Raw genomic sequence first — 56735 nt, 5'->3', positions numbered from 1 at the left:
GCCGCGCATCGCGTCCATGATGATCTGGAGGTAGGAGGTGGTGGTCACGGTCCCGGAGTGGCGGCCGAGTTGGCCGTCGGCCCGGACGACGTCGCGCCCGTAGCGCGCGGCACCGGTCAGCAGGTCCGTGGTGCGCTGGGTCACCGGCCCGTAGGCCTCCAGGTAGAAGCCGAGCCGGGCCAGCGCCACGTCCGCGGTCAGCAGCTCGCCGCGGCGGGTGAGTTGGTACTTGTCCTGCCAGTGCGAGAGCACCCCGCTGACCGTCAGGTAGCGCAGGAACTCCCGCCCGTCGCACCCGTCGAGGCCCGCCAGCAGCTCGTCCGCGGCGACCGGTCCCCGGTCGCGGATCCGGTCCAGCAGCCCGGTGTTGGCCAGTGCCAGCAGGGCGTGGCAGAGGTTGAACGAGCTGATCAGCTCCGGCATGCCGGACAGGTGGTAGTCCTGCCAGCTGGTGATGCGCTGTTCGTTCCACAGTTCGATGTGCTCGGGCTGGGCACTGGAGGTGTCATGCACTGAGGCTCCTCGGCTCGGATCGTGCGCTGGTCGACCATGCCGCTCATCCGTGGATGAAACCCTTGCAGGCTACGGACGGTGGATCGGCCGACCCGGCATCTCGGACGGCAGAAGAGCGGCAGCTCACGGCCCGGGTCCGGGCCGGCCGCCGGTGCGGCGGGACTGCCGGTGAGCTGCCCATCGGCCTGCCGATGGCGGCGCGGGCCGTCTTCTAGCTTCGTGACGTGACCGATGGCCATCGGCCCGACGCGGCACCACTGTTGGACGTGACAAGGGGAAGACGACGGATGACGATCCTGCTCACTGCCGATGAGATCCGGCGCGCGACCACCATCGAAGGGGTGGTGCAGGCGCTCGACCAGGCCCACCGGGACGAGTTCCTGGGCACCACCGACATCACGGAGCGGATCAACCTCCGGTTCCCCGGCGGCTGGATGCGGTACATGGCCGCGGCGATGCCCACGCTGGGAGTCATCGGCTACAAGGCGTTCCACTTGGTGGGGAGTGCGCTGCGGATCGAGATCGCCCTGTTCGACATCGAGAGCGGTGCGCCGCTGGTCCGGATGGAGGGCAACCACCTGACCTTCCTGCGCACCGCCTCGACCGCGGCGATGGCCGCGGCGCGGATGGCACCCGAGGCGTCGGTGATCGGGATCATCGGCTCCGGACACGAGGCGCGGATGCAGGCCACCGTGCTGAGCCGGCTCCTCGACGTCCAGCGGATGTTCGTCTTCAGCCCGCGCAAGGAGCGGCGCGAGCTGTTCGCCGCGGAGCTGTCGGCGAAGCTCGGCGTCGAGATCGTGCCCTGCGAGGACGCCCCCCGCGCGACGGCGAACGCCGAGGTGATCGTGGTGGCCACCAACACCGGCGGAGCCGGTCCGGCCTTCCACGCCGACTGGATCCCGCCCACCGCGCACGTCAGCTCGACCGGCTCGACGCTCGCCGAGGAGCGGGAGCTGGACACCGGCGTGTGGCAGTACCCCGAACTGATCGTGGTGGACCGGATGCAGGCCCTCCAGGAGTCCGGCGACGCCATCGCGGCCATCAAGGCGGGCACCCTGGACCCGAGCCAGGTGATCACCCTGGCCGAGCTGTGGGGCAGGCCGGCCGACGCGCCGCGGCCGCGGCGCACCCTCTTCAAGTCCGTGGGCTCGCCGCTGCAGGACGTCGCGGTCGCGGCCTACGCCTACCGGGCCGCCATCGAGCAGGGCCTCGGAACGGAGGTGCCCGACTTCATGACGGTGAAGGAGACGATCCCCACCTGGACCGGGTACGGCGAGGAGCGCGGCCGGTGACGGGCTCCGCCGAGTTCGGGAAGACTGTCGAGATCAGCGAGGGCGTCCACGCCTACATCCAGCCGGACGGCAGCTGGCTGGTCAACAACACGGGCTTCATCGTCGGCCGGCGGGGCACCATCGGCATCGACTCGTGCGCGACCGAGAAGCGGACCCGCGCCTTCGGTGCCGCGATCGCCGCGGTCACCCCCCAGCCGGTCGGCACGCTGGTCAACACCCACCACCACGGCGACCACACCTTCGGGAACTCGCTCTTCCCCGGCGCGACGATCGTGGGCCACGAGGAGTGCCGGGCGCAGGTGATGGCCTTCGGGGCGCCCCGGAACCGCGGGGTCTGGAACGACGTGGACTGGGGAGGCTTCGAGATGGCGCCCCCGTTCCTCACCTACACCACCGGGGTCACCCTCTGGTCGGACGAACTGCGCTGCGACGTCCGACACGTGGGGATGCCCGCGCACACCACCAACGACTCGGTCGTGCACCTGCCGGAGCGCTCGGTGCTGTTCGCCGGCGACCTGCTCTTCAAGGGCGGCATGCCGTTCCTGCTGATGGGGTCGATCAGCGGCGCGATCGAGGTGCTGGAGACGGTCGTGCGGCCGCTCGGCGCGGAGACCATCGTGCCCGGCCACGGCCCGGTCTGCGGACCGGAGGTGATCGAGGAGACCCTTGGCTACCTCCGCTTCGTGGCGGCGACCGCCGCCGCGGGCAGGGCCGCGGGGCTGAGCCCGCTGGCGGCGGCCCGGGAGGCCGACCTCGGCGAGTACGGCGAACTCCTCGACGTCGAACGCATCGTGGGCAACCTGCACCGCGCCTACGCCGAACTGGACGGCGCCGCACCGGGAGCGCCCATCGACACGGCCGCGGCGTACCAGGACATGATCGCCTACAACGGAGGCCGGCCGCTCAGCTGCCATGCCTGACCGGTACCGACCGCCTCGTTGCGGCCGGCCGGACTTCACCACTGCCACTGAACTCACTACTGCCACTGAACCACTGCCACTGAGGAGGCGGCCTGTTGGCGCGACCCTGGCGGATCGCCGTCGTGGGCAGCGGTCCACGCGGGATCATGGTGACCGAGCGGCTGGCGGCCCGACTCGAACAGCAGTCGGCCGGAAGGCCGGTGGAGATCCACCTGATCGACGAGGTGGAGGTCGGTTGCGGTCGGATCTTCCGCACCGACCAGCCGGACTGGTTCCTGATGAACACCACGCCCGGCATCATCTCGCTCTTTTCCGGCACGCCGGATGACGGGCCCGCTCGGGCCGGCGCGGGACCGTCGTTCGCGCAGTGGTGGTCCGCCGAGGACCCCGCGGGTTACCCGGGACCGGACGGCTACGCGCCCAGGGCCCGCTACGGCCGCTACCTGCGGTTCGCGCTGGACGCCGTCGAGTACGGACTGCCCCCGCACGCACGGCTGTTCCGGGTCCGGGCGACGGTCTCGGACCTCGTCCCGGTGGAGCGCGGGTACCGGCTGCGGCTGGGCGGCGGGGAACACCTGGTGGTGGACCGGGTGGTGCTCGCCACCGGCCACGCCAGGCCGCTGCCGGGCGGTGCCCGGCCCGAGCTGGCCGCCTTCGCCGCCCGGCACGCCGGCCTCGGCTACCTCAGCGGCGACTCGCCCGCCGACATGCCGCTCGACACCGTTCCGGCCGGGGCGGTCGTCGGGATCCTCGGGCTCGGGCTGTCGTTCTACGATGTCATGGCCGCGTTCACGCTGGGGCGGGGCGGCCGGTTCGGCGAGGGCGCGGACGGGGAGCTGGTGTACCGGCCCAGCGGCGAGGAGCCGGTGATGGTGGCCGGCTCCCGCAGCGGAATGCCGCTGCTCGCCAAGCCCGTGAACCGCAAGCCGCCCGGAACCGCCCGCAAGCCGGTGGTCTTCACGCCCGACCGGATCCGCCCCCGGACCCCCGGCGCGCCGCTGGACTTCGCGACCGAGGTCGCGCCCTGGCTGATGGCCGAGGTGGAGCTGGTCTACCGTGCGACCGCGCTGCGCCGGTCGCACGGGGACCGGGCGGCCGAGGAGTTCACCGCCGAGGTGGCCCGGTCCCAGGAGTCCGGCCCGCCCGACGTGGTGGCGATCGCCGCCCGGCACGGCGTCGAGGACCTGCCGGCCCTCGACCTGGCGGCGCTGGCCCGGCCGTTCGCGGGGCGCGCCTTCGACCGCGCCGAGGAGTTCGACCGGGCGCTCGCAGAGCTGCTGCGCGAGAGCGTCCGGGAGGCCGAGCGCGGCAACGTGGACTCGCCGCTGATGGCGGCGATGGACGCCGTGCGGGAGGCCCGGGTGGCGGTGCGCAAGGTGGTCGACTTCGGCGGCCTGCACCCGGCCTCGCACCGCGACGACTTCCTCGGCTCGTTCGCCCCGGCCAGCTCCGCGCTGGTGGCCGGACCACCGCCGGTCCGGGTCCGGCAGGCGCTGGCCCTGCTGGCCGCCGGCCTGCTGCGGGTGGTGGGTCCCGACGCGCGGATCGCCGCGGACCCGGGACTCGGCCGGTTCACGATCGACTCGCCCGCCGTGCCCGGGTCACGGACGCCGGTGGAGGTGGTGGTCGACGCCCGGGTCCCGGTGCCCGACCTGCACGGCGATCCGGCCCCGCTGACCAGGAGCCTGCGGGCGCGCGGGCTGTGGACCGAGTTCGTCAACCGCGACGCCCGGCAGTCCTTCCCGACCGGCGGCGTCGCGGTCACCAGGGCCCCGTTCCACCCGGTGGGCCGGGACGGCCGGCCGGACACCGGGCTGTACGTCCTCGGCGTGCCCAGCGAGAACACCCGGTGGTTCACCCAGGTCGGCAGCGGCCGCCCGGGGTCGTGGGGGGACTTCGTCGGGGACGCCGACGCGATCGCGGAGCACGCGCTGGCCGGCGCGCACCCGCACCAGGAGCGGCCGGGAGCTCCGCATTCCCGGTGATCGAACAAGTGACTGAAGGAGCGTCATGCGCACCCAGTTGATCGGCAAGATCGAGCTTGACCAGGAGCGGCTGGCGAAGGACCTGGAGCGCGCTCTCGGCCTGAAGCTGTCGGAGCCGTACGAGGAGTTCGTCTGCGGCGAACCGTGGAAGTGCGCCATGGTGTTCGCGCCCGGCGGCGAGATCCACGACGTCATCGCCGACTACGACCCGGCGACCCCTGCCGCCTTCACCGAGCAGGGCGACGCGCTGCCGTACGTCCAGGAGATCATCCGGAACAACTTCGCCACCGAGAACCTGACCTTCGTCCGGCTCGCGGTCTTCAGCAACAGCGTCCTCGTGCCGCACCGCGACTACGTCGAGATCTCCGACCCGGTCTCCAAGCAGCGGATCGCGCACCGGCTGCACATCGTCCTCGCGACGGGCGAGAACTGCCTGTTCAACGAGACCGACACGGTGTACCGGATGAAGGAGGGCGAGACCTGGTTCATCGACGTCACCCGCTCGCACAGCGCGGGCGTGCTCGACACCACCAAGCGCATCCACCTGATGATCGACTTCGCCGAAGTGTCGGACGTGGACGAGGTGCTCAGGTTCCCGTACTCGCTGGAGAACGGCATCCCCGAGGCCAACCTCTGCGACCGGCCGGCGCTGGCCGATGAAGAGCGGGCCGGGATCCTCGCCCTGGCGTCCGTCATCGACCAGGAGAACATGATGGACGTCCTCGGACTGATCATCAAGAAGCACTACCGCAGGGACGGCGGCCCGAACTTCGTCTGGAGCACGATGCAGGAGATCGCCCGGCTGAGCGAGGACGAGGCGATCATCAAGCAGGTGGCGGACCTTTTCGGCCACACCAACCTGGAGCGGATCGAGTACTCACCGGCAGGTTGATGCGGTGTCCTCGGAGCGACCGGGCCGGCGCCGGTGACCCCCGTAGCAGCGGCGGTCACCGGCGCCGGCCCTGCTTCTTGAAGTCCTGGTCGACCAGGGCCTTGCGAACGCTCAGAGCTGGTGGTCGTACTCCACCGTCACCGGCGCATGGTCGCTCCACCGCTCCCCGTGCGTCGCCGCGCGCTCGACCTTGCTCCACAGCGCCCGATCCGCCAGCCCGGGGGTGGTCATCTGGTAGTCGATCCGCCACCCCGAGTCGTTGTCGAAGGCGCGCCCGCGGTAGGACCACCAGGTGTAGGGGCCGTCCTGGTCGGGGTGGTGGCGGCGGACGACGTCGACGTAGCCGGCCTCGTCGAGGACGCGGGTGAGCCAGGCGCGTTCCTCGGGGAGGAAGCCGGCGGCCTTCTGGTTGGACTTCCAGTTCTTCAGGTCGGCCGGGTGGTGGGCGATGTTCCAGTCGCCGCAGACCACGACCTCGCGGCCGTCGGCGGCGGCGCGGGTCCTGAGGTCGGCGAGGTGGGTGAGGAACTCCGCCATGAAGCGTTCCTTCTCGTCCTGGCGCTCGGTGCCGACCTCGCCGGAGGGGAGGTAGAGGCTGGCGACGGTCAGGCCGGGGAGGTCGATCTCGGCGTAACGGCCGGAGGTGTCGAACTCGGCGGAGCCGAAGCCGATCCGGGTGCGCTGGGGCTCGGTGCGGGAGAGCACGGCGACGCCGGCCCGGCCCTTGGCGGCGGCGGGGGCCCAGACGGCGTGCCAGCCGGCCGCGTCGCGGATCTCGGCGGGGAGTTGGGCGGTCTCGGCGCGGACCTCCTGGAGGCAGACCACGTCGGCCGGGGTGGCGGCCAGCCACTCCACCAGGCCCTTCTTCGCGGCGGCCCGGATCCCGTTCACATTCACAGTCGTCACCACAGTCACCAGCGCAGCCTACCGGTCACCGCCGACACCGCCGGCCGGCCGTGCTCCGGCCGCTCCGTCGCCGAGGAGCCCCCGGCGGCGCAGCAGGTCGACCACGGTCGCGGCGGACTCCTTGACCGTTTGCAGGTGGGAGTCGACGCGCAGGTCGGGGGCGGCCGGCGGCTCGTACGGGGCGTCGACGCCGGTCAGGCCCTTCAGGTGGCCGGCGGCCTGGCGGGCGTACAGGCCCTTCACGTCGCGGGCCGCGCAGACCTCCAGCGGCGCGGCCACGTGCACCTCGAAGAAGCAGGTGTCGAGGTTCGCGTGCCGCTCGGCGACGCCCCGGCGGCCGTCCGCGTAGGGCGCGATCACCGGCACGAGGACGATGATCCCGTTGCTGGCCAGGACTTGGGCGACCCATCCGATGCGGGCCACGTTCGCGTCCCGGTCCTCGCGGGAGAAGCCGAGGCCGGCGGTGAGGAAGCGGCGTACCTCGTCGCCGTCCAGCACTTCGACGCGGCGTCCCGCGGCCCGCAGCCGGGTGGTGGCGGCGCGGGCGATGGTCGTCTTGCCGGAGCTGGGCAGTCCGGTCAGCCAGACGGTGGCGCCGGGTTGTGCGGGACGGGTGCTCCTCTGGTTCAGGTGGGGCACGGTGGTCCTCCTGGAGGTCGTTCCTGGGCCGGTCGGCCGTCGTGCTCGGGAACTGCCGGATCGGACTGCTGCGCGGCAGGGGCGGCGGCCAGGGCCGGTGCGCGCACGTGCCGCAGGGGCGACCGGGCGATCCAGAGGATCGCCGAGGCACCGCCGGCGGCGCTGAGGAGAAGGGTGGTCCGGGTGCCCGCCCACTGGCCGCCGACCCCGCCCACCAGGGCGCCCAGCGAGGCGAGGCTCCACACCAGGGTCCTGATGGTGGCGTTGATGCGGCCGTGCAGGGCGGCGGGTGCGAGCGCGTAGCGGACGGGGACCTGGTGCACGTTGTACGTCTGCTGCCCGAACCAGAGGACGAACTGGGAGGCGAAGACGCCGGCGATCGCCGCCCCGTGGGGGTGCAGCACCGCCGGCGCCACCGCCGCGGCGGCCGCACTGACCGCCAGCGCGGCCATCAGCACCCGTCCCAGGCCGAGGGCCCTGGCGAGGGCGGGGGCGGCCAGCGCCCCGGCGACCCCGCCCAGGGCTCCGATTCCCATGGCGATGCCGATCGTGCCCGCCGAGAGTCCGACCCGCTGCGTCAGATAGACCAGGAGGACCGCGGAGTAGGCGCTGTAGCAGAACATGAAGGTCCCCGTGGCCAGGGTCACCGAGCGCAGGATCCGGTCGGCGGCCAGGGTCCGCACGCCGTCCGCCACCTGCCGGACGACGCCCCTGCCAGGGGCGGGCCCCCGGACGGGTGCGGCCGCGACCAGGGCGAGCACCGCCGCGGCCAGCAGGAACGACCCGGCGTCCGCGGAGACGGCGGTCGGCGCCGAGAACCGGCCGATCAGCCAGCCGGCCAGCGGCGGACCGAGGGCCATCGCCGCCGACTGGCTGAACTCCAGCGCGCTCTGCGCCTTCACCAGCCGGGCGGCGTCCACCACCGTCGGGACGAACGCCAGGTACGCCACGTCCAGGATCACCGTGACGGCCCCCGCCGCCGTGGCCACCGCGTACAGCTGCACCAGGCCGGCCCGCCCGGCCAGGGCGGCCGCGGGCACGGTCATCATGATGGTGCCGAGCAGCAGGTTGCAGGCGACCAGCAGCCGGCGCTTCGGCAGCCGGTCGACCAGCACGCCCGAAGGCAGGCCGAGCACCAGGTAGGGAGCCCGCCCGCAGGCCGTCAGGATGCCGACCTGCAGCGGGTCGGCGTGCAAGGAGGTGAGCGCCATCAGCGGCAGCGCCAGCAGCGTCACCTGGGAGCCCAGCAGGGACACCGTCTGCGCGCCCCAGAGGAGGGGGAAGCCTCGGGACCGGTCCGGGCCCCGGCGCTCGGCGCGCCCGGGGGCCCTGGCCTCCTCGCGCACGGTCACCCGGCCTGCCGCCCACTGAGGGGGTAGCCCAGGCGGGAGAGTTCGGAGCCCGCGATCGCCTCGAACTCCTCGATCTGACCCGGCGTCAGATCCTCCCGGTAGCGCGCGATCCGGTCCTGGCTCAGGGGCTGTCCGGTGGCGTCGGCCGCCGGGTGGCCCCACGGCTTGGCGAACAGGGAGTGCTCGAGTTCGGAGTGGCGCAGCACCGCGTCGTCCCACGGCAGCCCGAGGTGGTCGAGCATGCCCCCGATGGCCGTCCGGGGGGCGCTCACCAGATCCTCGTACCTGACTTCGAGGTAGCGGCCGGGGGGTGCCACCGTGTGCGGGCGGGCCACCACCTCCACCCAGCCCTCGGCAGCCCGTGCCACGGACTTGTAGCCCCAGGCCGGCACGGTCTTGAGGTGGGAGGCGGCCAGGTCCCGGCCGTCGCGGACGATGTGGATGAAGTGGGCGTTCGGCCACACGGCCGCGTAGTCGTCGACCCGCCGGATCTTGCGCTGCAGCTTCAGTCCCCAGCGCGAGACGCCCGCGCGGGACCGCATCAGCTCCCCGATGCGGTCGACGACCAGGCAGCGGTAGCCGAACGAGGAGACGTCCGGGGCCGATTCGGCCATGGCGGCGGTCACCACACCGCGCACGTCGTCCGTGCTGAGTCCGCAGCGCTCGCACTGTTTGACGAAGTGCGCGCCGTCGTACCAGTAGGGATCGGCGGTGTCCGTGCCCGGGCCGAGGACCCGGGGGTCCCCGGCGTCCAGGAGGTCGCAGGCCTGGAGGATGTGCGGGCCGAGGTCGACCGGTTCGACGAAGTCGATCTCGGGTCCGACGACGAGGTCGGGGTGGGAGTCCAGCAGGATGCTCTGCAGGGTGGTTCCGGAGCGGTTCTCCCCGCCCAGCAGGACGGGGGCGGAGGAGAACGGCTGCCTCTTCTTCACGTCACTCATCTCGCTCATCTCGCTCATCTCGCTCATGTCACTCCTGACACCGGTGGCTGATGGTCGGACGGAGCCCGGGCTCAACGACGGGCTCGGCCCGTCCGGTGCGGGCCGGTCTGCGGGACGAACCACTGCCGCACGGAGTGCTCGGTCGCGCCGAAGGCGTCGGCGGCGAAGGTCACGGCCGCGTCCTCCGCAGCGACCGGCGCGCCCGCGGCCGTCCCCGCGCCCCGTTTCTCCTGCGCGGTCGCCAGGGCCTCGGGGGCGGCCGCCAGCGCGGCGCCGATGTCCGCGTTCGAGGTGGCCGAGGAGGGCATGAACCGGCCGCCGTACTGCATCAGGAACCCGCGGTCCCACATCTCCTGGAAGAAGAGGTGGCCCAGCTCCCGGTCACCGAAGAGCACGTCGAACATGGTCGGCCAGGACCGGGCCCAGGCGTCGACGCCGGACCGTTCGAAGACCTCGTTGAGGCCCTCGATGAGCAGGGTGCCCACCCCGCGCATGCGCGCCATGGCCGCGCCGTCCGCGTAGGCGTCCAGGGTCGCGAGGGCCGCCGCGAAGGGCGTCACCTCGCGCTGGTAGGTGTTGCCCAGGTAGGTCAGCTCATCGGCCCGCACCACCGCCGAGCGGCCGGCCACCGCGGACAGCGCCATGCCGTTGGCGAGTCCCTTGCTCAGGGTGATCAGGTCCGGTTCGAGGCCGGCCGCGCAGTGGTAGCCGCGCCAGGCGTAGCGGAAACCGGTCATCACCTCGTCCACGATCACGAGGGCGCCGCGGGAGCGCGCGATGGTCTCCAACTGCCGGATGTACTCCGGCGGGTAGAAGTTCACCTCGGGCGTCACGATCACCGCCGCCACCCGGTCGGCCGCGCGGGCCAGCGAGTCGAGCCGGTCCAGGTCGTAGCCGAAGTCCACGGTGTCGGGGTCGCGGTCGGGCAGCGCCAGTTCCGGGCGGTACTGCAACTGCCAGTCGTGCCAGCCGTGGTAGCCGCTGGTGAGGACGAGGCGAGCGCCCGTGTGCACCCTGGCCAGGCGGACGGCGGCCGTGGTGGCGCAGGAGCCGGTGCGGAAGAAGATCGAGCGCTCGGCGCAGGGGAAGACCTCCGCGAGCCGCTCGGCCACCTCCACCCGCTGGAGGGAGAGCGGCCCGGGGAGGATTCCTCCGGTCCGGGCCAGCTCCGCGGACACGCGCTCGACCACCGGGGCGAAGCCGGCGCCCAGCGGGGCCGCGCCGCTGCACGAGGTGAAGTCCGTGTAGCGGCGGCCGCCGACGTCCCAGACGTGGACGCCGGAGGCGCGCTCCATGACGATGGGAAAGCGGTGGTTGAGATCCCATTTCTCGGACGCCGTCGAATTCCTGGCCCGGGCCAGGGCTGCGGCGTGCGCACCGGCCGCGGGCACGGTTGCGGACAGGGCCTGGTTCGGCATGCGGGTTCCCCTCCGGGTGGCTGAAGATCGGTCAGGCAGGACGTTCCGGTGGATCACGAGGCGGCGCGGTCTCGGGCGGGCGCCGTCGTGGATACCGGGCCGGTGCCGAGGTGCCGCGCGATCCGGCGGGCGATTCTCAGTGCGTTGGCCTGAATGGTCAGCGTCGGATTGACCCCGCCGGCATACGGGAAGAATCCGCCGTCCGCCACGTACACGTTGTCCATGTCGTGGACCCGCCCCCATGGATCGACCACGGACTCGTCGGGATCGGTACCCGCCCGGCAACCCCCGTGGAGGTGCCTGCTGCCCAGTCGGAAGTTCGACTCCTCGTGGACCAGATCCCGGGCACCCGCCTCGTGCAGGACATTCGCGGCCCGGCGCGCCAGGTAGGCGCGACGCATTTCGTCGAGGCGGTGCGTGGTGTATTCCATGACGATCCGCGGAGTTCCGTACGCATCGGTGCGGGGGGACAGGCCCACCACGTTCTCGTACATCGGCTGGTCCGCGCCGAGGAAGTGCAGGCGCAATTCGATCCGGCCGTCCCGCACGCCCCGGACCTCGGGGCTGGCCTCGTAGAGCATTCCGCCGAGCCCGGTCGGCGCCTCCACGTCGAGGTAGTGGTCGGAGAAGGACACCGTGGAGTGGGGACCGGCGGTCACGGGCGGCGGGCCGCCGCCCCGGAACGGGACGGACCCCGACACGTAGCCGCTGAACTTGAACGAGAGCCCGCGCCCCACCATGTCGGAGCCGTTGCCGATGCCGCGAGGGGCCAGCCGCTGCGAGGAGCGCAGCAGCAGCGCCGAGGACTGCACGGCGTTGGCCGCGAGCACGAAGCAGGTCGCCCTGGTCAGCCGCCGCGTCCGGGAGGCGAGGTCCAGCCACTCGACCGAGCCGGCGCGGCTGCCGCTGTCGAGGTGGATCCGGATCGCCCGGCTTCCGGTGGCGACCACGAGGTGGTCGGCCGGGACGTCCGGCCGGTCGCGCAGCAGCGCGCCGGCGTCGGCCCGGGCGCCGGTCGGGCAGACGTGCTCGTTGCACGGGCCGCAGCGATGGCACCCCGGGCGCCCCTGGTACGGAACGGAGTTGACGGCCAACGGGGTGGGGAACGGCCGCATCCCCAGCGCCCGGCCCGCGTCGGCGAGGAGCCGGCCCGGCGTGCTGGGCCGATGGGCCGGCATGGGAGCGGGTCCGCTCTCGGGCTCCATCGGGTCCGCACCCGCACGCCGGGCGACCCCGAAGAGCCGTTCGACCTCGTCGTAGTAGGGGCGCAGGTCCTCGTACCGGATGGGCCAGGCCGGATCCAGCGAATCGGCCGCCACGTGGTTGCGCGGGTCGAAATCCACGGCCCGATAGCGGAACGAGATTCCGGCGTAAATGGACATCCCGCCGCCCAGGGCGCGGGCGCTCCAGGGCCGGCCCTCGGGGACGAGCCGATTGAGCGGTGTCAGGACGAAGGAGTTGCCGGACGTGCGGTCAACGGTTTCCAGGGATTCCCCGGGGGAGAGGCGGTTCCCCTCCTCCAGGACGAGCACCCGCTTTCCGGAGCGGGCCAGCTCATGGGCGGCCACGGCTCCACTGGCACCGCTGCCTATCACGCAGACGTCGACATCATCGATCGGCGATAAGTTCTTCACATTCCCCCCGATTTTCGGTGGCGTGGAAGATCTTTCTTCAAGAACTGGGGCGGGTGACAAGTCCGGTCAACCGCCGAATGAACGACAGGGAAACGAGCGGGCCAATGATCACCGGTGGCCTCGTGGGCGGTCGTGATCCATCGCGCTGAGGGCTCGTCCACTTCTGTCGGGAGCAGAACCAGTCTGCACACAATTCACTGGGCGGGAAAGCGGAGGATATTCGATGCGATAGTGAAGATGGCTGATAACCGACCCTCGTGCCATTCGCGGGGCGCGGGCGGCGGGCCCGGCGGTTCCCCGCCCGTCCGGGGCGCCGGAGTGCGCCGGGCGGTGGTGAGCTGCGAGGCCGCGCGCCCCGGCCGATCCCCCCGCCGCACCGGCGGCGGGGGGATCGGCCGGGGGCGGGCGGGTGCGGGATTTGGCCGGTGTTGGCCTACCGGGGCTGCCGGTGCCGCCGGGCGTCGCCGGGGTCGCCGAGGCTGCCGGTGCCGCCGGGCGTCGCGCGCTCCCTCGCCGACGGGCGGTGGCGGCGGGGCGGCCGCGTCCGGAGCCACCGCGCGCCCCCGGACCCCCGGTTGTGAGGGACGGCTAGGGGTGTGTTAAGGCTCGGTTAATGTCACCCGGCCCCGGTGCGAACGTTGTCATTGGTCTTGACCATCCCGCGACAGAGCACCTACTGTCACTTACTGCAAAGACCTTTAATAAAGAAGGACGGATAAAGCACCGGCCCGCCACCTGGCGGAACAGCCGGAGCGGCAGGTCCTTCAGGATGCCGGGCAGCCCCTCCACAGCGGCGGCGGGCCCGGCCAGGGTGGAGGACACGGTGGGGACAGCTCAGCTCGCGGCGGTACCGGAGCCCAAGTACTGGCAGCTGCGCACCGTGCTGCTGCGCGCGATCGACACCGAGTTCTCCACCGGTCAGGTGATCCCGAACGAGCGTGAGCTGGCCGCCCGCTTCAACGTGGCCCGGGCGACCCTGCGTCAGGCGCTGGACCAGCTGGAGCTGGAGGGCCGGCTGGTCCGCCGCCGCGGCATCGGCACCCTGGTCGCCGCCCCCCGGGTCGGCGTCCCGGTGAGCCGGCGCGAGGAGGGCTGGACCGGCAGCGGCCGCGAGCAGGAGTGGCAGACCGTCGGCTGCGCCATCGTCCCGGCCGGCGAGAAGCTGGCCAAGGCGCTCGGCGTCCCGACCGGCGAGACGGTCTACACCGTGCGCCGGATCCGGGTGGCACAGGGGCAGACGGTGGCCACCGAGGCCCTGCACGTGCCCGACTCGGCGCTGGCCTCGCTGCCCGAGATCCGTCTGTCCGGCGCCGCGGGCAGCGGTGCCGGGCCGGACGAGGAGGGCCGCGCCGTGCTGCGCCGGCTGGAGCGGCTGACCGTGGACGGCGAGTCCCGCTCCGTGGAGCTGGGCGTGGCCGAGGCGGACGAGGCGCTGCTGCTGCAGCGCCCGCCGGGCACGCCGGTGCTGGTGGTCACCACCCAGTACGCGTCGGCCGGGCGGCTGGCCGCGCTGGCGGTCTCCACCTACCGGGCCGACACCTGCCGGCTGACGTTCGGTGAGACCGGTCTGGTCGAGGTCACCCCGGTGCCGGAGATGGCCCGCACGGCCAGCTGAGCAGAGGCGCGAGGAGGCGGGGTCCGGGAAACCGGGCCCCGCCTTCTCATGTCAGGACCCGGGAAGTCAGACTCGGGAGCCAGGGAGTCAGACCCGGGAGACCGGCTGGTCGACCGCGAAGAGCTGCTCCTCGACCTGGTCCAGCGCCAGCCGCAGCGCGCCCAGCGCCACCACGTCCTCGCCGAGCGAGGAGAGCGCCACCTCGGGCGCCCGCAGGCAGTAGAGGGCGAGCTGTTCGCGCAGCGGTTCCAGGGTGTCGTCCAGGCCGGCCGCCCAGCCGCCGATCACCACCAGCTGCGGGTCGATGGCCAGCACCAGAGCGGCCACGTCGTGCACCAGCCGGCGCAGGAAGCGGTCCATCGCGACCCGGGCCACCTCGTCACCCTCCCGGGCCAGGGTGAGCACCCGGGCCACGGCGGCCTCGTCCAGCGGGTCCAGCGGCTTGCCGGTGGTGGAGAGCAGCCGTTCGGGGGTGGCCTCCTGGCCGAGCAGGTGCAGCGCGCCGATCTCGCCGGCCGCGCCGCCGAAGCCGCGGTGCAGCCGCCCGTTGATCAGCGAGCCGGCGCCGGGGCTGAGGCCGGCCAGCACGAAGACCACGTCGCCCATGCCGACCGCGACGCCCTGCCAGTGCTCGGCGATGGCGGCCAGGTTGGCGTCGTTCTCGATCAGCACCGGGCAGCGGAACGAGCGGCGCAGCTTGGCGCCCAGGTCCAGGCCGGTCCAGCCGGGCATCGCGGTGCCGAGCCGGACCGAGCCCTCGCGGTCCACGATGCCGGGCGTGCCGACGCCGACCGCCCACAGGCTGTCCCGGGAGATCCCGGCCTTGCGCAGCACCTCGGCGACCACGCCGCGCACCACGCCCAGCCGCTCCTCGGCGTCCGCCGTCTCGGGGACCTCGCGGGCCAGCAGGCCGAGCTGCTCGCCGGCCAGGTCGGCCAGCACCACCCGGACCATGTGCACGCCGATCTCGATGCCCAGGATGTGGCCCGCCTCGGCCCGGAACCGGAACCACCGGGCGGGGCGGCCGCGCTGCCGCCCGCTGTCCTGGTTCTGGTCCACCTCGGCGACCAGGCCGGTCTCCACCAGGCCCTCGATCACGCCTTCGACCGTGGGGCGGGACAGCCCCGTGTCGCCGACCAACTGGGTGAGGGTGACGGCCTGTCCGTCGCGCAGCGCCCGCAGCGTCACCGCCGCGTTGATCCGACGCAGCAGCGAGGAGTCTCCTCCGGTGAGCCGATCCGCCAAGTCGCTGCCTTTCCGCAATCGCGCGACTGCCCTGGCGCGCGTTCACACATGCACGGATCCGCCGTTGGCTCCGCGAGCACCACCACCTCGCCGACGGCGCCGCGAGGGATCGCCGCACGTCGGGGGCTTCAGCCAGATGCTAGTCCCGGGTCGACAGACTAGCGAGCATCGGTGCAGCTCATGGCCGGTTCGGTATCGAAAGTTGACCAAGTGGACTTCCGCTGCGGAAGCCTTGCTCCTGCGGCGCCCGACGGTGCGTCAGCCGTGCTCGCCGGGGGCGTGCGGGTTTCGGTCCGTCAGCCGACCGCCTCTATGCTGCGCGCATGCCCAACGAGAGCCGTCTGCTGGAGCCCCGGGAAGCCGCCGAGCCGAGCCCGGAGGCCTTCATCCGGGAGCGCACCCGCCCCGGGCCCGTGCCCTTCCTCCCCGAGGTCGCGCTGCACATGGCGGAGGAGGTGCTGGAGCTCTGGGAGGCGATGGAGGCGGTCCGCGGCGAGGAGGGCCTGCCGCCGCCGTTCTGGGCCTTCCCCTGGGCCGGCGGGGTGGGCGTGGCGCGGTACGTGCTGGACCACCCGGAGCTGGTGGCCGGCCGCCGGGTGCTGGACCTGGCCGCCGGATCGGGGCTGGTCGCGGTGGCGGCGGCGCTGCGCGGGGCCGGGTCGGTGCTCGCGGTGGACATCGACCCGTACGCGGTCGCGGCGGTCGGCGTCAACGCGGAGCTGAACGGGGTGCGGGTGGACGCGCTGGCCGAGGACGTGCTGGACGGCGACGGCGGGCCGGCCGAGGTGGTGCTGGCCGGTGACGTCTTCTACGAGCGGGAGATGGCGGCCCGGTTCCTGCCCTTCCTGGAGCGTGCGCGGGCCAGGGGAGCGCAGGTGCTGGTCGGCGACCCGGGCCGGGCCTACCTGCCGCGCGAGCGGTTCACCAGCCTCGCGGCCTACCGGGTTCCGGTGGTGGCCGATCTGGAGGACGCGGAGCTGAAGACCACCACCGTCTGGCAGCTGGGATAACCGGTAGGGGTGAATGCATCCGGCCTGGTAGGACTTGCCGGTATGACTGATCTGACCATCCGGTCTGCCGGCCGCGGCGAGGCGACCGTGCTGCTCGACTTCTGGGCCCGGGCAGCCAAGGGGACCAGTGTCTCCGACGACATCGCGGGCGTGACGGCCCTGCTGGAGCGGGACCCGGAGGCGGTGCTGGTCGCCGAGCGCGACGGTGCGCTGGTGGGCACGGTGATCGCCGGCTGGGACGGCTGGCGGGCCTCGCTCTACCGCCTGGCGGTGGCCCCGGAGTGCCGCCGCCAGGGCATCGCGGCCGCCCTGCTGCAGGCCGCCGAGCTGCGCTTCACCGCCCTGGGCGCGCGCCGGGCCGACGCCATGGTGCTCGACGCCAACCCGCAGGCCCACCACGCGTGGCGGGCCTGCGGGTACGGGCGCGAGGACCAGTGGCGCCGCTGGACCAAGCCGCTGGCCGATCGGAGCTAGTGCCGCGTCAGGCAGCCTTCGCCCCGTCACAGGCTGCCTGACGCGGCACTAGGACCAGCGCGCCGTGAACCCCGCCGCGTCCCACTCGCCGCCGAGCTCCGGGGCGAGCGCGGCCGCCGCGCGGTCGGCGAAGCCCGCCGGGTCGGCCACCGCGCCGGCCGGCAGGGCGCCGAGCAGCGGCGCACCGGCGTCCTTCGGCAGGTCGGCCAGGTTGCAGCGCATCGCCAGGTCCGGCTCGGCCGGCCAGCTGCCGATCACGATGCCCGGCGTGCGCAGGCCGCGCGAGCGCAGCGCCTCCGCGTTCAGCGCCGTGCTGTTGAGCGTGCCCAGCCCGGCGGTGACCACGGTCAGCACCTCGCCGCCGACCGCGCGGGCGACGTCGGCCAGGGTCAGCCCGTCCTCGTTGTAGCGGACCAGCAGGCCGCCCGCGCCCTCGACCAGCACCAGGTCGTGAGCGGCGGTCAGCTCCTTGACCTCCAGCACGATCCGGTCGAGGGTCAGGGCCGGCAGCCCGGAGCGGCGCGCGGCGGTGTCCGGGGCCAACGGCTCGGGGTAGCGCGCCAGCTCGCGCAGGGTGACGGTGGGGCCGGCCAGCCGGCCGACCTCGGCGCAGTCCCCGGCCTCGCCGGGGGCCATGCCGGTCTGACCGGGCTTCAGCACGGCGACCGAGCGCCCGGCCCGCACCGCGACCGCGGCCAGCGCCGCGGTGACGGCGGTCTTGCCGACCTCGGTTCCGGTGCCGCTGACGAAGAGCAGCCCGTGGAGTCCGGGGTTCATCCGGCCACCGCCGCAGCCGCCACGCCCGCGGTGATCCGGGCCAGGTCGGCGTCCTGCGTCACATAGGGCGGCATGGTGTAGACGAGGTCGCGGAACGGCCGCAGCCAGACGCCCTCGCGGGCCGCCGCCTCGGTGGCGCCCGCCATGTCCACCGGGTGGTCCAGCTGCACCACGCCGATCGCGCCCTGCACCCGGACGTCCAGCACGCCGGGCGCCCCGGCGAGACCGGCGAGCCCGGTGCGCAGCCCGTCCTCGATCCGCTTGACCTCGGTGAGCCAGTCCTGGCCGAGCAGCAGGTCGATGGAGGCGTTGGCGACCGCCGCGGCCAGCGGGTTGCCCATGAAGGTCGGGCCGTGGGCCAGCACCGGGACGGCGCCCCGGCTGATCCCCGCGGCCAGCTCGCCCGTGCACAGGGTGGCGGCCATGGTGAGGTAGCCGCCGGTGAGCGCCTTGCCCAGGCACATCACGTCCGGCGAGACCGCGGCGTGGTCGGCCGCGAAGAGCGCGCCCGAGCGGCCGAAGCCGGTGGCGATCTCGTCGAAGACCAGCAGCACGCCGTGCTCGTCGCAGAGCCGGCGCAGCAGGGTGAGGTAGCCGGGGGAGTGGAACCGCATGCCGCCCGCGCCCTGTACCACCGGCTCGACGATCACGGCGGCCAGCTCGGCCGCGTGCCGCTCGACGGTGTCGGCCAGCAGGGCCGCGTACTCCTGGTCCACCTCGGCGTCGAAGCCGGCCGGCGGCTCCGGCACGAAGACCTGCTGGGGCAGCACGCCGCCCCAGAGCTGGTGCATCCCGCCCTCGGGGTCGCAGACCGACATCGGATGGAAGGTGTCGCCGTGGTAGCCGCCGCGCCAGGTGAGCAGCCGGCGCTTCTCCGGCCGGCCGACGGACTGCCAGTACTGCAGGCACATCTTCATCGCGACCTCGACCGCGACCGAGCCCGAGTCGGCCAGGAAGACGTGCTGCAGCGGCTCGGGCGTGATCTCCACCAGCCGGGCGGCCAGCCGGATGGCGGGCTCGTGGGTGAGCCCGCCGAACATCACGTGGCTCATCCGCTCCAGCTGCCCGCGCACGGCGGCGTTCAGCACCGGGTGGTTGTAGCCGTGCAGCGCCGCCCACCAGGAGGACATGCCGTCGATCAGCTCGCGGTGGCCGCCCAGCGGCTCGGCCAGGGTCAGGCGCACGCCCGAGGCCGACTCGACCAGCTGCGCGGTGATCGCGGCGGGCATCGGGCCGTACGGGTGCCAGACGTGCGCCCGGTCCAGTTCGAGCAGGTGCTGAGTTGTCGTCAGTTCGTCGTGGAGCATCAGGCGTTGGGGGCCAGCTCGGTGCCGGCGCCGCGACGGCGGACCTTGACCAGGTCGGTGCGGGACTCGTCCTCGGTGACGTCGGCGGCGGGAGCCGGCGCCTCCCCGGCGTGGCCGCCGCACGGGCCGCAGCCGGCGCCCGCCTCGGTGCCGCAGCCGGCGCCCTCGGCGGCGTCGTGCCCGCCGCAGCCCCCCGCGGCGCCGTGGCCCCCGCAGCCGCCCGCCAACTGCTCGGCGTACTCGGAGCGGTGGCGCGGCAGCGAGGCCTCGCCCTGGCCCTCGACGACGAAGCCGGCGTCCTTGATCATGTCGAGGTCGGCCTGCCCGGCCTGGCCCTCGCTGGTCAGGTAGTCGCCCAGGAAGATCGAGTTGGCCAGGTGCAGGCCCAGCGGCTGCAGGCTGCGCAGGTGCACCTCGCGCCCGCCGGCGATCCGCACCTCGGTGTCGGGGTGGACGAACCGGACCATCGCCAGGATCCGCAGGCAGTGCTGCGGGGTGAGGTTCCACTCCTTGGCCAGCGGGGTGCCCTCGAACGGGATCAGGAAGTTCACCGGCACCGAGTCCGAGCCCAGCTCGCGCAGCGCGAAGACCACGTCCACCAGGTCCTCGGCGCTCTCGCCCATGCCCGCGATCAGGCCGGAGCAGGCGGACAGGCCGGCGCCGTGCGCCTGCTGCACCGTGTCCACCCGATCGGCGTAGGTGTGGGTGGTGCTGATGTCGCCGTAGGTGTTCTCGGAGGTGTTGAGGTTGTGGTTGTAGGCGTCGACGCCGGCCGCGGCCAGCCGCTCCGCCTGGTTGCCGGAGAGCAGGCCGAGGCAGGCGCAGATCTCCACGCCCGGGTCGGCCTCCTTGATGGCGTTGACGGTGTCGGTGACCCGGTCGATGTCACGGTCCGTCGGACCGCGGCCGCTGGCCACCAGGCAGACCCGCTTCGCCCCGCCGGCCACGCCCGCGGTCGCCGCCTGGGCGGCCTCCTCCGGCTTCAGCCAGGTGTACTTGAGGATCTCGGCCTTGGACCCGAGGCGCTGCGAGCAGTAGGTGCAGTCCTCGGGGCAGAGCCCGCTCTTCAGGTTGACCAGGTAGTTCAGTTTGACCCGGCGGCCGAACCAGCGGCGGCGCACCTTGCCGGCGGCGGCGACCACGTCGAGCAGGTCGTCGTCGGCGGTGGCCAGCACGGCCAGGGCTTCCTCCCTGGTCGGCAGCTCGCGGTTCAGGCCTTTGGCAACGAGGGTGTCGAGCAGATCCATGAGGTGATCCTGCCTGGCCGACCGCGCGGGGCGCCATAGCGAACCGGCCAGAAGATCGCCGCTGGAGGTGTGCGAGTTCTCACATGGCGGTACCGAGGCGGATCCAGCGTGTGACATTGGCCTCGAATCTCCTGCATACAATCAGACCATGACCACGCAGGGGGACCCGCAGGCGATTTCCGACGGAGCGACACCCAGCCCAGAGGTCGTCAGAAGCGGTGGTGGCAACGGGTCCCGACGGGCCCTCGCCTGGTGCGGGGCACTCGCCGTGCTGGGCGCCGGAAGCTGGCTGGTCTCCCGCCCGCACCCCGGCGACCTGCTCCCGGGACTCGGCAGCACCAGCAGGGACAAGAGCGTGGTCCTCGGCAACCCGGCGCCGACCTCCGCCACCAACCCCAACCCCTTCGACGCCAACCTCTACTTCCCGGCCGCCAAGCCGGCGGAGGTCAACGCCTACCACGGCAGGCGGACCAGCGGCCGGCAGGGCCAGGACTGCACCGAGATCGAGGCCGACCCGGCGCTGCTCAAGGACGCCGCCTGCCAGGGCTACCTGGCGCTGAGCTTCACCCGCGCCGACGGCAGGGTGCTGAGCAGCGTCACCGTGCTGCGGTTCGCCGACGCCGCCACCGCCACCCAGGTCGCCGGGCTGCTCAAGGCGCAGGGCGGCGCGGTCACCCGGTTCGTGCTGCCGGACGCCACGGTGGCCGCGCCGACCCCCGCGGCCGGCGGCAAGTCCACCGACCCGGCGCCCAGGGTGGAGCCGGTGGCGCACTACGTCACCGTCACCACCTCGCGGTTCGCCGACGGCCACCCGCCCGCCGCGCCGGTCGACCCGGACCTCGACGAGGCCACCCGGGCCTGCGCCTTCACCGCCGACGCGGCCTTCATGTGGACCTCGGCGAACTGACGGGCCGCTCAGCGGGGCCTGCCGGCCGGCGCGGGCACGGGCGCAGACGAGCGGGCTGACGCACCGTCAGCCCGCCCGGAGCGGCGCCGGGTTCAGCCGTCCATCCGGTTCACGCCGGTGACCCGGAGCACCGCCCGGCCCTCGGCGTCCGAGCCGTAGAGGTCCACCTCGGCGCTGATCCCCCAGTCGTGGTCGCCCGCCGGGTCGTCGAAGACCTGGCGGACCCGCCAGAGGTTGTCCTCCTCGTCCACCTCGATCAGCAGCATCTTCGGCCCACGGGCGTCCGGGCCGGTGCCCAGGTCGTCGTGCTCCGCGTAGTAGGCGTCCATCGCGTCCGCCCAGCGGTCCGCGTTCCAGCCGTACTCGCCGTCCAACTCGCCCAGCGTGCCGTAGTGTTCCAGCGCGGCCAGCTCGACCCGGCGGAACATCTCGTTGCGCACCAGCACCCGGAAGGCCCGGGCGTTGGCCGTGACCGGCTGGGTCTTGGCCTCCAGCTCCCGCTCCCCCTCCGGCTCGTCGCTCGGGTTGGCGAGCTGCTCCCACTCGTCCAGCAGGCTGGAGTCGACCTGGCGGACCAGCTCGCCCAGCCAGGCGATCACGTCCTTCAGCGACTCGGTCTTCAGCTCCTCCGGCACGGTCTGCTCCAGCGCCTTGAAGGCGCCGGCCAGGTAGCGCAGCACGATGCCCTCGGTGCGGGCCAGGTCGTAGTGGCCGACGTAGTCGGTGAAGGTCATCGCGCGCTCGTAGAGGTCGCGGACCACCGACTTGGGCTGCAGCTGGTAGTCGCCGATCCACGGGTGCGCCCGGCGGTACACCTCGTAGGCGTGCTCCAGCAGCTCCTCCAGCGGCTTGGGCCAGGTGACCTCCTGCAGCCGCTCCATCCGCTCCTCGTACTCGATCCCGTCGCGCTTCATCTCGCCGATCGCCTCGCCGCGCGCCTTGTTCTGCTGGGCGGCGAGGATCTGGCGCGGGTCGTCCAGGGTGGCCTCGACCACCGAGACCACGTCCATCGCGTAGTTCGGGTCCTGCGGGTCCAGCAGCTCGAAGGCGGCCAGCGCGAAGGTGGAGAGCGGCTGGTTGAGCGCGAAGTTCTCCTGGAGGTCGACGGTGAGGCGGACGATCCGGCCCTCCGCGTCCGGCTCCGGCAGCCGCTCCACCACGCCGCCGGCCAGCAGGGTGCGGTAGATGGCGATCGCCGAGCGGATCAGCCGGCGCTGCGCGGCCCTGTCCTCGTGGTTGTCGGTGAGCAGCTTGCGCATCGCCTCGAAGGCGTTGCCCGGGCGGCCGATCACGGCCAGCAGCATCGCGTGGGTGACCTTGAACCGGGAGACCAGCGGCTCGGGCTCGGCCGAGATCAGCCGCTCGAAGGTCTCCTCCGTCCAGCCGACGAAGCCCTCCGGCGCCTTCTTGCGCACCACCTTGCGCTTCTTCTTGGGGTCGTCCCCGGCCTTGGCCAGCGCCTTGTCGTTCTCCACCACGTGCTCGGGGGCCTGCGCCACCACCTGGCCGACGGTGTCGAAGCCGGCCCGGCCGGCCCGGCCGGCGATCTGGTGGAACTCCCGGGCCCGCAGCACCCGGACCCGGACCCCGTCGTACTTGGAGAGCGCGGTGAAGAGCACGGTTCGGATCGGCACGTTGACCCCGACGCCCAGCGTGTCGGTGCCACAGATCACCTTCAACAGGCCTGCCTGGGCCAGGCGTTCGACCAGCCGGCGGTACTTGGGCAGCATGCCCGCGTGGTGCACGCCGATGCCGTGCCGGACGAAGCGGGAGAGGTTGCGGCCGAACTTGGTGGTGAAGCGGAAGTTGCCGATCAGGGCGGCGATGGCGTCCTTCTCCGCCTTGGAGCACATGTTGATGCTCATCAGCGACTGGGCCCGCTCCACCGCCTCCTTCTGGGTGAAGTGCACCACGTAGATGGGAGCCTGACCGGTCGTCAGCAGCTCCTCGATGGTCTCGTGCAAGGGGGTGCGCTTGTACTCGTAGAAGAGCGGCACCGGGCGGGTGGCCGAGCGCACCACGGTGGTCGGGCGTCCGGTGCGGCGGGTCAGGTCCGCCTCGAACCGGCGCACGTCGCCCAGGGTGGCCGACATCAGCAGGAACTGCACCTGCGGCAGCTCCAGCAGCGGGATCTGCCAGGCCCAGCCGCGGTCCGGCTCGGCGTAGAAGTGGAACTCGTCCATCACCACCTGGCCGATGTCGGCCCGCTCGCCGTCGCGCAGCGCGATGTTGGCCAGCACCTCGGCGGTGCAGCAGATGATCGGCGCGGTCGGGTTGACGCTGGCGTCACCCGTCATCATGCCGACCTGCTCGGTGCCGAACATCTTGCAGAGGTCGAAGAACTTCTCCGAGACCAGCGCCTTGATCGGGGCGGTGTAGAAGGTCCGCTTGCCCTCGGCCAGCGCCGCGAAGTGGGCGCCCGCGGCGACCAGCGACTTGCCGGAGCCGGTCGGGGTGGCGAGGACCACGTTGGCGCCGGTGAACAGCTCGATCAGCGCCTCCTCCTGGGCGGGGTACAGCGTGATGCCCCGCTCCTCGGCCCACCCGGCGAAGGTGGTGAACAGCGCGTCGGGGTCGGCCGGCTTGGGCATCAGGTCCAGGAGTGTCACCCGGCCACCCTATCCCCCTGGTGACGCGGTGTGCCGGGGAGCACGTTGCCCGGGACGGGGCGGGCGTGCCAGGGTGCGAACCATGATCGAGCCGACCACCACCGCCCGCCCGCAGGCGCCCGCCGCCGTCTTCGACTGGCTGGACGAGGCCGCCGAGCTGCGCGCCCGGGCCGGCCTCACCCGCACCCTGCGCAGCCGGCCGGCCGAGGACCCGGTGCTCGACCTGGCCTCCAACGACTACCTGGGGCTGACCCGGCACCCCGCCGTGACCGGGGCGGCCGCGGCGGCGGCCCGGCGCTGGGGCGGCGGCTCGACCGGCTCGCGGCTGGTCACCGGCACCACGGCGCTGCACACGGAGCTGGAGGCCGAGCTGGCCGACTTCTGCGGGGTGGAGGCGGCGCTGGTCTTCTCCTCCGGCTACACCGCGAACCTGGCCGCGCTCACCGCGCTCACCGATCCCGACACGCTGATCGTCTCCGACGCCTACAACCACGCCTCGCTGATCGACGGCTGCCGGCTCGCCCGGGCGCAGGTGCTGCGGGCCCCGCACGCCGACCCGGCGGCGGTCGGCGAGGCGCTGGCGGCGCGGGCGGAGCCGCGGGCGCTGGTGGTCAGCGACTCGGTCTTCTCGGTGGACGGCAACGCGGCACCGCTGCGCGGCCTCTCGGCGGCCGCCCGCCGCTCGGGCGCGGCGCTGCTGGTGGACGACGCGCACGGCCTCGGGGTGCTCGGCGAGGGCGGCCGCGGCGCGCTCGCGGCCGCGGGGCTGGCGGGGGAGCCGGACGTGGTGGCCACGGCGACGCTCTCCAAGTCGCTCGGCTCCCAGGGCGGCGCAGTGCTCGGGCCGGAGCGGGTGATCCGGCACCTGGTGGAGAGCGCCCGCACCTTCATCTTCGACACCGGCCTCGCCCCGGCGGCGGTCGGCGCGGCCCTCGGCGCGCTGCGCCTGCTGCGCGCGGAGCCGCAGCGCGCGCACCGGGCCCGCGAGGTGGCGCGCACCCTGGCGGCGCGGCTGGGCGCGGCGGGCCTGGAGGCGAGCACCCCGGACGCGGCCGTGGTCTCGGTGCTCGCGCCCACCCCGGAATCGGCGGTGCGGTGGGCGGCGGACTGCCGCGCGGCGGGCCTGGCGGTGGGCTGCTTCCGCCCGCCGTCCGTGCCGGACGGCATCTCCCGCCTGCGCCTGACGGCCCGTGCGGACCTGACGGAGGCGCAGATCGCGCACGCGGTGGAGGTGCTGGCGCGGACGGCGCCGCGGGTGTAGGGGGCCGCCCCGCCCCGTACCGCCGCCCTCCCGCACCCGCTACTGTCGGGTTCACGAGCGTTAACCACTCAGGAGGCACCCTCATGACCCGGTTCGTCACCCTGGAGGTCGCCGACGGCGTCGGCACCATCCGGCTGGACCGTCCCAAGATGAACGCCCTGGACGTCGCGATGCAGGACCAGCTGCGGGAGGTCGCCGACGAGGCGGCCGCGCGGGCCGAGGTGCGGGCCGTGGTGGTGTACGGCGGGGAGCGGGTGTTCGCGGCCGGGGCGGACATCAAGGAGATGCAGGCGATGTCCTACACCGACATGGTGGCCCGGGGCGGCGCGCTGCAGGACGCGTTCACGGCCGTGGCGCGGATCCCCAAGCCGGTGGTCGCGGCGATCACCGGCTACGCCCTCGGCGGCGGCTGCGAGCTGGCGCTCTGCGCCGACGTGCGGATCGCCGCCGACAACGCCAAGCTGGGCCAGCCCGAGATCATGCTCGGCCTGATCCCCGGCGCCGGCGGCACCCAGCGGCTGCCCCGGCTGGTCGGTCCGAGCAAGGCCAAGGACCTGATCTTCACCGGCCGGATGGTGGACGCCGAGGAGGCGCTGCGGATCGGCCTGGTCGACCAGGTGGTCCCGGCCGAGGAGGTCTACCCGACCGCGCTGGCCTGGGCCGGCCGGCTGGCCGCCGGCCCGGCCTGGGCGCTGCGCGCGGCCAAGGAGGCGATCGACCGCGGCCTGGAGAGCGACCTGGACACCGGCCTGGCGATCGAGCGCGCGCACTTCGCCGGCCTCTTCGCCACCGAGGACCGCGAGACCGGCATGCGCAGCTTCGTCGAGGAGGGCCCGGGGAAGGCCAAGTTCGCCTGACCCGCCGCCCCGGAGGTGCCGCTCACGAGCCCCCGGCCGTGAGCAGCACCTCCGCCCCCACCGGGCGGAACCCCGCCGCCTGGAACGCCCGCACGCTGCGCGCGTTCCCCGGCGCCTGCTGCGCCCACAGCACCTCGCCCTCCGGCACCAGGTGACGCGCGCTCAGCGCCAGCGCCCGGCCCAGGCCGCGCCCCTGCGCACCGCCGTCCACCTCGACGGCCGTCTCCCAGCGCCCGGCCACCCCGCGCCCGAGCAGCACCATGCCGCCGTCGGCCTGCCAGACCCGCACCTCGTCGCGGAACCGCAGCGCCCGGACGACGCGCGGGTGCTCCCGGTCGGCGATCTCCGCCAGCTCCAGCGGCGGCGGCCCGGCCAGCCGGGGCGCCACCGTCAGCAGGTCGGTGTTGCCGATCCGCCGCCCGATCCGCTCCGCGAAGGCCATCAGGAACGGCGGGCAGAGCGGCGCCGCGAACGGGTCGTGCGAGGAGGCGGCGACGGCCGACCGCACCCACCGCGGGTCCTGGTCGGTGAAGACCACCGCGTGCGCCGTGAAGGAGAGCACCCCGGCCTCGCGCTCGCCGGGCTGCGGCACCACCGTCACCCCGCCGTCCGCGGGCGGGAATTCGCCGCGCGCCGCGGCTGCCAGGATCGTCGTCAAGTCCATGATCAACACCATAGGCGCCCTCGGTCCGCTCGAGGAAGGATCGCCCGTGCGGGTGAGGCCCGGCATGGTGGCGAGCCGGTCGGCCCCCTGCTCGGGCACCATCGTGAAGCCCAGCTGTCGCCGCCGTTAAGAATTCCTCGATGGACCGCACCCGCTCCCACCAGGCAGATTGCTGCCGTCCGGTTCGGCACTGCGCCCGTACGAACCCCGCCGGGCCCACCCTCACCTCCGCACACCCGCCCAGGAGCCGCTGCCGTGAAGGCACTCGTCAAGAAGCACGCCGAACCCGGACTCTGGCTCACCGAGGTCCCGGTGCCGCAGATCGGCCCGGACGAGGTGCTGATCAAGGTCCTGCGGACCGGCATCTGCGGCACCGACCTGCACATCCGCACCTGGGACAACTGGGCCCAGCAGACCATCCGCACGCCCATGACGATCGGTCACGAGTTCGTCGGCGAGGTGGTGGAGACCGGCTCGGCCGTCGCCGAGATCAACGCCGGCGACCTGGTCAGCGGCGAGGGCCACCTGGTCTGCGGCAAGTGCCGCAACTGCCTGGCCGGCCGCCGCCACCTGTGCCGCAACACCGTCGGCCTGGGCGTCAACCGGGACGGCGCCTTTGCCGAGTTCGTCGCGCTGCCCGCCTCCAACGTCTGGGTGCACCGGGTCCCCGTCGACCTGGACGTGGCCGCGATCTTCGACCCGTTCGGCAACGCCGTGCACACCGCGCTCTCCTTCCCGCTGGTCGGCGAGGACGTGCTGGTCACCGGCGCCGGCCCGATCGGCATCATGGCGGCCGCGGTGGCCAAGCACGCCGGCGCCCGGCACGTGATGATCACCGACGTCAGCCAGTACCGCCTGGAGCTGGCCCGCGAGCTGGGCGTCTCGCTGGCCCTGGACGTCTCGCAGCACACCATCGAGGAGGGCCAGCAGAAGCTCGGCCTGCGCGAGGGCTTCGACGTGGGCCTGGAGATGTCCGGCCGCCCCGAGGCGCTGCGCTCGATGATCGACAACATGACCAACGGCGGCCGGATCGCCATGCTCGGCCTGCCCGCCGACGAGTTCCCGATCGACTGGGCGAAGGTGGTCACCTCGATGATCACCATCAAGGGCATCTACGGCCGGGAGATGTTCGAGACCTGGTACGCGATGTCGGTGCTGCTGGAGGGCGGTCTCGACCTGACCCCGGTGATCACCGGCCGGTACGCGGCGACCGACTTCGAGGCCGCGTTCGACGAGGCCGCCGGCGGCAACTGCGGCAAGATCATTCTCGACTGGTCGAACGTCTGAGCCCGTCCGATCCGCTGACCCTCCCGAGGAGCCCTCACGTGTTCGACTCCGTCCGCGAGTCCATCCAGTCCACCCTCGACGAGATCACCGAGGCCGGCCTGTTCAAGCCGGAGCGGGTGATCGGCAGCCCGCAGAGCGCGGCCGTCACGGTCACCTCCGGCGGCCGGCCCGGCGAGGTGCTGAACTTCTGCGCCAACAACTACCTCGGCCTGGCCGACCACCCCGAGGTGGTCACCGCCGCCAAGGACGCGCTGGACCGCTGGGGCTACGGCATGGCGTCCGTCCGCTTCATCTGCGGCACCCAGGACGTGCACAAGGAGCTGGAGCAGCGCCTCTCGGCCTTCCTCGGCCAGGAGGACACCATCCTCTACTCCTCCTGCTTCGACGCCAACGGCGGCGTCTTCGAGACCCTGCTGGACGAGCGCGACGCGGTGATCTCCGACGCGCTCAACCACGCGAGCATCATCGACGGCATCCGGCTCTGCAAGGCCGCCCGCAAGCGCTACGCCAACCGCGACCTGGCCGAGCTGGAGCAGGCCCTGAAGGAGACCCAGGACGCCCGCCGGCGCCTGATCGTCACCGACGGCGTCTTCTCCATGGACGGCTACGTCGCCCCGCTGCGCGAGATCTGCGACCTGGCCGACCGCTACGACGCGATGGTGATGGTCGACGACTCGCACGCCGTCGGCTTCGTCGGCCCGAACGGGCGCGGCACCCCCGAGCTGCACGGGGTGATGGACCGGGTGGACATCATCACCGGCACCCTCGGCAAGGCGCTCGGCGGCGCCTCCGGCGGCTACGTGGCCGCGCGCCGGGAGATCGTCGCGCTGCTGCGCCAGCGCAGCCGCCCGTACCTGTTCTCCAACTCGCTGGCGCCGGTGATCGCCTCCGCCTCGCTCAAGGTGCTGGACCTGCTGGAGACCTCGCACGAGCTGCGCGAGCGGCTGCGGGCGAACACCGCGCTGTTCCGGTCGAAGATGACGGAGGCCGGCTTCGAGATCCTGCCCGGCGACCACCCGATCGCCCCGGTGATGATCGGCGACGCCGCCAAGGCCGGCCGGCTGGCCGAGCTGCTGCTGGAGCGCGGGGTCTACGTGATCGGCTTCTCCTTCCCGGTGGTGCCGCACGGCCAGGCCCGGATCCGGGTGCAGCTGTCGGCCGCGCACTCCACCGAGGACGTCGAGCGCGCCGTGGCCGCCTTCGCCGACGCCCGGGCGGCGCTGGAGGGCTGACCCCGGGCCGGGCAGCGGTGGCGCCGCGCCCTGGCAGAATGGCCAGGTGATCGACGCCAGACGCCTGCGGACGCTGCGCGCCGTGGCGGACCACCGGACGGTGACCGCCGCGGCCGCCGCGCTCTACCTGACCCCCTCGGCCGTCTCCCAGCAGCTGGCCGCGCTGGAGCAGGAGACCGGGCACGCGCTGCTCGCCCGGGACGGCCGCGGGGTCCGGCTGACGGCGGCCGGCGAGATCCTGGTCTGCCACGCCGACGCGGTGCTCGCCCAACTCGAGCGGGCCGAGGCCGACCTGGCCGCCTACGCCTCGGGCGCCCGGGGCGAGGTGACGGTGGCCTCCTTCGCCACCGGCATCGCCCAGGTGCTGGCGCCGGCCATCGGCACGCTGGCCCGGACGGCGCCCGGGGTGCGGCTGAAGGTGCTGGACGCGGAGGGCGACGCCAGCCTGCCGATGCTGCTGGACGGGCTGGCGGACCTGGCGGTGGCCGTGGAGTACCGGGGCGCGCCGCGGCCCGACGACCAGCGGCTGGCCCGCTTCCCGCTGTTCGCCGAGCCGTTCCAGGCTGTGCTGCCGCTGGAGCACCGGCTGGCCGACGGCAGCGGGCCGGTGGCGATGGCCGAGCTGGCCGAGGAGCCGTGGATCGGCCCCTACCCCGGCAACCCCTGCCACGACGTGGTGCTGCTGGCCTGCGAGCACGCCGGGTTCGCGCCCCGGCTGGTGCACTCCTCGGACGACTTCCGGGCGGTGATCGCGCTGGCCTCGGCCGGGGCGGGGGTGGCGCTGGTGCCGCGCTCGGCGCTGCGCGGCGAGGAGCTGGCCCGGGTCGCGGTGCGCGCGGTGGACAGCGAGCTGGCCACCCGCAAGGTGTTCGCGGCGGTCCGCGGCGGGGCCGAGGAGCATCCGCTGATCCGCCCGGTGCTGCACGCGCTGGGTGTCGCGGCGCAGGCGCTGGAAGAGGTCTGACGAGTCGTAGGCTGACCGCTGTTCAAGATCGTTCGTCCGACAGGAGCCCGCCGTGACCCCGACCCCCGCCCCCGTCCAGCCGCTCCCGGTCGGGGTGATCGGCCTCGGCGACATCGCGCAGAAGGCCTACCTCCCGGTGCTCACCGCGCTGCCGGGCCTGGACCTGCGGCTGATGACCCGGGACCGGGCCAAGCTGGACCGGCTGGCCGACGCCTACCGGGTGCCCGCTCGCTTCACCGAGCTGGACGCGCTGATCGGCTCCGGCATCCGGGCCGCCTTCGTGCACGCGGCCACCGACCAGCACGTGGCGATCACCGAGCGGCTGCTGGACGCGGGCGTGGACGTCTACGTGGACAAGCCGCTCGACTACCACCTGGCGCCGGCCCGCCGCCTGGTCGAGCAGGCCGAGCGGCTGGGCCGCTCGCTGGCGGTCGGCTTCAACCGCCGGCACGCCCCCGGCTACACGCAGGCCCTGGAGCGGCCGCGCGATCTGATCATCCTGCAGAAGAACCGCGAGGGACTGCCGGAGCGGGCCCGCACCCTCGTCTTCGACGACTTCATCCACGTGGTCGACACCCTGCGCTTCCTGCTGCCGGGAGAAGTCGACCAGGTCGACGTCCGGTACCGGAAGAAGGGCGGGCTGGTCGAGCACCTGGTGCTGACCCTGGCGGGCGACGGCTTCACGGCGCTCGGCGTGATGAACCGGCTCTCCGGCTCCACCGAGGAGGTGCTGGAGGTCTCCGGCGGCGACTCCAAGCGCGAGGTGCGCAACCTGGCCGAGGTGGTCGACCACCGCGGCCAGCCGACCGTGCGCCGGCGCGGCGACTGGGTGCCGGTGGCCCGCCAGCGCGGCATCGAGCAGGTGGTGACGGCCTTCCTGGACGCCGTGCGGGCGGGCCGGACGCTCGACGCGACCGACGCGCTGCGCACCCACGAGCTGTGCGAGCTGATCGTGGAGCGGATCGGCGAGTAGCCGGGCCCCGGACCCGAGGTTGTCGCGGCGGCCGGGAGGGGTCCCGGCCGCCGCGCGCTCAGGAAGCGGCGGGCGAGGGGGAGGCCTGGTCGCTCGCGGGCGCGGAGGGGGTGCCGGAGCCGCGGGCCGGCAGCAGCGGCTCGCAGGTCTTGTAGGCGGCGGCGGTGTTGGGGTCCGCGGTGTTGAGCGCGCGCAGGCCGCCGCTGGCCGGCAGCGTCACGCCGTGGTCCTTGAGGCAGCTGGTGAAGGCCTGCATCGCCGTGCTGTTGAAGCCGCCGTTGCCGCCCCGGCCGCTGCCGCCCTGCGGGCGCAGCGAGGCGCAGGCCTGCATCGCGGCCTGGCGGGCCGGGTCGGCGGAGCCGCCGCCGAAGAAGCCGCCGCCACCGCCGCCCGGGCTGCCGCTCGGCCGGTCGGTGGGCCGGTCGGTCGGGCGCCCGCTGGGCCGGCCGGTCGGGATGGCCACGCCGTGCTGGCGCAGGCAGTCGGTGTACGCGGCCATGCCCGCGCCCTTGCCGTCCGAGGCGCTGGGCGAGGCCGCCGCGCCGCCGGTCGAGGCGGCGGTGGCACTGCCGGACGAGGACGAGCAGCCGGTGAGCAGCAGGCCCGCGGCGAGCAGCGCGGCGGCTCCGACGGTGCGGATGGTGGTCCGGGACAAGGCCGGTGCCTCCTGGTCTTCGGTGGTTCACGTCGGGGCCGACTCTCCCGCACGGTCGTTGGGAATCCCTGGGCCTTCCTGGGAGCTTCCTTCCGGTCACCGGTCTCGCGGGTCGTTCCGGGCGCCCGGATCACACCGCTTTCAGGCCTCTTGGGCAGGCCGGTTCCCACCTGGCTCCCAGCCAGTTCCAAGCGCCGCAAGAACGAAGCTTTGCCGTCCATGAGTGGGGTTATATCGCCATGACCCCAGGAGGGGTAGAACTGATGGCGTCCGTTCGGAACCCGCCCCGATGGAGGCAGCGGCCATGCCCAAGATCAACGTGTACCTCCCCGACGACCTCGCCGACGCCGTGCGGGAGGCGGGCCTGTCGGTCTCGCCGATCTGCCAGCGCGCCCTGGAGCACGCGGTCCGCCAGGTGACGGCGATCCGGGAGGCGGCCACCCGCGACCTGGACGAGGCCGAGCCGGTCCTCGCCCGCTTCACGGCACGCGCCCGCACCGCCGTCCGCCTCGCCGCGGAACAGGCGCGCGCGGCCGGCGAGCCCAACGTCTCCACCGCCCGCCTGCTCGGCGGCCTGCTGGCGGAGGGCGGCAACCTGGCCCTCCAGGTGCTCGGCGCCCTGGAGATCGCCCCGGACTCCCTGACCGCGGCCCTCGCCACCGCCCACCCCGCCGAACCGGGCCAGACCTCCGCCACCGCCGCCCTCCGGTTCAGCGCCCCGGCTGCCCAGGCCCTCGAACTCACCGTCGCCGAGTCCGGCCAGCTCGGCCACAACTACGTCGGCTGCGAGCACCTGCTCCTCGGCCTGATCGCCGAACCGGACGGCACCGCCGGCACCGTCCTGCGCACCGCGGGCGCCGACCAGCGCCTCACCCGCCGCGCCGTCGCCGCCGCGCTGGCCGGCTACGTCCACCTGCGCGCCACGACGCAGTCGGCGGCGATCCCCGGCCCGGAGCAGCTGGCCGCCCTGCTGGAGCAGCACCTCGGGCCGCTGATCGCGCGCATCGACGCTCTGGAGGCCCGCCTGCCGGCGTGAGGCCCGGGCTCCGGGGCTTTCGGGCTGTCGGCAATGCCCTCGACGGCGTATTCGACGGGGCATTCGACGGGGCATTCGACAAAAGTTTCGACAAGGCATTCGACGGCCGGCTTTCGGCCGGCCGTCGAAAACCACGCTCACACGAGCCGCACCGTTCGCCCGGGCAGGCCGGAATTCCCTCAGCGGCCGGGTCGCCGGCGTATTGCGGCTAGATAGTCGACCCGCCCCCGGAGGTGTTGCTCCACCAGGCGCTGTAGGCGTTCAGCGAGTACTGCTTCTGCACGCCGCTGGTCGAGGTGACCTCGATGCCGAACTGCATCGTCTGGAGGGTGGTGTTGCGCAGGAGGTTCCGCGACGCGGCCCAGCGCCAGAGCGCCGAGGCGTCGATGGTGCCGGTGTTGCTCTGCTGCGCGGGGAAGGCCTGCAGGACGTTCCAGCCGGGATCGGCCTGCCAGACCGACGTGTACAGGATGCCGCCGATGGTCACGTTGGAGGCGACCTGCCGCCCCCAGCCGCCGGTCTCCCCGTTCCAGCTGGTGAAGGCCATGATCTCGTCCTGGTTGCCGGTCGACCAGATGTCGCTCGTCCAGTCCCAGTAGTCACTGCCGGAGGTGGGAGTCGACGAGGTGTTGTACCAGAAGCCCGCCGAGTTCAGCTGCGCGAGCGGTGTCCGGGGCTGGACCGAGGTGTTGGCGTAGGACTTGACCCCGCCGCCGGACTGGGTGGTGGCGATGGACCAGGACTTGATGCTGTTGACGGTCAGGCACTGCTGGCCGTGGTTCTGGCCCCAGACGTCGTTGTAGACCGTCCAGGTGCCCTGGGTGTACGAGCCGTACTGGTCGCAGGTGGAGTACACCTGGGCCTGCGCCGGGGTCGCGAAGCTCACGACCCCGGCGATCACGGCACCGACCAGGGCCGGCCGGCCGAACCCGGCCGACGCGCTCCTGATGGACTTACGGGGTTGCCATCTCATGTGTCCCTCCGAGGACGGCGAGTCCGGGCACGGGGTGGGTGCGGCCCAGCCCCGTCCGAGGCGCTCATGCAATTGATCGACACTTCGCTCTGCCCGCATACGGCGCTGCACGCGAAGGTGGGGGCGCGTGTCGTCGATGCGGCGCACTCGAGAACCGCGGGAACGGTGTTCTCTGCTTTTCACGTCCCGGGCCTGCCGACCGCAGGCGCGAAGTGTCGAAGCGCTTGTCAGTGGACATTAATGACGAGGCGTCGGCGCAGCAAGGCTCTGCGCAGCAAAAGGCACACTTTTTTCACCGGCGGAGAACACTGTCGAACATCTTCGATTATCCCCGTTCCGCGCCTGCCGCCGCGCTGCCCCCGGACCGCTGCCGACCGTGATGAGGTGGCGGAGGGTCCCGAGGCGTGCCCCGGACGCGTCCGCGGGGCAGCGCCCCAAAAACAAGCACGCGTGATTGCTTTTTTCGCCCGGCTGACCCACCATCATCTGGACCCGCGCACCGCGTCAGAGAGGGGCTGCCGTCGCATGCCCGGTACCGCAGCTGTTGCCAGTACGCCTGTCGGGGAGCCGCCGCCGCTGCGGATCGGAAACGCCTCGGGGTTCTACGGGGACCGGTTCTCGGCGTTCCGCGAGATGCTCACCGACGGGCCGCTGGACGTGCTGACCGGGGACTACCTGGCCGAGCTGACGATGCTGATCCTGGCGCGGGACCGGGCCAAGGACCCGGCGCTCGGGTACGCCAAGGGGTTCCTGCGGCAGCTGGAGGGGTGCCTGGGGCTCGCCGTGGAGCGCGGGGTGAAGATCGTGGTCAACGCCGGCGGGGTGAATCCCGCCGGGCTGGCGGAGGCGGTCGGCGCGCTCGCCGGCAAGCTCGGGATCGGGCTGGCGGTCGGGCACGTCGGCGGGGACGACCTGCTCGGGCGGGCCGGGGAGTTCACCGAGCCCGCCGGACTGCTGGCGGCCAACGCCTACCTGGGCGCGTTCGGGATCGCCGAGTGCCTGCGGGGCGGGGCGGACCTGGTGGTGACCGGGCGGGTGACCGATGCCGCGCTGGTGGTGGGGCCCGCCGTCGCGCACTTCGGCTGGGGGCGGACGGACTTCGACGCGCTGGCCGGTGCCGTGGTGGCGGGGCACGTGCTGGAGTGCGGGGCGCAGGCCACCGGCGGCAACTACGCGTTCTTCACCGAGCACGACACCCGGCGCCCCGGCTTCCCGCTCGCCGAGCTGCACGCCGACGGCAGCAGCGTGATCACCAAGCACCCGGGCACCGGTGGGGCGGTCACCACCGGGACCGTCACCGCGCAGCTGCTCTACGAGACCGGCGGGCCGCGCTACCTGGGCCCGGACGTCACGGCCCGGCTGGACACCGTGCGGCTGGAGCAGCAGGGGCCGGACCGGGTGCGGATCAGCGGGGTGCGCGGGGAGGCGCCGCCGGCGACGCTCAAGGTCGGGCTGAACCGGCTCGGCGGCTACCGCAACGAGGTGGTCTTCGTGCTCACCGGCCTCGACATCGAGGCCAAGGCCGCGATGGTCGAGGAGCAGCTGGCGCCGGTGCTCGGCGCGGACGGCCCGGCCGAGGCGCGCTGGACGCTGGCGCGCACCGAGCGGGCGGACGCGGCCGAGGAGCAGCAGGCCAGCGCGCTGTTCCAGCTGACGGTGCGTGACCGGGAGCAGGCGAAGGTCGGACGCGCCGTCAGCAACGCCGCCGTGGAGCTGGCGCTCGCGAGCTACCCCGGCTTCCACCTCACCGCGCCGCCCGGACCCGGCGCGCCGTACGGGGTGTTCAGCAGCGCCTACCTGCCGCAGGGGCAGGTGGAGCACTGGGCGGTGCACCCGGACGGCAGCCGCCATGCGGTCGGCCCCGCGCCGGTGACGGCGGAGGGCCACCCCGTGGAGCAGGACGTCGACTCCGTCGACTTCCCGAGCATCGAGGGCCCCACCCGCCGTGCCCCCCTCGGCCTGCTCGCCGGGGCCCGCAGCGGCGACAAGGGCGGCGACGCCAACCTCGGCCTCTGGACCCGCACCGAGCCCGCCTACCGCTGGCTGGCCGCCACCCTCACCACCGACCGGCTGAAGGACCTGCTCCCCGAGACCGCCGGCCTCACCGTCACCCGCCACCTGCTGCCCCGCCTGCTGGCCGTCAACTTCACCATCGAGGGCCTGCTCGGCGAGGGCGTGGCCGCCCAGGCCAGGTTCGACCCGCAGGCCAAGGCGCTGGGGGAGTGGCTGCGCTCCCGCCACCTCGACATCCCGGAGGCCCTGCTGTGACCGTGCTCGCCACCCGCCTGGACCCGGGCGGCGCGGAGTACCGCGCGCACCGGGCGGCGATGCTGGAGAAGCTCGCCGCCCTGGACGCCGACCACGCCAAGGCGCTGGCCGGCGGCGGCCCCAAGTACACCGAGCGCCACCGGGCCCGCGGCAAGCTGCTGGCCCGGGAGCGGATCGAGCTGCTGCTCGACCAGGACGCGCCGTTCCTGGAGCTCTCCCCGCTGGCCGCCTGGGGCAGCGAGTACCCGGTCGGCGCGGGAATGGTGACTGGCATCGGCACCGTCGCCGGCACCGAGTGCGTGATCACCGCCAACGACCCCACGGTGCGGGGCGGCGCCAGCAACCCGTGGACGCTGCGCAAGGCGCTGCGGGCCAACGAGATCGCGCTGCGCAACCGGCTGCCGCTGGTCAACCTGGTCGAGTCCGGCGGCGCCGACCTGCCCAGCCAGAAGGAGATCTTCATCCCGGGCGGCGCGCTCTTCCGCGACCTCACCCGGCTCTCCGCCGCCGGCATCCCCACCATCGCCGTGGTCTTCGGCAACTCCACCGCCGGCGGCGCCTACGTGCCCGGCATGTCCGACCACACCGTGCTGGTCAAGGAGCGGGCCAAGGTCTTCCTCGGCGGCCCGCCGCTGGTCAAGATGGCCACCGGCGAGGAGAGCGACGACGAGTCGCTGGGTGGCGCCGAGATGCACGCCCGCGGCTCAGGCCTGGCCGACCACTTCGCGCTGGACGAGACCGACGCGATCCGCCAGGCCCGCCGGATCGTGCACCGGCTGCACTGGCGCAAGGCCGGCCCCGGCCCGGACCCGGCCGCGCCGGCGCCCCGGTACGAGGAGGAGGAGCTGCTGGGCATCGTGCCCGGCGACCTGAAGGTGCCCTTCGACCCGCGCGAGGTGATCGCCCGGATCGTCGACGACTCCGACTTCGACGAGTTCAAACCGCTCTACGGCAGCAGCCTGGCCACCGGTTGGGCCAGCCTCTTCGGCTACCCGGTCGGCGTGCTGGCCAACGCCCAGGGGGTGCTGTTCAGCCAGGAGTCGCAGAAGGCCGCCCAGTTCATCCAGCTGGCCAACCAGCGCGACATCCCGCTGGTCTTCCTGCACAACACCACCGGCTACATGGTCGGCAAGGAGTACGAGCAGGGCGGCATCATCAAGCACGGCGCGATGATGATCAACGCGGTGGCCAACAGCACCGTGCCGCACCTGTCCGTGCTGATGGGCGCCTCCTACGGCGCCGGGCACTACGGCATGTGCGGGCGGGCCTACGAGCCGCGGTTCCTGTTCGCCTGGCCGAGCGCCAAGTCCGCCGTGATGGGCCCGCAGCAGCTCGCCGGGGTGCTGTCGATCGTCGCCCGGCAGTCCGCCGCCGCCAAGGGCCAGCCCTACGACGAGGCCGCCGACGCGGCGATCCGGGCCGCCGTGGAGCAGCAGATCGAGGCCGAGTCGCTGCCCGCCTTCCTCTCCGGCCGGCTCTACGACGACGGGGTGATCGACCCGCGCGACACCCGCACCGTGCTGGGCCTGTGCCTGTCCGCGATCCACAGCGCCCCGGTCCAAGGGGCCCGTGGCTACGGCGTCTTCCGGATGTGAGGGACCAACAGATGATGATCGCTTCCCTGCTGGTCGCCAACCGCGGCGAGATCGCCCGGCGGATCTTCCGCAGCTGCCGGGAGCTGGGCATCGCCACCGTCGCGGTGCACTCCGACCCGGACGCCGACGCCCCGCACGTGCGCGAGGCCGACACCGCCGTGCGGCTGCCCGGCGCCGCGCCCGCCGACACCTACCTGCGCGCCGATCTGCTGGTGGCCGCCGCGCTCGCCGCCGGGGCCGACGCCGTCCACCCCGGTTACGGATTCCTCTCCGAGGACCCGGAGTTCGCCCGCGCCGTGCTCGCCGCCGGGCTGACCTGGATCGGCCCCAGCCCCGAGGCGATCGCCGCGATGGGCTCCAAGACCGCCGCCAAGCGGCTGATGGCCGCCGCCGGGGTGCCGGTGCTGACCGCCGTCGACCCGGCCGCCGCCACCGCCGCCGACCTGCCGCTGCTGGTCAAGGCGGCCGCCGGCGGCGGGGGCCGCGGCATGCGGATCGTCCGTGAACTCCCCAAGCTAAAGGAGGAGTTGGCGGCGGCCCGGGCCGAGGCGGCGGCCGCCTTCGGGGACGGCGAGGTCTTCCTGGAGCCCTACCTGCCGACCGGTCGGCACGTCGAGGTGCAGCTGCTCGCCGACAGCCACGGCACGGTCTGGGCCCTCGGCGAGCGCGACTGCTCGCTGCAGCGCCGGCACCAGAAGGTGATCGAGGAGACCCCGGCCCCCGGCCTGGACCCGGCGCTGCGCGCCGAGCTGGCCGCCGCGGCCACCGCCGCCGCCCGCGCCATCGGCTACACCGGCGCCGGCACCGCCGAGTTCCTGCTCGGACCCGACGGCCGGTTCTCCTTCCTGGAGATGAACACCCGGCTGCAGGTGGAGCACCCGGTCACCGAACTGGTCACCGGGCTCGACCTGGTGGCCCTGCAGCTGGCCGTCGCCGAGGGCGAGGCACTGCCCGCCGAACCGCCGGCCCCGCGCGGCCACGCGATCGAGGCCCGGCTCTACGCCGAGGACCCGGCCGCCGGCTGGCAGCCGCAGAGCGGCACCCTGCACCACTTCGAGCTGCCCGCGGGCGAGGGCCTGCGGGTGGACTCCGGGGTGGAGAGCGGCAGCACCGTCACCGTGCACTACGACCCGATGCTGGCCAAGGTGATCGCCTGGGCCCCCACCCGGTCCGCCGCCGCACGCAAGCTCGCCGCCGCCCTCACCCGGGCCCGGATCCACGGCCTGACCACCAACCGCGAGCTGCTGGTCCGGGCCCTGCGCCACCCCGCCTTCCTGGCCGGCCGGGTGGACACCGCCTTCCTCGCCGACCCCGAACTGCTCGCCCCCGCACCGCAGGACAAGCAGCGCCGCCCGCTGGCCGCGCTGGCCGCCGCCCTGGCGGACGCGGTCGGCCGGCGCGGCGCGCTGCCCGCCGGCTGGCGCAATCTGCCCTCGCAGCCCCAGCAGAAGTGCTACCGCACCGCCGACGGCCAGGAGTTGACGGTCCGCTACCGGCAGACCCGGGACGGCCTGCGGGCCGAGGACCACCCCGGGGTGCGGCTGCTGGCGGCCGCCGCCGACCGGGTGGTGCTCGAACTCGACGGCGTGCGGCACACCTTCGCGGTCGCCGCGCACGGCGGCGAGGTGTACGTCGACACCGCCGCCGACGCGCACGCCTTCACCCTGGTGCCGCGCTTCCCCGAACCCACCGTCCAGCAGCTCCCCGGCGCGCTGCTGGCACCGATGCCCGGCACCGTGGTCCGGCTCGGCGCCGCCGTCGGCGAGCGGGTCGGCGCCGGGCAGCCGCTGCTCTGGCTGGAGGCGATGAAGATGGAGCACCTGGTCAGCGCCCCCGCCGACGGGCTGCTCACGGAACTGCGCGCGACCGCCGGACAGCAGGTCGAACTCGGCGCCGTGCTCGCCGTGCTGCGCCCGGACGACACCGACACCACCACCGAGGAGCACTCCGCATGACCGAGAGCCCACTGATCGAGACCCCCGAGCGGATCGCCCTGCGCCAGGCCGTCGGCGACCTGGGCCGGCGCTTCGGCTCCAGCTACTTCCTGGCCAAGGCCCGGGCCGGCGAGCACACCGACGAACTCTGGCGGGAGGCCGGCAAGCTGGGCTTCCTCGGCGTCAACCTGCCCGAGGAGTACGGCGGCGGCGGTGCCGGGGTCTACGAACTCTCGATCGTGCTGGAGGAGTTGGGAACGGTCGGCTGCCCGCTGCTGATGCTGGTGGTCTCCCCGGCGATCTGCGGCACGATCATCGCCCGGTTCGGCACCGAGGAGCAGAAGCGCGGCTGGCTGCCGGCCCTGGCCGACGGCAGCCGCCGGATGGCCTTCGCCATCACCGAGCCGGACGCCGGCTCCAACTCGCACCGCCTCTCCACCGTCGCCCGCAGGGACGGCGAGGACTGGGTGCTGAACGGCCGCAAGGTCTTCATCTCCGGCATCGACGGCAGCGACGCCGTGCTGGTGGTCGGCCGCACCGCCGACGCCCGGACCGGCAAGCTCAAGCCCGCCCTGTTCATCGTGCCGCGCGACGCCCAGGGCTTCGAGTACCGCCCGATACCGATGGAACTGGTCTCCCCGGAGCGGCAGTTCCAGGTCTTCCTGGACGAGGTGCGGCTGCCCGCCGAGGCGCTGGTCGGCGAGGAGAACGCCGGCCTGCAGCAGCTCTTCGCCGGCCTCAACCCGGAGCGGATCATGACCGCCGCGTTCTCCCTCGGGGTGGCCCGGCAGGCGCTGAACACCGCCGTGGAGTACGCCAGGACCCGGACCGTCTGGGACACCCCGATCGGCGCCCACCAGGGCCTGGCCCACCCGCTCGCCCAGTGCCACATCGAGGTCGAGCTGGCCCGGCTGATGATGCGCAAGGCCGCGCACCTCTACGACGCCGGCGACGACCTGGCCGCGGGCGAGGCCGCCAACATGGCGAAGTACGCCTCCGGCGAGGCCGCCAGCCGCTCGGTCGACCAGGCGGTGCAGACCCTCGGCGGCAACGGCCTCACCCAGGAGTACGGCCTGGCCGCCCTGCTCAGCGCCACCCGGGTCGGCCGGGTCGCCCCGGTCAGCCGGGAGATGATCCTCAACTACGTGGCCCAGCACAGCCTCGGCCTCCCCCGGTCGTACTGATCTGACCATAAGATCAGCGCACGCGTGTGGCCGCCGGTGACCGGGGTAGCACCTTCGGCGACCGGCGGCGCCGCCGCACGCGCGAGCCGGGCCGGGCCGGACCCACCGATCAGCAGGAGACGCCATGGTGTTCCGCAGCGAGTTCCCCGACATCCCGATCGTCGAACTGCCGCTCCACGAGACCGTGCTGGGCAACGCCGCGGAGTACGGTGAGCTGCCCGCGCTGATCGACGGCCTGACCGGCGAGACCCTCACGCACGCCGGACTGGCCGAGCTGGTCCGGCAGGTCGCGGCCGGCCTGGCCGAGGCCGGGGTGGCCCAGGGCGACGTGGTGGCCCTGCACAGCCCCAACTCCATCGCCTACCCCGTCGCCGTCTACGCGATCAGCCAGGCGGGCGCCATCCTCACCACCGTCTCCTCGCTGGCCACCCCCGAGGAGCTGGCCGGCCAGCTGCGCGACAGCGGTGCCCGCTGGCTGATCAGCGCTCCGGTCCTGCTGCCGGTCGCGTTCGCCGCCACCGCCGCCCCCGGCGGCCCCGAACTCGCCGGGATCTTCCGCACCGAGCTCACGCCCCGCACCGACATCGAGGGCCACCGCACCCTGGGCGACCTGGCCGCCTCCACCGCACCGGTGCCCGCCCCGGTGATCGACCCCGCCACGGACGTGGCCGCGCTGCCCTACTCCAGCGGCACCACCGGCCTGCCCAAGGGCGTGATGCTCACCCACCAGTCGATCGGCACCAACCTCAACCAGGTCGACGTGGTCCGCCCGCCCTACGTCGGCGAGCGGATGCTGGCCGTGCTGCCGTTCTTCCACATCTACGCGCTGACCATGCTGATGCACCGCCCGCTGCGGGCCGGCGGCGTGGTCGTGGTGCTGCCCAGGTTCGACCTGGAGCAGTTCCTGACGGCCATCCAGAAGCACCGGATCGAGGGCCTGCTGGTCGCCCCGCCGATCGTGCTCGCGCTGGCCAAGCACCCGGTGGTGGACCGCTTCGACCTCAGCTCGCTGCGCTACGTGCTCAGCGCCGCCGCCCCGCTGGACGCCGACCTGGCCGCCGCCTGCGCCGCCCGGCTCGGCCAGCCGCACATCCAGCAGGGCTACGGCCTGACCGAGCTCTCCCCGGCCTGCGCCGTCGACCTGCTCACCGACCCGCAGCCCTCGGCCGGCTCGGTCGGCGTGCTGATCGCCTCCACCGAACTGCGGGTGATCACCACCGACGGCTCCGCCGCCGAGCTCGGCACCGGCGAGACCGGCGAGATCCTGATCCGCGGCCCCCAGGTGATGAAGGGCTACCTCGGCCGGCCCAGCGACACCGACGCCATGGTGGACGCCGAGGGCTGGCTGCACACCGGCGACATCGGCTTCCTCGACGACCGCGGCTACCTGCACATCGTCGACCGGGTCAAGGAGCTGATCAAGTACAAGGGCTACCAGGTCGCCCCCGCCGAGCTGGAGGCCCTGCTGCTCGGCCACCCCGGGATAGCCGACGCCGCCGTGATCGGCGCCACCGACGCCGAGGGCACCGAGCGGCCCAAGGCCTTCGTGGTCCGCGCCCCCGGCGCCGGCCTGGACGCCGAGGCCGTGATGGCCTACGTCGCCGAGCGGGTCGCCCCGTACAAGAAGGTCCGCGAGGTCGTCTTCCTGGACGCCGTCCCGAAGTCGGCCGCGGGCAAGATCCTCCGCCGCGAGCTGCGGGGGAAGTAGCCGGACCCGGCGCCCCGCCCCCGGTCTGCGAGGATGCGGGTGCCCGGGGCGCCGGTCCCGGGCACCGAGCACGAAGGACCCCGCACCATGACCACCGCCGCCCGCAGGACCCCGCAGCAGGACCGCAGCCGCGCCACCCGCCGCCGGCTGCTGGAGGCGGCCGTGGACTGCCTGGCCGAGCTCGGCTGGAACGGCAGCACCGTCACCGTGGTGGCCGAACGGGCCGGCGTCACCCGCGGCGCCGCCCAGCACCACTTCCCGACCCGCGAGGACCTCTTCACCGCCGCCGTCGAACACGTCGCCGCCGAGCGGCTGGCCGCGGTGCGGGCCGACGCCGGCGAGCTGCCGCCGCCCGGCCCGGCCCGCACCGCGGCCGTGGTCGAGCAGATCGTCCGGCTGCACACCGGCCCGCTCTTCCGCGCCGCCCTCCAGCTCTGGGCGGCCGCCGCCACCGAGGACCCGCTGCGCGAGCGGATCGTCGCCCTGGAGAACCGGGTCGGCCGCGAGTCGCACCGGGCCGCGCTGGAGTTCCTGGGCCTGGACGAGGCCACCCCCGGAGTACGCGAATCCGTCCAGGCCACCCTGGACCTGGCCCGCGGCCTGGGCCTGGCCAACCTGCTGACCGACGACACCGCCCGCCGCACCGGCGTGCTGCGCCAGTGGACCGCGATGCTGCAGGCCGCTCTGGACGAGGGCGCCGCCGGCTGACCGCACCGTCACCCCCGGTCACCCCCGGTCGCCTCCGGGCCCGACAGCAGGCACCCTAGGTAGCGAGCCGACACACAGCCGAGCCGCCGGGTGGTTGCCGCCGATGGACAGACCAGCACCGCAGCACGACCCCGCACCCCTGGACGGCCACCGCCTGGTCCCGCTCGCCACCGCCCTGCTGGACGCCGACGGCGTGGTGCTGCACTGGAGCGAGGACGCCGAACGGCTGCTCGGCTGGTCGGCCGAGCAGATCGTCGGCCGGTACGCCGCCCCGCTGCTGACCACCGGTGAGCAGCGCACCGAGGTGCTGGAGCGCTACGAACGGATCCTCACCGGCCGCCGCTGGACCGGCCTCCACCCGGTGCGGCACCGGGACGGCCACGAGGTGCTGCTGGAGATCCACACCTACGGCATCGACGGCCCCGGCGGCCGCCCGCTGGTGCTGGCCACCGGCGCCGACCTGCACGCGGTGGAACAGGTGCAGGCCGACCTCGCGGTGCTGGACGGCTTCTTCACCCAGTCGCCGATCGGCATGGCCGTCTACGACACCGACCTGCGCTTCGTCCGGCTCAACGACGCGCTCGCCCGGATCAACGGCCTGCCCGTCGCCGACCACCTCGGCCGCCGGATCGACGCCGTGCTGCCCGGCCTGAACGCCGCCGAGATCGAGGCCGTGATGCGCCAGGTGCTGGTCACCGGCGAACCCGTGGTGGACGCCCGCTCGCACGGCCGCACCCCCGGCGACCCCCGGCACGAGCGCGCCTGGTCCGCCTCCTACTTCCGGCTGGCCGACCCCAGCGGCCGGGTGCTCGGCGTCAGCTCCTCGCTGATCGATGTCACCGAACGGTTCCAGGCCGAGGCTCGGGCCGCCCGCGCCCAGGAGCGGCTCACGCTGCTCGCCGAGGCCACCGCCCGGATCGGCACCACCCTGGACCTGCAGCGCACCGCCGAGGAGCTGGTGGCCGCCGTCATCCCGCGGTTCGCCGACTTCGCCACCGTCGACCTGCTCGACCCGATCCTCCAGGGCGAGGAGCCCGGACTGCTCGGCCCCGACCAGGGCGTGCTGCTGCGCGCCGTCGCCGCCGGCGACGCCTACGACACCGGCCTGACCGCCGCCGCCGACGCGGTCGGCACCACCTCCGCCTACGACTCGCACCGCAGCTACACCAAGAGCCTGCGCAGCGGCCGCCCGCTCTGGGTGCCCAGGATGGACGAGGCCAAGCTGCGCGCCATCGTCCCCCACGAGGACCGGGTGGCCCCCGGCATCGAGGCCGGGCTGCACTCCTACCTGCTGGTGCCGCTGCTGGCCCGCGGCATGGTGCTCGGCGGCGCCGAGTTCGCCCGTACCCAGAATCCGGAGCCGTTCGGCGAGGCCGATGTGGCGCTGGCCGAGGAGCTGGTGGCCCGGGCCGCCGTCTGCATCGACAACGCCCGGCTCTACCGCCGCGAGCGGGACACCGCGCTCACCCTGCAGCGCAGCCTGCTGCCGCAGGAGATCCACCGCACCCTGGGCCTGGAGATCGCCTACCGCTACCTGCCCAGCAGCGTGGTCAGCGAGGTCGGCGGCGACTGGTTCGACGTGGTGCCGCTCTCCTGCGGCCGGGTCGCGCTGGTGGTCGGCGACGTGATGGGCCACGGCATCCGGGCCGCCGCCACCATGGGCCAGCTGCGCACGGTCGCCCGCACCCTGGCCACCCTGGACATGGCGCCCGCCCAGGTGCTGGCCCGGCTGGACGAGACCGCCGACGGGATCGGCGAGGGCCAGTTCGCCACCTGCGTCTGCGTGGTCTACGACCCGGTGGACCGCAGCTGCACGCTCTCCAGCGCCGGCCACCTGGCGCCGGTGGTGATGGGCCCGGACGGCGACGCCCGGGTGCTGGAGATACCGCCCGGGGTGCCGCTCGGGGTCGGCGGGACCACCTTCGAGAACACCGAGTTCACCCTCCCCGAGGGCGGCATCCTGACCCTCTACACCGACGGCCTGGTGGAGCGCCGCGGCGCCGACATCGACGACGGGATCGACCAGCTGCGGCGCACCCTCGCCGCCCGCGGCCGCACCCTGGAGGCGCACTGCGACGCCGTGGTCTCGGCCCTGGTCCGCGGCGGCTCGGAGGACGACGTGGCGATGATCATGGCCCGGGTGCTGCCGCTGCCCCGGGACCGGATCGCCACCCTGCCGCTCACCGGCGAGGGCCCCACCCCGGCCGCGGCCCGCCGGTTCACCCGGGCCACGCTGGCCGGCTGGGGCCTCGGCACGCTGGCCGACTTCGCCGAACTGCTGGTCAGCGAGCTGGTCACCAACGCGCTGGTGCACGGCGGCGAGCCGCTGCGGCTGCGGCTCTTCCGGGACCGCACCCTCACCCTGGAGGTGGCCGACACCGGCCGGCAGCAGCCCCGGCTGCGCCCGTCCGGCTCGGAGGACGAGGGCGGGCGCGGGATGTACCTGGTCAACGAGCTGGCGCACCGCTGGGGGAGCCGGGCCACCGTCGAGGGCAAGGTGGTCTGGGCCGAGCTGGAGCTGCCGCTCGGCAGCTGAGGCCCGGCTCCGCTACCGACGGGGCGTCAGCAGCCGCCAGGCCAGCCCCGCGCCGGCCAGCACCAGTACCGCCGCCAGCACCGAGGCCAGCGCCATGCCGTGGGTGAAGGCCGCCCGGGCCGCCTGGGCCAGCGGCTCGCCGACCGGACCCGGCAGCGAGCGGGCCACCTCCAGCGCCCCGCCCAGTGACTGCTCGGCGGCCTGCGCCCGGTCCGCGCCGACCCCCGCCGGGGCGGCCACCGAACCGGTGTAGACGGCCGTCAGCACCGAGCCGAAGAGCGCGATGCCGAGCGCCGTGCCCAGCTCGTAGGCGGTCTCCGAGACGGCCGAGGCCGCGCCCGCCTTCGCCGCCGGGGCCGCGGAGAGCACCAGGTCGGAGGAGAGCGTGTAGACCAACCCCTCGGCCGTGCCGACGGCGGTGAAGGCCACCGCCAGCAGCAGGTACGGGGTGTCCTGCCGGAGCAGGCCGAGCGCGCCCAGCGCCGCCCCGAGCAGCAGCATGCCGCCGGTCAGCGCGCCCCGGGCGCCGATCCGCCGGGCCAGCCGGGCGGTCAGCATCGAGGCCGCCATCGCGCCGAGGAAGGCCGGCAGCTCGGCCAGACCCGCCGTCAGCGGCGAGTAGCCGCGCACCAGCTGGAGGTACTGCGAGGTGAAGAAGACCACCCCGGCCATGCCGAAGATGGAGATCAGCGCGCCCAGCACGGCCGCCGAGAACCGGCGGTCGGCGAAGAGCCGGACGTCCAGCAGCGGCGCCGCCAGCCGCAGTTGCCGCCGGACGAACCGCCACAGGGCGAGCGCGCCCAGCAGGCCCAGCACCGGCACCGGCCAGTGGCCGGGCCCGTGCACGGCCGCCTCCTTCACCGCGTACACCACGGCGATCAGGCCGGCCATCGAGAGCAGCACGCTGGGCAGGTCCCAGCCGCCCTGGCCCGGGTCCCTGGACTCCGGCAGCAGCCAGCGGCCGAGCACCAGCAGCAGCACCATCACCGGCAGGTTCAGCAGGAAGACCGAGCCCCACCAGAAGTGCTCCAGCAGCACCCCGCCGAGCAGCGGCCCGCCGGCCGCGCCCGCGGTGGCCGCCGCGCCCCAGATGCCGATCGCGGTGGCCCGCTCCCGGGCGTCCGGGAAGAGGGCGCGGATCAGCGACAGGGTGGACGGCATGATGGTCGCGCCCGCCAGGCCGAGCAGCGCCCGGGCCGCGATCAGCAGCCCGGGGCCGGTGGCGTAGGCAGCCAGCAGGGAGGCGGCGCCGAAGGCGGTGGCACCGCAGAGCAGCAGCCGCCGGCGGCCGATCCGGTCGCTCAGCGCGCCCATGCTGACCAGCAGGCCGGCCAGCACGAAGGAGTAGACGTCGCCGATCCAGAGCAGCTGGGTGGCGCTGGGCGCCAGCGTCTCGGTGATCGACGGGATGGCCAGCACCAGCACGGTCGCGTCGATCGCGACCAGCAGCACGGCGAGCACCAGCACGGCCAGGCCGGCCCAGCGGCGGCGGGGTGCGGCGGAGGGTATCAGGGAGGGGGAGGTCGGGGACGGCAGGACGGTGCTCAAGGGAGTTCTCCGGGTCTCCGGAAGGGGGTGCCTGGATGTCGGTCAGTCAGGCCGGCGGGCGGCGCCGCCGAGGAAGAGTTCGATCAGGGCGTGGGCGCTGTCGCGCGGGGCGAGCCGGCCGTCCTGGATGGCCCAGCCGACGCCGGCCAGCAGGTCGAAGAAGGCCTCGGCCAGCCAGCCGGCCGGCAGCTCGATCCGGAACCGGCCCTCCTGCTGCCCGCGCAGGAAGAACGCCCGCACCCGGTCGCCCTGCTGGTCCCAGAGGGCGAGCAGTTCGGGGTCGTCGTAGAGCTGGTTCTCGCCGGCCAGGAAGGCGCAGAGCGCGGCGTCCGGGACCAGCCGGTCGACGAGGCGGCGCAGGGTCTGCTCCGTGTCGCCGTGCTCCAGGCGGACGGCGTCCAGCGCGTCCCCGTAGCGGCGCAGCGCGAACATGCCGACGGCCTGCAGCAGCGCCTCGCGGCCCGGGAAGATCCGGTGCAGCGAGGCCCGGCTGATCCCGGCGGCCCGGGCGATCTCGTCCAGGTGCGCCGTGGGATTGCGCGACAGCACATCGGCGGCTGCCTTGAGGACTGAGTCGGGATCGATCGCCATGAGATAAGGATAGCTCATGTGAGACATCCATGTCTCATGTGAGGCGCGAATGATCTGTGCGGCGGGGATGCGAACGAGTGTTCGAATGCGCTAGTCTGGGGGAGCGCGAGCAGGCCTGCGGCACCTCTGGGCGCCGGGGCATGCGAAAGGGCGCCGGAACGGCCCGTGCCGTGCCGACGCCCTCGGGCGTGCGGGGTCAGCTCTGGTTGTAGAAGCCGCTTTCGTCCAGCGGGCGGTCGATCACCATGACCTCGACCTCCGGCGGAGTGAGCAGGAAGACCCGGCGGGCGATCCGCTCGATGCCGCCCTGGGTGCCGAAGACCAGACCGGAGGCGAAGTCGACCATGCGCTTGGCCTCGGCGTCGTCCATCTCGGTCACGTCCATCACCACCGGGGTGCCGGCGCGCACGTGCTCGCCGACGGTGCGGGCCGACTCGAACCCGGTCGGCTTCACCGAGACGATCCGGGTCGGGTTGGGGAGCGCCGGAATGGTGTCCGCACTGCCCCATTCGTCCTCGTACACCGCGGCCGGGTAGCTCCCGGACGGCATCAGCCACCCGTTGTGGTGCTCGTCGCGAAGTGCTCCCATGCCGCGCCTCCCTGTCCTGTTCCCCGGTCGGTTCCGTCTGCGGTGCGGCTGCTGACGCGTCATCCACTCGTCGGAACTGTCCGAGTATCGCACTGATCACCGCATCGGCGCCCGCCCTGGCGCGCCGTTGGGGTGGTGGTACGTGCCGGCGGCACACACCCTCCTCGTACAGAGCGGACGCCGCAGGTCGGCGAAGGGTTCCAGGAGGGCGGCCGGGATCACCCGATTGCCCCTGACGTCAAGCGCAGTTGACATCCGGTCATTCGCCGGTGACGCCGTCCAGCGCCTCCCGCAGCAGGTCCGCGTGCCCGTTGTGCCGGGCGTACTCCTCGATCATGTGGTTCTGGATCCAGCGCAGCGTCACATCCTCGCCGCGGCGCTGCTTGCGCCCCACCGTCTCCAGCGGGAGCCCCGCCACCGCCTGCTCGGCCAGCTCGACCTGGCGCCGCAGCACGGCGAAGGCCTCGGCCGGATCGGCCCCGGCCACGCCGTTGATGTCCAGGTCCTGGTCCTCCTCCGTGAAGTACAGCGGAGGGCGGTCCTCGCCCAGCAGGACCACCTGGTACCAGTACTGCTCCACCTCGGCCAGGTGGCGGACCAGGCCGAGCAGGCTCAGGCCGGACGGCGGCACCGAACGGGTCCTCAGCTGCTCCGGCGTCAGACCGGCGCACTTCAGCAGGAGGGTCTTGCGGTGGTAGTCGAGGAAGGCGGCCAACTGCTCCGCCTCGCCGCCGCTGTAGGGCGGGTCGACGCGCTCGGACGGTGCGGGGCTGTTCATGACGGACATTCTGGAGCAACGGGAGCGGGCGGGGCGAACGATTTCCGGACCGGCCTGCCGGGGCCGCGACGGCGGGAGCTAGCCTGTGCCCGGTCAGTCGTTCGTACCGGAAGTCGCCGAGGAGCCGCCCATGTCCCGTCCCGTCACCCTGGTCACCGGCGGCAGCCGCGGGATCGGCGCCGCGCTCTGCCGGCGGCTCGCCGCCGACGGCCACGACCTGGCGATCGGCTACCGGCAGGACGAGGAGGCCGCCCAGCGGGTCGCCGAGCAGGCCCGCGCCGCCGGTGCGGCCGCCGTGCCGCTGCGGCTGGACATCGCGGTGGAGGCCGAGGTCGAGCGGTTCTTCGACCGGGCCGCCGAGCAGCTCGGTCCGATCACCGGCCTGGTCAACAACGCCGGGGTCACCAGCACCGCGGGCCCGCTCGCCGACCTGCGCACCGAGGACCTGCGCCGGGTGGTCGACGTCAACCTGGTCGGCTACCTGCTCTGCGCCCGCCGGGCCGCCCGCGAGCTGGCCGCCGGGGGAGCGATCGTCAACGTCTCCTCCGCCGCCGCCACCCTCGGCAGCCCCGGCGAGTACGTGCACTACGCGGCGACCAAGGCCGCCACCGACGCGCTCACGATCGGGCTGGCCAAGGAGCTGGGCCCGGCCGGCATCCGGGTCAACTGCGTGGCGCCGGGCACCACCGACACCGAGTTCCACGCGCTCGGCGGCGAGCCCGGCCGGGCCGCCCGGGTCGCCCCCGCGATCCCGCTGCGCCGCCCCGGGCGGGCGGAGGAGATCGCGGCGGCCGTCGCCTGGCTGCTCTCGCCCGACGCCTCGTACACCACGGGCGCGGTGCTGCGGGTGGCCGGCGGGCTCTGAGGGCGCTGAAAGGGGGTCAGGCCGTGGCCGCGGCGCGGCGGTCGCGCCAGAGGGTGGCCAGGCTGGCCGCGCCCGCCAGCAGGATCACCGCCGTGGAGAGCAGGAAGGCCGGCGACCCCGGCCGGCCCGCCGAGGCACCCGCCACCGCGTAGGCGGCCGTCGCCGGGAGCACCCCGAGCGCCGTACCCGCCAGGTAGGCCGGCCAGCGCACCCCGCAGAGCGCCGCCCCCAGGTTGACCGCCTGGAACGGCACCCCGGGCACCAGCCGCAGCACCAGCACGCTGCGGAAGCCGCGCTCGGTCAGCTGCCGGTCCAGCGCCGTCAGCGCCCGCCCGCGCAGCAGCGGCCGCAGCGCCTGCCGCCCCAGCCCGCGGCCGAGCCCGAAGGCCACCGCCGCGCCCAGCGTGGTGCCCGCCACCGCCACCGGCACGCCCCAGCGCGCCCCGAAGAGCAGCCCCGCCGCGACGCTCAGCGCGGGCTTGGGCAGGAAGGCCAGGGTGCCGAGCGCGAAGAGCGGCACGAACGCGGGCGCCCGCCAGCCGGCCGGCACGGCGTCGACCAGCGTCCGCGGGTCCCAGAACGCCGCCGACCCGGCCGCGGCCGCCAGCACCGCCAGCAGCAGCGCGAGCCGCAGCCAGTGCGCGCGCGGCACGCGCGGCGCAGGGGCGGTCGGGGTCTGGGGATCGGACACCCGCCGAGCATGTCACACGGGCGAGTCGGCCCTGGCATCAGTGCCGACCGGCGCCTCGTGCACGACCTTGCCGGGCCCGCCCGCCGAGCGCAGCGCCCCGGCCGTCAGCACCAGCATCGCCGCCAGCGCCGTGACCAGCCCGAAGGAGACCCGCAGCGAGCTGGCCTGGGCGACCCCGCCGACGATCGCCGGGGCGATCAGGCCCGAGGTGTAGGTGACGGTGGCGACGCCGGCGATCGCCTGGCTCGGGTTCGGCCCCGCGTGGCCGGCGGCCGCGAAGGCCAGCGGCACCACCACCGCGATGCCGATGCCGATCAGCGCGAACCCGGGGATCGCCACCGCCGGGCCGGTCGCCGCCACCACCAGCACGCCGCCCGCCGCCGCCACCGCCCCGCCCGCGCGGACGGCGCGGACCGGGCCGAGCCGGCGCACCACCGCGTCGCCGGCCAGCCGGGAGACCGTCATGGTGCAGGCGAAGGCCGTGTAGGCCATCGCCGCCGTGCCCGCGGCCGCCCCGGTGACATCGCGCAGGTAGACGCCCGACCAGTCCATGCCCGCGCCCTCGGCGAAGACCGCGCAGAAGCCGACCAGCCCGATCACCAGCGCCGAGCGCGGCGGCAGCGAGAACCGCGGCGGGGCCTCGGCCTCCGGCTCCGGCCGCAGGTCCAGCACCCGGCCGCAGACCAGCTGGCCGGCCACCAGCAGCAGCGCGGCGGCGATCAGGAAGTGCAGGCGGGGGGAGAGCAGCTGACGGGCCGCCAGCGCGCCGAAGGCCGCCGCGACCAGGCCGCCGAGGCTCCACATCCCGTGCAGCCCGGACATGATCGTCCGGCCCAGCCGGGACTCGACCGCCACCCCCGCGGCGTTCATCGTGACGTCCGACATTCCGGCCGTGGCGCCGAAGACCGCCAGGCCCAGGCAGAGCCAGGGCAGGCCCGGCGCCAGCGCGGGCAGCACCAGGGCCAGGCACCAGAGCGCCAGCAGCAGCCGCAGCGCCGCCCGGCTGCCGAGCCGGTGGGCCACCCGGCCGGCCAGCGGCATGGCCAGCGAGGCGCCGATCGCCGGCATCACCAGCGCCAGGCCGAGTTGGCCCGCGCTGAGGTGGAGCTGGCTCTGGATCGCCGGGATCCGGCTGGCGGCGGTGCCCGAGACCGCGCCGTGCACGGCGAAGACCACGGAGATGCCGAGCTTGGCCCGGGCGACCGGGCGCTCGGCCGGCGGCTTCGCGGCGCGCGGAGAACGGTTCAGCGGCATGGTGGTCCCTCCCGTCGAGTATGGCAGCCGGTAAATTATCAGGAAGGGACCCTGATAGATAGCGAATAACCCGATCTGGAAGGATGCCGAGCCATGACAACCGCCCGCACGGCCACGCCGAGCACCGCCCGTGCGATCAACGACCGCCTGGCACTCGACCTGCTGCTGAGCCACGGGCCGCTCACCGCCACCGAGCTGCGCACCCTCACCGGCCTCTCCCGACCCACCGTCTCCGACCTGCTGGAACGCCTGCAGCACGGTGGCCTGGTGGACATCGTCGGCGAGCGCGGCGAGGAGCGCCGGGGCCCCAACGCCCGGGTCTACGGGCTGCGCGGGGACCGCGCCCACCTGGCCGGCATCGACGTGCGCACCGTCGGCGTCACCCTCACCATCGCCGACCTGGCCGGCCGCACCCTGGCCACCACCTCGCTGCCGGTCGACCCCGCCGCCCCGCCCGCCGACTTCCCGGCGCAGGTGCTCAAGGCGCTGCGGGACGCCGGCCACCGGGTCGGCGTCAAGCACCTGCACACCGTGGTGGTCGGCGCCCCCGGCCTGGTCGACCCGGCCACCGGGCAGCTGCGCTCCACCAGCTCGCTGCCGCACTGGCACGGCGACCTGGTCGCCGGACTCCGGGCCGGCCTCTCCGCCGAACTGATCCTGGAGAACGAGGTCAACCTGGCCGGCATCGCCGAGCACCGGCTCGGTGCGGCCACCGACCGCGACACCTTCGTGCTGCTCTGGCTGGGCCACGGCACCGGCGCCGCCCTGCTGCTCGACGGCCGGCTGCGCCGGGGCGCCGCCGGCGGCGCGGGCGAGATCGGCTTCCTCCCCGTGCCCGGCACCGTCGGCCTGCCCGGGCCGCACACCTGCGACGGCGGGTTCCACAGCCTGGCCGGCAGCGCCGCCGTCTGCGAGCTGGCCCGCGCCCACGGCCTGCCGGTGCCCGCCGGCCAGGGCGACGACGCCCCCGCCGCCGAGGCCGCCGTCCTCGCCGCCCTCGCGGCCGGCCCGGCCGGCGAGGCCTTCCTCGACGAACTCGCGGCCCGGGTCGCCCTCGGCGTGGCCGCCGTCTGCGTGCTCCTCGACCCGGGGTGCGTGGTGCTCGGCGGCGAGATCGGACGCGCGGGCGGGCCGGTGCTGGCCGGGCGGGTGGAGCGGCGGCTGGCGGAGCTCTCGCCGATCCGCACCGAGGTCCGGGCCGGCACGGCGGGCGGCGGGGCGGTGCTCAGCGGCGCGGTGCTGATCGCGGGGGACGCGGTGCGGCGGGCCGTGTTCGGCGGGCCGTGAGCGGCGGTTTCGCCCAAACAGCGGTGGGCGGCTCCGGCCGCACGCTAAGTTGATCGCCAGGCGACGGACCGTCAGCACCCGGGGGCGCTGACCGGAGCGGGGGGCGGCATGGACCCACTGGTGAGCGCGGCGGTGCAGTTCCTCTCGGCGGCGGGCGCGGGCATGGCCGGCGAGGTCGGCAAGCGGGCCTGGGAGCTGGCCGGCCTCTACTACCACCGGCTCACCGGCCGCCCGTCCCGCGCGCCCGCCGGCGGCTCGGAGCGCGAAAGGGTGATCGGCGAGCTGGTCGCCCGCGCCGCCGACGATCCGGCGCTCGCCGCCCAGCTCGCTTCGTGGGCCGCGGCCGCCGGGCCGTCGCCGTTTCGCCCCGGCGCTCCGGTGCCGCGCGACCTGCCGCTGACGACACGTCACTTCACCGACCGCAAGGACCTGCTCGCCGCCCTCGATCGCGAGGCCGCCCGGCCGGCCGACGGCTCGGCCCGCGTGGTGCAGCTGTGCGGTGGCTCCGGATACGGCAAGGGGACCCTCGCGAATCACTGGGGGCACGGGGCGAAGGACCGGTTCCCCGACGGACAGCTCCACCTCGACCTGCGCGGCGGCGGCAGCCCGGAGAGCGCGCTGCGACCGGAGGCCGTGCTGCGCGCGCTGCTCCGCCGGCTCGGCGTGCCCGCCGAGCGGATCCCGCCCGCGCTCGCCGACCGCACCGACCTGTTCCGCACCTTCGTCGCCGACCGGCGGCTGCTGGTGGTGCTGCACCACGCGCACTCCGCGGCCCAGGTCGCGCCGCTGCTCAGCGCGGCCCCCGGGGTCCTGGTGCTGGTGACCGCCGAGCGGCCGCTGGACCACCTGGAGGCGCTGGTGCTGAACGTCGGCCCGCTCGCCGCCAGGGATGCCCGGCAGCTGCTCACCTCGGTGGCCGGAAAGGAGGCGGTCCGGGCGGCCAAGGCGGTGCTCCCCGGCGTGCTGGAGCGCTGCGCCGGCTCGCCGTACGCGCTGCACGCCGCCGCCCGCCGCCTCGGACGGCAGGTCGCGGGCGCACCGGTCGGAGGCGACCCGATGCGACTGGCGCTGGAGGACGGCTACCGGGAGCTGGACGCCGACGCCGCCCGGCTGTTCCGACTGGCCGCGCTGCGCCCGTGGCCGGTGCTGACCGCTCCGCTCGCCGCCGCCCTGACCGGCCGCGAGAGCGAGCAGGCGCTCGCCGACCTGGCGGCCGAGGGCCTGCTCGAGCCGGTCGGCGGCGGCTACCGCTACCGCGACAGCGCCCGGCGGTACGGACAGGAGCTGAGCCGCCGCGAGGACGGTGACCGGGCGGGCGCGGAGGCGATCGTCCGGGCCGTCGCACACCTGCGGGACTTCGCGCTCGCCGCCGACTACTCCGCCCTGCGGGACCGGCCGCACCTCAGTCCCCGGTTCGAGGAGTTCGGGCCGGACACCTACCCCACGCCCGGTGAGGCGATCTCGGCGCTGGATTCCGCACTGCCGAACCTGATCGAGGCCGTCGTGACGGCCGAGCACTTCGGGCTGGCCGAGGAGGTCTGCGAGCTGGTCGAAGGGCTCTGGGCGCTGCAACTGAAAGTCGGCCGGAACGACGAGCTGGTCCGCGCCCTGCAGATCGGCGACCGGATCGGCATCCAGCACTTCCGGGGCACACCGATCGCCGCCCGGCTGACCACCCAGCTGGCCTTCGCGCTGATGGACCTGCAGCGCCACGGTGAGGCCGAACAGGCCTTCGCCCGTGCCGCCGTCACGGCCGACCAGGCCGGCCGGCCGATGGGCCGGGCCACCGCCGTCGAATCCGTCGGCCTGCTGCGCCTGAGCCGGTGGGAGTACGCGGAGGCGCTGGAGAAGTTCACGGCCGCTGCCGCCGTCCTGGAGCTGATCGGCCCGGACCACCCCGATGCCGACAAGGCGCCGCGCGCCCGGGCGCTGCTGCACCGGCACAAGGGGCGCGCGCTCAGGGGGCTGCAGCGGCAGGAGGAGGCCAGGGCCGAACTGGCCGTGGCGATCCGGTTCTTCCGGGGCGAGGGCAAGGAGGACTACAACCTCGCCCGCTCGCTCACCGACCTGGCCGAGTCCTACCTCGCGAGCGGGGAGCCGGAGGCCGCCCTTCCGGTGATCGACGAGGCGCTGGTACTGCTGACGGCCGAGAACGCGACCCAGCACGTGGTGTACCTGCGGGAGCTGCGGGAGAGGTCTACGGGGTCAGCGCACTGACCGTCACCCGGTGCTCCGTCAGCCCGAGGCGCAGCGTCGGCCCGCCGGCGGCGTCCGCTCGCGCCGCGTGCACGGCACTCGCCCAGGCGGCCGGGTCCGCGTCCGTACCGGTGAGCCGCAGGGCGAGGCCGTCGCGGGTCAGCACCGTGCAGCTGTGCGGGGTGTCCACCCAGGCCGCGAGCGCGCAGCCGACGTAGCGGGCCAGCACCTCGGCGGCCCACTCCAGGGGTGAGCCGAACCGGGGGTCGCCGGCCGGGCCGTGGCGGTGGATGACGTCGGCGAGGGAGAGCACCGAGGGGTCGAGGGTGTCCTCGTGGACGGCGAGGTGGCGGTGCGCGTGGGCCGGAACCTCGGCCGGTTCGCCGTCCAGGTCCGCGAACCGCCGCAGCGCGAGGGTGCCGTCGGGCTCCCGCCAGGTGAGGACCGTCAGCGGCGCGGTGCGCACCGGTGGCTGGTGGGCGGGCAGCGGGAGCGGGTCGAGGAGGGCCGGCGCCTCGGGTTCCGGGAGGTCGAGCAGGCGGTAGCAGTGCCCGCGCAGCAGGGCGGCGGACCGGCCGGGGGCGGAGCTGGTGAGGGCGGCCGGGGCGGTGGGCACGGGCCGGGCGAGGGCCGACTCCAGCTGGGGCAGGAGCGGCTGGTCCGGGTCCAGCACCGGCGCCGAGCCGACGAAGCGGGCGACCGGCGAGTCCGGCGCCAGCCCGTCGAGCGCCGCCGAGCCCAGCAGCACCGGGGTGCCCAGGGCGGCCGCGTAGAAGGTGACGGAGCCGAAGTCGCCGAGGACGAGGTCGGCGGCGAGCAGTGCCTGGCGCCAGTCGTGCAGCGGGTCGACCAGGGTGAGGCCGGCCCGGGCCGCGCGGTCCAGCCAGAGGCGGAGCTGGCCGGGGCCGTGGCCGTGCCAGATGTTGGGGTGCAGCACGGCGGCCAGCCGGTACTCGTCGGCCGGGAGTCCGGCGGTGAGCCGGGGGAGCAGCCGCGGCAGCACGTCGGCCGGGCCGCCGTCGCCGAAGAGCGACTCCGGGTTCCAGGTGGAGTTCAGCAGCACCAGCCGCTGGCCGCGCCGGACGCCGAACGCGCGCCGGTAGCGGTCGCGGAGCGGGCGGGCGGCGAGCAGGCGGTCGTAGCAGGGGTCACCGGCGAGGACGGCGGCGGGTGCGGCCTCGGGGCAGGCGGCGAGCAGGCGGGCCAGCTGCTCGGGGTGCGAGAGCACCAGGGCGTCGGCGACCGGGCGGCCGTCGGAGAGCAGCCAGGGACGGGAGAGCCCGAAAACGGGATCGGAAGGGCCCTTTCGCCCTTTCGCCCGCTCGACGCTCGACGCTCGACGCTCGACGCTCGACGCTCGACGCTCGACGCTCGACGCTCGACGCTCGACGCTCGACGCTCGACGCTCGACGCTC

48 protein-coding genes (1 of these 48 running past the window's edge) are annotated in these 56735 nt (G+C 74.1%); 26 read left to right on the top strand and 22 right to left on the bottom strand.

Features of this window, described 5'->3' with window-relative positions:
• Positions 1 to 513 carry the 5' end (the start) of an SAM-dependent methyltransferase gene (locus ACFYNO_RS12870; RefSeq protein WP_388009937.1) on the bottom strand. Its footprint begins 558 nt before the window's first position, so 513 of the gene's 1071 nt are visible here — the first part of the coding sequence; it begins with the start codon at positions 511 to 513; its stop codon lies beyond the left edge, outside the window.
• Between the two features lie 287 nt (positions 514 to 800).
• On the opposite strand from ACFYNO_RS12870, the gene ACFYNO_RS12865 reads away from it, so the two are divergent.
• From ACFYNO_RS12865 to ACFYNO_RS12850, 4 genes are all read left to right on the top strand, one after another.
• The gene (locus ACFYNO_RS12865) at positions 801 to 1808 is read left to right on the top strand and encodes a hypothetical protein (protein WP_388009934.1); all 1008 of its coding nucleotides are present in this window, start codon (positions 801 to 803) and stop codon (positions 1806 to 1808) included.
• On the top strand, positions 1805 to 2728 hold the full coding sequence (locus tag ACFYNO_RS12860; protein WP_388009931.1) for an MBL fold metallo-hydrolase: 924 nt from the start codon (positions 1805 to 1807) through the stop codon (positions 2726 to 2728). The genes ACFYNO_RS12865 and ACFYNO_RS12860 overlap by 4 nt, the downstream gene beginning before the upstream one ends.
• Before the next feature lie 95 nt (positions 2729 to 2823).
• Positions 2824 to 4713: an FAD/NAD(P)-binding protein gene (locus ACFYNO_RS12855; RefSeq protein ID WP_388009928.1), complete on the top strand. Its 1890-nt coding sequence runs from the start codon at positions 2824 to 2826 to the stop codon at positions 4711 to 4713.
• A gap of 25 nt (positions 4714 to 4738) precedes the next feature.
• Positions 4739 to 5605: an aspartyl/asparaginyl beta-hydroxylase domain-containing protein gene (locus ACFYNO_RS12850; protein ID WP_388009925.1), complete on the top strand. Its 867-nt coding sequence runs from the start codon at positions 4739 to 4741 to the stop codon at positions 5603 to 5605.
• A 111-nt stretch (positions 5606 to 5716) separates the two neighbouring features.
• On the opposite strand, the gene ACFYNO_RS12845 is transcribed toward ACFYNO_RS12850, so the two are convergent.
• The 6 genes from ACFYNO_RS12845 to ACFYNO_RS12820 are packed head-to-tail and all read right to left on the bottom strand — an operon-like array spanning position 5717 to position 12555.
• Positions 5717 to 6520 carry an exodeoxyribonuclease III gene (locus tag ACFYNO_RS12845; protein WP_388009922.1) on the bottom strand — a complete coding sequence of 268 codons (804 nt, stop codon included), beginning with the start codon at positions 6518 to 6520 and terminating at the stop codon, positions 5717 to 5719.
• Between the two features lie 9 nt (positions 6521 to 6529).
• On the bottom strand, positions 6530 to 7150 hold the full coding sequence (gene cysC, locus ACFYNO_RS12840; protein ID WP_388009919.1) for an adenylyl-sulfate kinase: 621 nt from the start codon (positions 7148 to 7150) through the stop codon (positions 6530 to 6532).
• Positions 7138 to 8502, bottom strand: coding sequence for an MFS transporter (locus tag ACFYNO_RS12835; RefSeq protein WP_388009916.1), 1365 nt, complete (start codon positions 8500 to 8502; stop codon positions 7138 to 7140). Before ACFYNO_RS12835 ends, cysC begins: the two co-directional genes overlap by 13 nt.
• Positions 8499 to 9470, bottom strand: coding sequence for a sulfotransferase family protein (locus tag ACFYNO_RS12830; RefSeq protein ID WP_388009913.1), 972 nt, complete (start codon positions 9468 to 9470; stop codon positions 8499 to 8501). The genes ACFYNO_RS12835 and ACFYNO_RS12830 overlap by 4 nt, the downstream gene beginning before the upstream one ends.
• Positions 9471 to 9514: 44 nt before the next feature.
• The gene (locus ACFYNO_RS12825; RefSeq protein ID WP_388009910.1) at positions 9515 to 10861 is read right to left on the bottom strand and encodes an aminotransferase class III-fold pyridoxal phosphate-dependent enzyme; all 1347 of its coding nucleotides are present in this window, start codon (positions 10859 to 10861) and stop codon (positions 9515 to 9517) included.
• 53 nt (positions 10862 to 10914) lie between these two features.
• Positions 10915 to 12555, bottom strand: coding sequence for an FAD-dependent oxidoreductase (locus ACFYNO_RS12820; RefSeq protein WP_388009907.1), 1641 nt, complete (start codon positions 12553 to 12555; stop codon positions 10915 to 10917).
• A 763-nt stretch (positions 12556 to 13318) separates the two neighbouring features.
• On the opposite strand from ACFYNO_RS12820, the gene ACFYNO_RS12815 reads away from it, so the two are divergent.
• The gene (locus tag ACFYNO_RS12815; protein ID WP_388009904.1) at positions 13319 to 14110 is read left to right on the top strand and encodes a GntR family transcriptional regulator; all 792 of its coding nucleotides are present in this window, start codon (positions 13319 to 13321) and stop codon (positions 14108 to 14110) included.
• Positions 14111 to 14197: 87 nt separating this feature from the next.
• Here the strand turns inward: ACFYNO_RS12815 and ACFYNO_RS12810 are convergent, their stop codons facing one another.
• Positions 14198 to 15355, bottom strand: coding sequence for an ROK family protein (locus tag ACFYNO_RS12810; RefSeq protein ID WP_388009901.1), 1158 nt, complete (start codon positions 15353 to 15355; stop codon positions 14198 to 14200).
• 323 nt (positions 15356 to 15678) lie between these two features.
• Here ACFYNO_RS12810 and ACFYNO_RS12805 point away from each other — a divergent pair, with 323 nt between their 5' ends.
• Complete coding sequence (locus ACFYNO_RS12805) at positions 15679 to 16365, top strand: class I SAM-dependent methyltransferase (protein ID WP_388009898.1); 687 nt, start codon at positions 15679 to 15681, stop codon at positions 16363 to 16365.
• Between the two features lie 42 nt (positions 16366 to 16407).
• The gene (locus tag ACFYNO_RS12800) at positions 16408 to 16839 is read left to right on the top strand and encodes a GNAT family N-acetyltransferase (RefSeq protein WP_388009895.1); all 432 of its coding nucleotides are present in this window, start codon (positions 16408 to 16410) and stop codon (positions 16837 to 16839) included.
• A 48-nt stretch (positions 16840 to 16887) separates the two neighbouring features.
• Here the strand turns inward: ACFYNO_RS12800 and bioD are convergent, their stop codons facing one another.
• The 3 genes from bioD to bioB are packed head-to-tail and all read right to left on the bottom strand — an operon-like array spanning position 16888 to position 20170.
• Positions 16888 to 17616: a dethiobiotin synthase gene (gene bioD / locus ACFYNO_RS12795; RefSeq protein WP_388009892.1), complete on the bottom strand. Its 729-nt coding sequence runs from the start codon at positions 17614 to 17616 to the stop codon at positions 16888 to 16890.
• Positions 17613 to 18923, bottom strand: coding sequence for an adenosylmethionine--8-amino-7-oxononanoate transaminase (locus tag ACFYNO_RS12790; protein WP_388009889.1), 1311 nt, complete (start codon positions 18921 to 18923; stop codon positions 17613 to 17615). Before ACFYNO_RS12790 ends, bioD begins: the two co-directional genes overlap by 4 nt.
• On the bottom strand, positions 18923 to 20170 hold the full coding sequence (gene bioB / locus ACFYNO_RS12785) for a biotin synthase BioB (RefSeq protein WP_388009886.1): 1248 nt from the start codon (positions 20168 to 20170) through the stop codon (positions 18923 to 18925). Before bioB ends, ACFYNO_RS12790 begins: the two co-directional genes overlap by 1 nt.
• A gap of 148 nt (positions 20171 to 20318) precedes the next feature.
• Here bioB and ACFYNO_RS12780 point away from each other — a divergent pair, with 148 nt between their 5' ends.
• On the top strand, positions 20319 to 21077 hold the full coding sequence (locus ACFYNO_RS12780; protein ID WP_388009883.1) for a hypothetical protein: 759 nt from the start codon (positions 20319 to 20321) through the stop codon (positions 21075 to 21077).
• 92 nt (positions 21078 to 21169) lie between these two features.
• Here the strand turns inward: ACFYNO_RS12780 and ACFYNO_RS12775 are convergent, their stop codons facing one another.
• Positions 21170 to 23668 (bottom strand): DEAD/DEAH box helicase, encoded by a 2499-nt coding sequence (locus tag ACFYNO_RS12775; RefSeq protein ID WP_388009985.1) that lies wholly within the window; start codon positions 23666 to 23668, stop codon positions 21170 to 21172.
• Between the two features lie 100 nt (positions 23669 to 23768).
• Between ACFYNO_RS12775 and ACFYNO_RS12770 the strand changes: the two genes are divergently transcribed.
• Together ACFYNO_RS12770 and ACFYNO_RS12765 are read left to right on the top strand one after the other, a co-directional pair.
• Positions 23769 to 24947, top strand: coding sequence for an 8-amino-7-oxononanoate synthase (locus tag ACFYNO_RS12770; RefSeq protein WP_388009880.1), 1179 nt, complete (start codon positions 23769 to 23771; stop codon positions 24945 to 24947).
• 83 nt (positions 24948 to 25030) lie between these two features.
• Positions 25031 to 25804, top strand: a complete 774-nt coding sequence (locus ACFYNO_RS12765; RefSeq protein ID WP_388009877.1) for an enoyl-CoA hydratase/isomerase family protein — start codon at positions 25031 to 25033, stop codon at positions 25802 to 25804.
• Positions 25805 to 25826: 22 nt separating this feature from the next.
• Here the strand turns inward: ACFYNO_RS12765 and ACFYNO_RS12760 are convergent, their stop codons facing one another.
• A complete protein-coding gene (locus ACFYNO_RS12760) occupies positions 25827 to 26468 on the bottom strand; it encodes a GNAT family N-acetyltransferase (RefSeq protein WP_388009874.1) in 642 nt (213 codons plus the stop codon).
• 255 nt (positions 26469 to 26723) lie between these two features.
• On the opposite strand from ACFYNO_RS12760, the gene tdh reads away from it, so the two are divergent.
• From tdh to ACFYNO_RS12740, 4 genes are read left to right on the top strand one after another with little or no spacing between them, the layout of a single operon-like run.
• Complete coding sequence (gene tdh / locus ACFYNO_RS12755; RefSeq protein WP_388009871.1) at positions 26724 to 27755, top strand: L-threonine 3-dehydrogenase; 1032 nt, start codon at positions 26724 to 26726, stop codon at positions 27753 to 27755.
• Between the two features lie 38 nt (positions 27756 to 27793).
• Positions 27794 to 28987 carry a glycine C-acetyltransferase gene (locus ACFYNO_RS12750; protein ID WP_388009868.1) on the top strand — a complete coding sequence of 398 codons (1194 nt, stop codon included), beginning with the start codon at positions 27794 to 27796 and terminating at the stop codon, positions 28985 to 28987.
• A 46-nt stretch (positions 28988 to 29033) separates the two neighbouring features.
• Complete coding sequence (locus tag ACFYNO_RS12745) at positions 29034 to 29951, top strand: LysR family transcriptional regulator (RefSeq protein ID WP_388009865.1); 918 nt, start codon at positions 29034 to 29036, stop codon at positions 29949 to 29951.
• A gap of 52 nt (positions 29952 to 30003) precedes the next feature.
• Complete coding sequence (locus ACFYNO_RS12740) at positions 30004 to 30924, top strand: Gfo/Idh/MocA family protein (protein WP_388009862.1); 921 nt, start codon at positions 30004 to 30006, stop codon at positions 30922 to 30924.
• Positions 30925 to 30982: 58 nt separating this feature from the next.
• Here ACFYNO_RS12740 and ACFYNO_RS12735 read toward each other — a convergent pair whose 3' ends face one another.
• Positions 30983 to 31579, bottom strand: coding sequence for a hypothetical protein (locus ACFYNO_RS12735; RefSeq protein WP_388009859.1), 597 nt, complete (start codon positions 31577 to 31579; stop codon positions 30983 to 30985).
• Between the two features lie 304 nt (positions 31580 to 31883).
• Between ACFYNO_RS12735 and ACFYNO_RS12730 the strand changes: the two genes are divergently transcribed.
• Entirely contained in the window at positions 31884 to 32615 is a 732-nt protein-coding gene (locus tag ACFYNO_RS12730) for a Clp protease N-terminal domain-containing protein (protein WP_388009856.1), read from the top strand.
• Positions 32616 to 32823: 208 nt separating this feature from the next.
• Here ACFYNO_RS12730 and ACFYNO_RS12725 read toward each other — a convergent pair whose 3' ends face one another.
• Positions 32824 to 33501 carry a hypothetical protein gene (locus ACFYNO_RS12725; RefSeq protein WP_388009853.1) on the bottom strand — a complete coding sequence of 226 codons (678 nt, stop codon included), beginning with the start codon at positions 33499 to 33501 and terminating at the stop codon, positions 32824 to 32826.
• Between the two features lie 612 nt (positions 33502 to 34113).
• Here ACFYNO_RS12725 and ACFYNO_RS12720 point away from each other — a divergent pair.
• From ACFYNO_RS12720 to ACFYNO_RS12690, 7 genes are all read left to right on the top strand, one after another.
• Entirely contained in the window at positions 34114 to 35856 is a 1743-nt protein-coding gene (locus ACFYNO_RS12720; RefSeq protein WP_388009850.1) for an acyclic terpene utilization AtuA family protein, read from the top strand.
• Positions 35853 to 37451, top strand: a complete 1599-nt coding sequence (locus ACFYNO_RS12715; RefSeq protein ID WP_388009848.1) for an acyl-CoA carboxylase subunit beta — start codon at positions 35853 to 35855, stop codon at positions 37449 to 37451. Before ACFYNO_RS12720 ends, ACFYNO_RS12715 begins: the two co-directional genes overlap by 4 nt.
• A gap of 14 nt (positions 37452 to 37465) precedes the next feature.
• Positions 37466 to 39406: an acetyl/propionyl/methylcrotonyl-CoA carboxylase subunit alpha gene (locus ACFYNO_RS12710; protein WP_388009982.1), complete on the top strand. Its 1941-nt coding sequence runs from the start codon at positions 37466 to 37468 to the stop codon at positions 39404 to 39406.
• The gene (locus ACFYNO_RS12705; RefSeq protein WP_388009845.1) at positions 39403 to 40569 is read left to right on the top strand and encodes an acyl-CoA dehydrogenase family protein; all 1167 of its coding nucleotides are present in this window, start codon (positions 39403 to 39405) and stop codon (positions 40567 to 40569) included. The genes ACFYNO_RS12710 and ACFYNO_RS12705 overlap by 4 nt, the downstream gene beginning before the upstream one ends.
• Positions 40570 to 40696: 127 nt before the next feature.
• On the top strand, positions 40697 to 42277 hold the full coding sequence (locus ACFYNO_RS12700; RefSeq protein ID WP_388009979.1) for an AMP-binding protein: 1581 nt from the start codon (positions 40697 to 40699) through the stop codon (positions 42275 to 42277).
• Positions 42278 to 42364: 87 nt separating this feature from the next.
• Positions 42365 to 42985: a TetR/AcrR family transcriptional regulator gene (locus ACFYNO_RS12695; RefSeq protein ID WP_388009842.1), complete on the top strand. Its 621-nt coding sequence runs from the start codon at positions 42365 to 42367 to the stop codon at positions 42983 to 42985.
• A gap of 103 nt (positions 42986 to 43088) precedes the next feature.
• Positions 43089 to 45521 carry a SpoIIE family protein phosphatase gene (locus ACFYNO_RS12690; protein ID WP_388009839.1) on the top strand — a complete coding sequence of 811 codons (2433 nt, stop codon included), beginning with the start codon at positions 43089 to 43091 and terminating at the stop codon, positions 45519 to 45521.
• Between the two features lie 12 nt (positions 45522 to 45533).
• Here ACFYNO_RS12690 and ACFYNO_RS12685 read toward each other — a convergent pair whose 3' ends face one another.
• The 4 genes from ACFYNO_RS12685 to ACFYNO_RS12670 all read right to left on the bottom strand — a co-directional run bounded on the left by ACFYNO_RS12685 (position 45534) and on the right by ACFYNO_RS12670 (position 49027).
• Positions 45534 to 47057, bottom strand: coding sequence for an MFS transporter (locus ACFYNO_RS12685; protein ID WP_388009976.1), 1524 nt, complete (start codon positions 47055 to 47057; stop codon positions 45534 to 45536).
• Positions 47058 to 47111: 54 nt separating this feature from the next.
• Entirely contained in the window at positions 47112 to 47660 is a 549-nt protein-coding gene (locus ACFYNO_RS12680; protein WP_388009836.1) for a TetR/AcrR family transcriptional regulator, read from the bottom strand.
• A 196-nt stretch (positions 47661 to 47856) separates the two neighbouring features.
• Positions 47857 to 48249 carry a cell division protein SepF gene (locus ACFYNO_RS12675; RefSeq protein ID WP_388009833.1) on the bottom strand — a complete coding sequence of 131 codons (393 nt, stop codon included), beginning with the start codon at positions 48247 to 48249 and terminating at the stop codon, positions 47857 to 47859.
• Between the two features lie 259 nt (positions 48250 to 48508).
• Positions 48509 to 49027, bottom strand: a complete 519-nt coding sequence (locus tag ACFYNO_RS12670; protein WP_388009830.1) for a DinB family protein — start codon at positions 49025 to 49027, stop codon at positions 48509 to 48511.
• A 130-nt stretch (positions 49028 to 49157) separates the two neighbouring features.
• On the opposite strand from ACFYNO_RS12670, the gene ACFYNO_RS12665 reads away from it, so the two are divergent.
• Positions 49158 to 49892: an SDR family oxidoreductase gene (locus ACFYNO_RS12665; RefSeq protein ID WP_388009828.1), complete on the top strand. Its 735-nt coding sequence runs from the start codon at positions 49158 to 49160 to the stop codon at positions 49890 to 49892.
• Positions 49893 to 49908: 16 nt separating this feature from the next.
• Here ACFYNO_RS12665 and ACFYNO_RS12660 read toward each other — a convergent pair whose 3' ends face one another.
• Both ACFYNO_RS12660 and ACFYNO_RS12655 read right to left on the bottom strand, forming a co-directional pair.
• On the bottom strand, positions 49909 to 50583 hold the full coding sequence (locus tag ACFYNO_RS12660; protein WP_388009826.1) for a TVP38/TMEM64 family protein: 675 nt from the start codon (positions 50581 to 50583) through the stop codon (positions 49909 to 49911).
• A 12-nt stretch (positions 50584 to 50595) separates the two neighbouring features.
• The gene (locus ACFYNO_RS12655) at positions 50596 to 51837 is read right to left on the bottom strand and encodes an MFS transporter (RefSeq protein WP_388009823.1); all 1242 of its coding nucleotides are present in this window, start codon (positions 51835 to 51837) and stop codon (positions 50596 to 50598) included.
• Between the two features lie 93 nt (positions 51838 to 51930).
• Here ACFYNO_RS12655 and ACFYNO_RS12650 point away from each other — a divergent pair, with 93 nt between their 5' ends.
• Positions 51931 to 53124, top strand: a complete 1194-nt coding sequence (locus ACFYNO_RS12650) for an ROK family transcriptional regulator (protein ID WP_388009820.1) — start codon at positions 51931 to 51933, stop codon at positions 53122 to 53124.
• Positions 53125 to 53232: 108 nt separating this feature from the next.
• The gene (locus tag ACFYNO_RS12645) at positions 53233 to 55341 is read left to right on the top strand and encodes a tetratricopeptide repeat protein (protein WP_388009817.1); all 2109 of its coding nucleotides are present in this window, start codon (positions 53233 to 53235) and stop codon (positions 55339 to 55341) included.
• Here the strand turns inward: ACFYNO_RS12645 and ACFYNO_RS12640 are convergent.
• Positions 55322 to 56548: a hypothetical protein gene (locus ACFYNO_RS12640; RefSeq protein WP_388009814.1), complete on the bottom strand. Its 1227-nt coding sequence runs from the start codon at positions 56546 to 56548 to the stop codon at positions 55322 to 55324. The two genes, ACFYNO_RS12645 and ACFYNO_RS12640, sit on opposite strands and share 20 nt — an antisense overlap.
• Here ACFYNO_RS12640 and ACFYNO_RS12635 point away from each other — a divergent pair.
• On the top strand, positions 56537 to 56735 hold a 199-nt coding region (locus tag ACFYNO_RS12635), incomplete at its 3' end, for a hypothetical protein (RefSeq protein ID WP_388009811.1). The two genes, ACFYNO_RS12640 and ACFYNO_RS12635, sit on opposite strands and share 12 nt — an antisense overlap.

It is taken from the genome of Kitasatospora sp. NPDC006697, from assembly GCF_042869935.1.
Classification (GTDB): Bacteria; Actinomycetota; Actinomycetes; order Streptomycetales; family Streptomycetaceae; genus Kitasatospora.
Note: the sequence above shows the minus strand (reverse complement) of the source record. Positions and strands in the feature narration are given on the sequence as shown.

Excerpts from the sequence above, each read along its gene's own strand:
- ACFYNO_RS12800 (WP_388009895.1), top strand. The coding sequence starts at position 16,408 with ATGACTGATCTGACCATCCGGTCTGCCGGCCGCGGCGAGGCGACCGTG.
- ACFYNO_RS12670 (WP_388009830.1), bottom strand. The coding sequence starts at position 49,027 with ATGAACAGCCCCGCACCGTCCGAGCGCGTCGACCCGCCCTACAGCGGC.
- ACFYNO_RS12825 (WP_388009910.1), bottom strand. The coding sequence starts at position 10,861 with ATGCCGAACCAGGCCCTGTCCGCAACCGTGCCCGCGGCCGGTGCGCAC.
- ACFYNO_RS12695 (WP_388009842.1), top strand. The coding sequence starts at position 42,365 with ATGACCACCGCCGCCCGCAGGACCCCGCAGCAGGACCGCAGCCGCGCC.
- ACFYNO_RS12865 (WP_388009934.1), top strand. The coding sequence starts at position 801 with ATGACGATCCTGCTCACTGCCGATGAGATCCGGCGCGCGACCACCATC.
- ACFYNO_RS12675 (WP_388009833.1), bottom strand. The coding sequence starts at position 48,249 with ATGGGAGCACTTCGCGACGAGCACCACAACGGGTGGCTGATGCCGTCC.
- ACFYNO_RS12730 (WP_388009856.1), top strand. The coding sequence starts at position 31,884 with ATGCCCAAGATCAACGTGTACCTCCCCGACGACCTCGCCGACGCCGTG.
- ACFYNO_RS12720 (WP_388009850.1), top strand. The coding sequence starts at position 34,114 with ATGCCCGGTACCGCAGCTGTTGCCAGTACGCCTGTCGGGGAGCCGCCG.
- ACFYNO_RS12645 (WP_388009817.1), top strand. The coding sequence starts at position 53,233 with ATGGACCCACTGGTGAGCGCGGCGGTGCAGTTCCTCTCGGCGGCGGGC.
- ACFYNO_RS12710 (WP_388009982.1), top strand. The coding sequence starts at position 37,466 with ATGATCGCTTCCCTGCTGGTCGCCAACCGCGGCGAGATCGCCCGGCGG.
- bioB (WP_388009886.1), bottom strand. The coding sequence starts at position 20,170 with ATGGATCTGCTCGACACCCTCGTTGCCAAAGGCCTGAACCGCGAGCTG.
- ACFYNO_RS12765 (WP_388009877.1), top strand. The coding sequence starts at position 25,031 with ATGACCCGGTTCGTCACCCTGGAGGTCGCCGACGGCGTCGGCACCATC.
- ACFYNO_RS12770 (WP_388009880.1), top strand. The coding sequence starts at position 23,769 with ATGATCGAGCCGACCACCACCGCCCGCCCGCAGGCGCCCGCCGCCGTC.
- ACFYNO_RS12780 (WP_388009883.1), top strand. The coding sequence starts at position 20,319 with ATGACCACGCAGGGGGACCCGCAGGCGATTTCCGACGGAGCGACACCC.
- bioD (WP_388009892.1), bottom strand. The coding sequence starts at position 17,616 with ATGAACCCCGGACTCCACGGGCTGCTCTTCGTCAGCGGCACCGGAACC.
- ACFYNO_RS12830 (WP_388009913.1), bottom strand. The coding sequence starts at position 9,470 with ATGAGCGAGATGAGCGAGATGAGCGAGATGAGTGACGTGAAGAAGAGG.
- ACFYNO_RS12705 (WP_388009845.1), top strand. The coding sequence starts at position 39,403 with ATGACCGAGAGCCCACTGATCGAGACCCCCGAGCGGATCGCCCTGCGC.
- ACFYNO_RS12805 (WP_388009898.1), top strand. The coding sequence starts at position 15,679 with ATGCCCAACGAGAGCCGTCTGCTGGAGCCCCGGGAAGCCGCCGAGCCG.
- ACFYNO_RS12650 (WP_388009820.1), top strand. The coding sequence starts at position 51,931 with ATGACAACCGCCCGCACGGCCACGCCGAGCACCGCCCGTGCGATCAAC.
- ACFYNO_RS12665 (WP_388009828.1), top strand. The coding sequence starts at position 49,158 with ATGTCCCGTCCCGTCACCCTGGTCACCGGCGGCAGCCGCGGGATCGGC.
- ACFYNO_RS12850 (WP_388009925.1), top strand. The coding sequence starts at position 4,739 with ATGCGCACCCAGTTGATCGGCAAGATCGAGCTTGACCAGGAGCGGCTG.
- ACFYNO_RS12690 (WP_388009839.1), top strand. The coding sequence starts at position 43,089 with ATGGACAGACCAGCACCGCAGCACGACCCCGCACCCCTGGACGGCCAC.
- ACFYNO_RS12760 (WP_388009874.1), bottom strand. The coding sequence starts at position 26,468 with ATGGACTTGACGACGATCCTGGCAGCCGCGGCGCGCGGCGAATTCCCG.
- ACFYNO_RS12775 (WP_388009985.1), bottom strand. The coding sequence starts at position 23,668 with ATGCCCAAGCCGGCCGACCCCGACGCGCTGTTCACCACCTTCGCCGGG.
- ACFYNO_RS12680 (WP_388009836.1), bottom strand. The coding sequence starts at position 47,660 with ATGGCGATCGATCCCGACTCAGTCCTCAAGGCAGCCGCCGATGTGCTG.
- ACFYNO_RS12790 (WP_388009889.1), bottom strand. The coding sequence starts at position 18,923 with ATGCTCCACGACGAACTGACGACAACTCAGCACCTGCTCGAACTGGAC.
- ACFYNO_RS12655 (WP_388009823.1), bottom strand. The coding sequence starts at position 51,837 with ATGCCGCTGAACCGTTCTCCGCGCGCCGCGAAGCCGCCGGCCGAGCGC.